The sequence below is a fragment of the Aquibium sp. ELW1220 genome (genome assembly GCF_030398385.1).
GTDB lineage: Bacteria > Pseudomonadota > Alphaproteobacteria > Rhizobiales > Rhizobiaceae > Aquibium.
Genome location: NZ_JAOAOQ010000012.1, coordinates 1 through 56,361 on the forward strand (window position 1 = coordinate 1; position 56,361 = coordinate 56,361).

Annotated in this window: 56 protein-coding genes and 1 pseudogene (1 of these 57 only partly in view); 38 read left to right on the forward strand and 19 right to left on the reverse strand. The window is 65.5% G+C overall.

Going from position 1 to position 56,361, the window contains the following annotated elements; translation table 11 throughout:
* Positions 1-139 precede the first annotated feature (139 nt).
* From N1F91_RS12820 to N1F91_RS12835, 4 genes and pseudogenes are all read left to right on the forward strand, one after another.
* Positions 140-379, forward strand: a pseudogene (locus N1F91_RS12820) (DNA methyltransferase); the annotation flags it as partial.
* Positions 380-592: 213 nt separating this feature from the next.
* Positions 593-1,852, forward strand: a complete 1,260-nt coding sequence (locus N1F91_RS12825) for a hypothetical protein (protein ID WP_289992822.1) — start codon at positions 593-595, stop codon at positions 1,850-1,852.
* A 552-nt stretch (positions 1,853-2,404) separates the two neighbouring features.
* The gene (locus N1F91_RS12830; RefSeq protein ID WP_289992637.1) at positions 2,405-2,956 is read left to right on the forward strand and encodes a hypothetical protein; all 552 of its coding nucleotides are present in this window, start codon (positions 2,405-2,407) and stop codon (positions 2,954-2,956) included.
* A gap of 4 nt (positions 2,957-2,960) precedes the next feature.
* The gene (locus N1F91_RS12835; RefSeq protein WP_289992639.1) at positions 2,961-4,976 is read left to right on the forward strand and encodes a UvrD-helicase domain-containing protein; all 2,016 of its coding nucleotides are present in this window, start codon (positions 2,961-2,963) and stop codon (positions 4,974-4,976) included.
* 159 nt (positions 4,977-5,135) lie between these two features.
* Here N1F91_RS12835 and N1F91_RS12840 read toward each other — a convergent pair whose 3' ends face one another.
* From N1F91_RS12840 to N1F91_RS12850, 3 genes are all read right to left on the reverse strand, one after another.
* Positions 5,136-5,357 carry a hypothetical protein gene (locus N1F91_RS12840; protein WP_289992641.1) on the reverse strand — a complete coding sequence of 74 codons (222 nt, stop codon included), beginning with the start codon at positions 5,355-5,357 and terminating at the stop codon, positions 5,136-5,138.
* Complete coding sequence (locus N1F91_RS12845) at positions 5,357-5,803, reverse strand: hypothetical protein (RefSeq protein ID WP_289992644.1); 447 nt, start codon at positions 5,801-5,803, stop codon at positions 5,357-5,359. Before N1F91_RS12845 ends, N1F91_RS12840 begins: the two co-directional genes overlap by 1 nt.
* A 111-nt stretch (positions 5,804-5,914) precedes the next feature.
* Positions 5,915-6,439 (reverse strand): hypothetical protein, encoded by a 525-nt coding sequence (locus N1F91_RS12850; RefSeq protein WP_289992647.1) that lies wholly within the window; start codon positions 6,437-6,439, stop codon positions 5,915-5,917.
* 662 nt (positions 6,440-7,101) lie between these two features.
* On the opposite strand from N1F91_RS12850, the gene N1F91_RS12855 reads away from it, so the two are divergent.
* From N1F91_RS12855 to N1F91_RS12875, 5 genes are all read left to right on the forward strand, one after another.
* A complete protein-coding gene (locus tag N1F91_RS12855) occupies positions 7,102-8,265 on the forward strand; it encodes a PAN domain-containing protein (protein WP_289992648.1) in 1,164 nt (387 codons plus the stop codon).
* A gap of 551 nt (positions 8,266-8,816) precedes the next feature.
* Positions 8,817-9,890, forward strand: coding sequence for a hypothetical protein (locus N1F91_RS12860; protein WP_289992650.1), 1,074 nt, complete (start codon positions 8,817-8,819; stop codon positions 9,888-9,890).
* Positions 9,891-10,222: 332 nt separating this feature from the next.
* A complete protein-coding gene (locus N1F91_RS12865) occupies positions 10,223-10,888 on the forward strand; it encodes a hypothetical protein (RefSeq protein WP_289992652.1) in 666 nt (221 codons plus the stop codon).
* Positions 10,889-11,004: 116 nt separating this feature from the next.
* Complete coding sequence (locus N1F91_RS12870; RefSeq protein WP_289992654.1) at positions 11,005-11,598, forward strand: hypothetical protein; 594 nt, start codon at positions 11,005-11,007, stop codon at positions 11,596-11,598.
* Between the two features lie 182 nt (positions 11,599-11,780).
* A complete protein-coding gene (locus N1F91_RS12875) occupies positions 11,781-12,773 on the forward strand; it encodes a hypothetical protein (RefSeq protein WP_289992655.1) in 993 nt (330 codons plus the stop codon).
* A gap of 1,084 nt (positions 12,774-13,857) precedes the next feature.
* Here N1F91_RS12875 and N1F91_RS12880 read toward each other — a convergent pair.
* Positions 13,858-14,208, reverse strand: a complete 351-nt coding sequence (locus N1F91_RS12880) for a hypothetical protein (protein ID WP_289992656.1) — start codon at positions 14,206-14,208, stop codon at positions 13,858-13,860.
* A 259-nt stretch (positions 14,209-14,467) separates the two neighbouring features.
* Positions 14,468-15,373 (reverse strand): LysR family transcriptional regulator, encoded by a 906-nt coding sequence (locus N1F91_RS12885; protein ID WP_289992658.1) that lies wholly within the window; start codon positions 15,371-15,373, stop codon positions 14,468-14,470.
* A 122-nt stretch (positions 15,374-15,495) separates the two neighbouring features.
* On the opposite strand from N1F91_RS12885, the gene N1F91_RS12890 reads away from it, so the two are divergent.
* From N1F91_RS12890 to N1F91_RS12905, 4 genes are all read left to right on the forward strand, one after another.
* Entirely contained in the window at positions 15,496-16,041 is a 546-nt protein-coding gene (locus N1F91_RS12890) for a peroxidase-related enzyme (RefSeq protein WP_289992659.1), read from the forward strand.
* A 56-nt stretch (positions 16,042-16,097) separates the two neighbouring features.
* Positions 16,098-16,721, forward strand: a complete 624-nt coding sequence (locus N1F91_RS12895; RefSeq protein ID WP_289992660.1) for a pyridoxamine 5'-phosphate oxidase family protein — start codon at positions 16,098-16,100, stop codon at positions 16,719-16,721.
* A gap of 2 nt (positions 16,722-16,723) precedes the next feature.
* Positions 16,724-17,197: a nuclear transport factor 2 family protein gene (locus N1F91_RS12900; protein WP_289992661.1), complete on the forward strand. Its 474-nt coding sequence runs from the start codon at positions 16,724-16,726 to the stop codon at positions 17,195-17,197.
* Positions 17,198-17,370: 173 nt separating this feature from the next.
* On the forward strand, positions 17,371-17,868 hold the full coding sequence (locus tag N1F91_RS12905) for a YHS domain-containing (seleno)protein (protein WP_289992662.1): 498 nt from the start codon (positions 17,371-17,373) through the stop codon (positions 17,866-17,868).
* Positions 17,869-18,448: 580 nt separating this feature from the next.
* On the opposite strand, the gene N1F91_RS12910 is transcribed toward N1F91_RS12905, so the two are convergent.
* From N1F91_RS12910 to N1F91_RS12955, 10 genes are all read right to left on the reverse strand, one after another.
* A complete protein-coding gene (locus N1F91_RS12910) occupies positions 18,449-19,189 on the reverse strand; it encodes an NYN domain-containing protein (RefSeq protein ID WP_289992664.1) in 741 nt (246 codons plus the stop codon).
* A gap of 76 nt (positions 19,190-19,265) precedes the next feature.
* Positions 19,266-19,436 (reverse strand): hypothetical protein, encoded by a 171-nt coding sequence (locus N1F91_RS12915; RefSeq protein WP_289992665.1) that lies wholly within the window; start codon positions 19,434-19,436, stop codon positions 19,266-19,268.
* A gap of 2 nt (positions 19,437-19,438) precedes the next feature.
* A complete protein-coding gene (locus N1F91_RS12920; protein WP_289992667.1) occupies positions 19,439-19,843 on the reverse strand; it encodes an XRE family transcriptional regulator in 405 nt (134 codons plus the stop codon).
* A 103-nt stretch (positions 19,844-19,946) separates the two neighbouring features.
* Complete coding sequence (locus N1F91_RS12925; RefSeq protein WP_289992671.1) at positions 19,947-21,713, reverse strand: site-specific integrase; 1,767 nt, start codon at positions 21,711-21,713, stop codon at positions 19,947-19,949.
* 192 nt (positions 21,714-21,905) lie between these two features.
* The gene (locus N1F91_RS12930; RefSeq protein ID WP_289992672.1) at positions 21,906-22,658 is read right to left on the reverse strand and encodes an ABC transporter permease; all 753 of its coding nucleotides are present in this window, start codon (positions 22,656-22,658) and stop codon (positions 21,906-21,908) included.
* Positions 22,655-23,428 (reverse strand): ABC transporter ATP-binding protein, encoded by a 774-nt coding sequence (locus N1F91_RS12935; protein WP_289992674.1) that lies wholly within the window; start codon positions 23,426-23,428, stop codon positions 22,655-22,657. The genes N1F91_RS12930 and N1F91_RS12935 overlap by 4 nt, the downstream gene beginning before the upstream one ends.
* 4 nt (positions 23,429-23,432) lie before the next feature.
* Positions 23,433-24,488 carry an ABC transporter substrate-binding protein gene (locus N1F91_RS12940; RefSeq protein WP_289992675.1) on the reverse strand — a complete coding sequence of 352 codons (1,056 nt, stop codon included), beginning with the start codon at positions 24,486-24,488 and terminating at the stop codon, positions 23,433-23,435.
* A gap of 55 nt (positions 24,489-24,543) precedes the next feature.
* Positions 24,544-24,981, reverse strand: a complete 438-nt coding sequence (locus N1F91_RS12945; protein WP_289992676.1) for a VOC family protein — start codon at positions 24,979-24,981, stop codon at positions 24,544-24,546.
* Complete coding sequence (locus tag N1F91_RS12950; RefSeq protein ID WP_289992678.1) at positions 24,978-25,727, reverse strand: FCD domain-containing protein; 750 nt, start codon at positions 25,725-25,727, stop codon at positions 24,978-24,980. The genes N1F91_RS12945 and N1F91_RS12950 overlap by 4 nt, the downstream gene beginning before the upstream one ends.
* The gene (locus N1F91_RS12955; RefSeq protein ID WP_289992680.1) at positions 25,724-27,178 is read right to left on the reverse strand and encodes an FAD-binding oxidoreductase; all 1,455 of its coding nucleotides are present in this window, start codon (positions 27,176-27,178) and stop codon (positions 25,724-25,726) included. The genes N1F91_RS12950 and N1F91_RS12955 overlap by 4 nt, the downstream gene beginning before the upstream one ends.
* Positions 27,179-27,422: 244 nt before the next feature.
* Between N1F91_RS12955 and N1F91_RS12960 the strand changes: the two genes are divergently transcribed.
* The 10 genes from N1F91_RS12960 to N1F91_RS13005 all read left to right on the forward strand — a co-directional run bounded on the left by N1F91_RS12960 (position 27,423) and on the right by N1F91_RS13005 (position 36,614).
* Positions 27,423-28,052 (forward strand): hypothetical protein, encoded by a 630-nt coding sequence (locus N1F91_RS12960; RefSeq protein WP_289992681.1) that lies wholly within the window; start codon positions 27,423-27,425, stop codon positions 28,050-28,052.
* 36 nt (positions 28,053-28,088) lie between these two features.
* A complete protein-coding gene (locus N1F91_RS12965; RefSeq protein ID WP_289992683.1) occupies positions 28,089-28,748 on the forward strand; it encodes a cytochrome P450 in 660 nt (219 codons plus the stop codon).
* A 239-nt stretch (positions 28,749-28,987) separates the two neighbouring features.
* Positions 28,988-29,614, forward strand: coding sequence for a TetR/AcrR family transcriptional regulator (locus N1F91_RS12970; RefSeq protein WP_289992685.1), 627 nt, complete (start codon positions 28,988-28,990; stop codon positions 29,612-29,614).
* A gap of 125 nt (positions 29,615-29,739) precedes the next feature.
* The gene (gene ugpC / locus N1F91_RS12975) at positions 29,740-30,882 is read left to right on the forward strand and encodes a sn-glycerol-3-phosphate ABC transporter ATP-binding protein UgpC (RefSeq protein ID WP_289992689.1); all 1,143 of its coding nucleotides are present in this window, start codon (positions 29,740-29,742) and stop codon (positions 30,880-30,882) included.
* Positions 30,852-31,700 (forward strand): metallophosphoesterase, encoded by an 849-nt coding sequence (locus N1F91_RS12980; RefSeq protein ID WP_289992692.1) that lies wholly within the window; start codon positions 30,852-30,854, stop codon positions 31,698-31,700. The genes ugpC and N1F91_RS12980 overlap by 31 nt, the downstream gene beginning before the upstream one ends.
* A gap of 28 nt (positions 31,701-31,728) precedes the next feature.
* Positions 31,729-33,033 carry an ABC transporter substrate-binding protein gene (locus N1F91_RS12985; protein ID WP_289992694.1) on the forward strand — a complete coding sequence of 435 codons (1,305 nt, stop codon included), beginning with the start codon at positions 31,729-31,731 and terminating at the stop codon, positions 33,031-33,033.
* 58 nt (positions 33,034-33,091) lie between these two features.
* Positions 33,092-34,030 (forward strand): sugar ABC transporter permease, encoded by a 939-nt coding sequence (locus N1F91_RS12990; RefSeq protein WP_289992696.1) that lies wholly within the window; start codon positions 33,092-33,094, stop codon positions 34,028-34,030.
* A complete protein-coding gene (locus N1F91_RS12995) occupies positions 34,020-34,838 on the forward strand; it encodes a carbohydrate ABC transporter permease (RefSeq protein ID WP_289992698.1) in 819 nt (272 codons plus the stop codon). The genes N1F91_RS12990 and N1F91_RS12995 overlap by 11 nt, the downstream gene beginning before the upstream one ends.
* Complete coding sequence (locus tag N1F91_RS13000; protein WP_289992699.1) at positions 34,839-35,603, forward strand: tyrosine-protein phosphatase; 765 nt, start codon at positions 34,839-34,841, stop codon at positions 35,601-35,603.
* Between the two features lie 201 nt (positions 35,604-35,804).
* The gene (locus tag N1F91_RS13005) at positions 35,805-36,614 is read left to right on the forward strand and encodes an SH3 domain-containing protein (RefSeq protein ID WP_289992700.1); all 810 of its coding nucleotides are present in this window, start codon (positions 35,805-35,807) and stop codon (positions 36,612-36,614) included.
* A gap of 158 nt (positions 36,615-36,772) precedes the next feature.
* Here N1F91_RS13005 and N1F91_RS13010 read toward each other — a convergent pair whose 3' ends face one another.
* Complete coding sequence (locus N1F91_RS13010) at positions 36,773-37,936, reverse strand: hypothetical protein (protein ID WP_289992701.1); 1,164 nt, start codon at positions 37,934-37,936, stop codon at positions 36,773-36,775.
* 286 nt (positions 37,937-38,222) lie between these two features.
* Between N1F91_RS13010 and N1F91_RS13015 the strand changes: the two genes are divergently transcribed.
* The 8 genes from N1F91_RS13015 (at position 38,223) to N1F91_RS13050 (ending at position 47,024) form a co-directional block, all read left to right on the forward strand.
* Positions 38,223-38,840 carry an NAD(P)H-dependent oxidoreductase gene (locus N1F91_RS13015; protein ID WP_289992702.1) on the forward strand — a complete coding sequence of 206 codons (618 nt, stop codon included), beginning with the start codon at positions 38,223-38,225 and terminating at the stop codon, positions 38,838-38,840.
* A 145-nt stretch (positions 38,841-38,985) separates the two neighbouring features.
* A complete protein-coding gene (locus N1F91_RS13020) occupies positions 38,986-39,534 on the forward strand; it encodes a cytochrome c oxidase assembly protein (RefSeq protein WP_289992703.1) in 549 nt (182 codons plus the stop codon).
* 2 nt (positions 39,535-39,536) lie between these two features.
* The gene (locus N1F91_RS13025) at positions 39,537-40,712 is read left to right on the forward strand and encodes a c-type cytochrome (RefSeq protein ID WP_289992704.1); all 1,176 of its coding nucleotides are present in this window, start codon (positions 39,537-39,539) and stop codon (positions 40,710-40,712) included.
* The gene (locus N1F91_RS13030) at positions 40,709-41,692 is read left to right on the forward strand and encodes a cytochrome c oxidase subunit II (RefSeq protein ID WP_289992705.1); all 984 of its coding nucleotides are present in this window, start codon (positions 40,709-40,711) and stop codon (positions 41,690-41,692) included. Before N1F91_RS13025 ends, N1F91_RS13030 begins: the two co-directional genes overlap by 4 nt.
* Positions 41,693-41,694: 2 nt before the next feature.
* Positions 41,695-42,765 (forward strand): sodium:calcium antiporter, encoded by a 1,071-nt coding sequence (locus tag N1F91_RS13035; protein ID WP_289992706.1) that lies wholly within the window; start codon positions 41,695-41,697, stop codon positions 42,763-42,765.
* Positions 42,762-45,302 (forward strand): cytochrome c oxidase subunit I, encoded by a 2,541-nt coding sequence (gene ctaD, locus N1F91_RS13040; protein WP_289992707.1) that lies wholly within the window; start codon positions 42,762-42,764, stop codon positions 45,300-45,302. Before N1F91_RS13035 ends, ctaD begins: the two co-directional genes overlap by 4 nt.
* 1 nt (position 45,303) lies before the next feature.
* Positions 45,304-45,687, forward strand: a complete 384-nt coding sequence (locus N1F91_RS13045) for a hypothetical protein (protein ID WP_289992708.1) — start codon at positions 45,304-45,306, stop codon at positions 45,685-45,687.
* 143 nt (positions 45,688-45,830) lie between these two features.
* Positions 45,831-47,024, forward strand: a complete 1,194-nt coding sequence (locus N1F91_RS13050; protein WP_289992709.1) for a Xaa-Pro peptidase family protein — start codon at positions 45,831-45,833, stop codon at positions 47,022-47,024.
* Between the two features lie 73 nt (positions 47,025-47,097).
* Here N1F91_RS13050 and N1F91_RS13055 read toward each other — a convergent pair whose 3' ends face one another.
* The 3 genes from N1F91_RS13055 to N1F91_RS13065 are packed head-to-tail and all read right to left on the reverse strand — an operon-like array spanning position 47,098 to position 49,592.
* Positions 47,098-47,517 (reverse strand): cupin domain-containing protein, encoded by a 420-nt coding sequence (locus N1F91_RS13055; RefSeq protein WP_289992711.1) that lies wholly within the window; start codon positions 47,515-47,517, stop codon positions 47,098-47,100.
* Between the two features lie 25 nt (positions 47,518-47,542).
* Complete coding sequence (locus N1F91_RS13060; protein WP_289992712.1) at positions 47,543-48,385, reverse strand: phosphoenolpyruvate hydrolase family protein; 843 nt, start codon at positions 48,383-48,385, stop codon at positions 47,543-47,545.
* Positions 48,386-48,392: 7 nt separating this feature from the next.
* On the reverse strand, positions 48,393-49,592 hold the full coding sequence (locus N1F91_RS13065; RefSeq protein WP_289992713.1) for a Tm-1-like ATP-binding domain-containing protein: 1,200 nt from the start codon (positions 49,590-49,592) through the stop codon (positions 48,393-48,395).
* A 96-nt stretch (positions 49,593-49,688) separates the two neighbouring features.
* On the opposite strand from N1F91_RS13065, the gene N1F91_RS13070 reads away from it, so the two are divergent.
* The 7 genes from N1F91_RS13070 to N1F91_RS13100 form a co-directional block, all read left to right on the forward strand.
* Positions 49,689-50,333, forward strand: a complete 645-nt coding sequence (locus tag N1F91_RS13070) for a TetR/AcrR family transcriptional regulator (RefSeq protein ID WP_289992716.1) — start codon at positions 49,689-49,691, stop codon at positions 50,331-50,333.
* Between the two features lie 361 nt (positions 50,334-50,694).
* The gene (locus N1F91_RS13075; RefSeq protein ID WP_289992717.1) at positions 50,695-52,005 is read left to right on the forward strand and encodes an extracellular solute-binding protein; all 1,311 of its coding nucleotides are present in this window, start codon (positions 50,695-50,697) and stop codon (positions 52,003-52,005) included.
* A 90-nt stretch (positions 52,006-52,095) separates the two neighbouring features.
* Positions 52,096-53,001 (forward strand): sugar ABC transporter permease, encoded by a 906-nt coding sequence (locus N1F91_RS13080; protein WP_289992720.1) that lies wholly within the window; start codon positions 52,096-52,098, stop codon positions 52,999-53,001.
* 1 nt (position 53,002) lies between these two features.
* Entirely contained in the window at positions 53,003-53,962 is a 960-nt protein-coding gene (locus tag N1F91_RS13085; RefSeq protein WP_289992721.1) for a carbohydrate ABC transporter permease, read from the forward strand.
* Positions 53,959-54,204: a hypothetical protein gene (locus tag N1F91_RS13090; RefSeq protein WP_289992722.1), complete on the forward strand. Its 246-nt coding sequence runs from the start codon at positions 53,959-53,961 to the stop codon at positions 54,202-54,204. Before N1F91_RS13085 ends, N1F91_RS13090 begins: the two co-directional genes overlap by 4 nt.
* Positions 54,201-55,307 carry an ABC transporter ATP-binding protein gene (locus N1F91_RS13095; protein ID WP_289992723.1) on the forward strand — a complete coding sequence of 369 codons (1,107 nt, stop codon included), beginning with the start codon at positions 54,201-54,203 and terminating at the stop codon, positions 55,305-55,307. The genes N1F91_RS13090 and N1F91_RS13095 overlap by 4 nt, the downstream gene beginning before the upstream one ends.
* Before the next feature lie 3 nt (positions 55,308-55,310).
* Positions 55,311-56,361 carry the 5' portion of an ABC transporter ATP-binding protein gene (locus tag N1F91_RS13100; RefSeq protein ID WP_289992724.1) on the forward strand. The gene runs 17 nt beyond the window's last position, so the window shows 1,051 of its 1,068 coding nt (coding positions 1-1,051); the start codon lies at positions 55,311-55,313; its stop codon lies beyond the right edge, outside the window.

Sequence of the window (56,361 nt, forward strand, 5' to 3'; positions counted from 1 at the left end):
TCAACCTCCAGCGCGTTCTACAAGTCCAGACCCACCCGCGGTGAAAGAGACGCCTCGACCGCCCGCGTACCATCGACCGGCGTCATCCGCGAAAGCGAACTCATGAATAAGACGGGTTAGCCCGCGCACCAAAAAGAGAATGTATCGCAGATACTTCAGCGACTACGCAGTCTTCGCTACTAACAATTCTTGGCAGGATGTCCGTGGCGCTTTGTCAAAGGTGTATGTAGTTCAGACTTCAGACGTGATCGTTCAGCGCTGCTTACTGATGGCAACCGATCCTGGCGACTTGGTGCTCGACCCGACCTGCGGCTCGGGCACGACTGCTCATGTCGCCGAGCAGTGGGGCCGGCGCTGGATCACCATCGACACCTCACGTGTCGCGCTAGCCCTCGCCCGCGCGCGAATAATGGGCGCAAAATTTCCGTGGTATTTGCTCGCCGACAGCCCGGAGGGGCAGAAGAAACAAGCGGAAGTGACGCGCTCGGCTCCTTCCATGCAACCCACACATGGCGATATCCGCCACGGTTTCGTCTATGAGCGTTTACCTCATATAATGCTTGGAGACATTGCTCGGAATACAGAAATCGACGTGATCTGGGAGGAGACTCAGCCGGCGGTGGAGGGTGCGTGCGCCGCGCTGAACGCCGCGCTCGTTGGGCACAAGGCGCCGTTCAAGGTCGAGACCGGCGGCCGCACCGGCAAGATGGTCGACTTCACCGCCTCCGGCACTGTCACGCTGCCCTCCGGCGAGGAGGCGCCCGCTAACGGCTTCATGGAATGGGAGATCCCGCGCAAGGCGCCTGACGGCTGGCCGGCCGCGGCGAAGGCTGCGCTTGAGACCTTCTGGAAAGCTCGCATCAACAGGCAGAAGGAAATCGACGCCTCGATCGCGGCGCGCGCCGAGTTCGAGAACCTCTACGACAAGCCCTACGAGGACAAGAAGCGCATCCGCGTCGCCGGTCCATTCACGGTCGAGAGCCTGTCGCCGCACTCGATCTCGCCCGTCGACGAACATGGCGAACTGATCGACCAGATCAATGCTGCGGAGGGGCTGCACCTGCCCGGCGAGCGCGAGGCGGAGAACTATCGCAAGGCGATCATGGAGAACCTGGCCAAGGCCGGCGTTCATCAGCAGGACAAGAAGGACGCCATCCGCTTCGACACGCTGGCGCCATGGCCGGGCGAGTGGATCGGCGCCGAGGGACGCTACCGAGAGGGCGAGGGCGAGGATGCCGTCGAGCGCCGCGCCGGCATCTTCATCGGTCCGGAATACGGCACCGTCAGCCGCGCCGATCTTGTCGCCTGCGCGAAGGAGGCCGGCGACTTCGGCATGGACATCGTCATCGCCTGCGCCTTCAATTTCGAGGCCCATGCGCAGGAATTCCACCGGCTCGGCCGCGTGCCGATCCTGCACGCGCGCATGAACGCCGACCTGCACATGGCCGGCGACCTCAAGGCCGGCGGCGGCAATCTCTTCGTCGTCTTCGGGGAGCCCGACATCGAGCTGCGGCAGGAAGGCGACCGCTACCGCGTCGAGCTCAAGGGCGTCGACATCTTCCGCCCGGCGACCGGGACGGTGGAAACCTCCGAGCCAGACGACATCGCCTGCTGGTTCATCGACACCGACTATTCCGGCGAGAGCTTCTTCGTGCGCCAGGCCTACTTCCCCGGCGCCGAGGTGCCCTACAAGGCGCTGCGCTCGACGCTGAAGGCCGACATCGACGAGGAAGCCTGGGACAGCCTCAAACGCACAGTTTCACGCCCGTTCGCGCGGCCGAAGAGCGGGCGGATCGCGGTTAAGGTGATCAACCATCTCGGGGACGAGGTGATGAAGGTGCTATCTATATAAGCGGGATATAAAACTATAGTAATGAAAATCACGAGCGGTTGGAGCCTTGAATGGCGAATGAATATAATGAAAATAATCGAATAGATCTGAGTAGAAGCCGGGAGACGACTGGTGGGTCGGGGTCATAACCACTCCCACGACTGTGGATGCGAATGGTGCACAAGCACGTGGGCGAATGTCCGGATCGATCGTGATGCGGTCAAGCACTCTTTAGCGCGGGCGGACGCACTTCGACTGCTTCGCGAATGCAGGGCGTCACAGGGCCATGCAGCCTGCTTCGTCAACCCCAATGCGCAGTGTCCTGTTTGCGGCGTCGCTGTTTTCTTCTATCAGAACGAGCATGGCAGCCGCGTCTACTTTGATCAGTTGGGACCGCCGTGGCCCAAGCACCCGTGCACAGACCTTGCGCGAGACCGAACGCCGACCGCCCGAGCGCCTCGTCCGTTAGCGCGTCTACGAGGAGAGCGTATTGAACTGCTCGGAGCGGCGCGGCTAGCCGGCAAGTATGATGAATCTCGCGTCGATGCTTCTGGCTACCCGATCGACTGGCAGATGGTAGAGATCCTCGGGATTGAACGAAGCGCTATTCGCACTTCGGTTAAAGGGCGGCTGCTTCAGAAAGTCGGATCAGATCACATAGTCTATATCACTATTGAAGAGGACGTTTCATACCTCAAAATTGGTGACGTTTTCAGCGCGTGCTTCAGCCATGTGAGCTTCTTTGACATCAAGTCCTTCGGCGCCAGGACGGTTGCGGTGACGTGGTATCGTGACGAGCGCTGGAGCCAACCGATCGCCGTGACGAAACATCTCATTCGGGATGTCCCGAACGATACCTCGAGGGGCTCGCCTGCTCGTCGAGAGGTTCTTGGCAGCACGAAACTTATTCGGCGCGAGCATGCTCCGAAATGGTTGAAACAGGCGCTCGAGAAGCGGCGCAACAAGCGCCAGCGGAAGAGCGAAAAGAAGAAGACTATCGTCCGTGCTCAGCCGCCACGGATCTTGGAGTCCATTGCCCCACCACCAGAAGGCGACATCGATAAGGAGAAGATGATCGAGATGTTGTCGAAGCGATTCCGGATCACGACGCGAAAAGAGGAATGACGGCATGACGGTGCTTATTGCAACGTCGTTCACAAAGTCGCTCGGCAAGCTAACCGGCCAGGAGCAAGCGGCGGTGAAGGTCACCGTCTTCGACATCCAGCACAACCCTGACAGCCCCGGCCTGTCGCTGCATCGCATCGACCGCTGCCCCGATCCTGACTTCTGGTCCGCGCGCGTCAGCCAGGACATTCGGATCGTGCTCCACAAGCGCGCTGGCAACACGCTCTTCGCCTATGTCGGCCATCATGACGACGCCTACCAGTGGGCGCAGCGCCGGCGCCTAGACGAGCATCCAACCACCGGCGCCGCGCAGATCGTCGAGATCCGCGAAACCGTCGAGGAAGTCATCGTCCGTCGCTACGTCGAACAGGCCGAGCAGAAGCCTTCGCTGTTCGCATCCGAGGACGACCAGACGCTGCTGAGCTGGGGCGTCCCTCAGGACTGGCTGGAGACGGTGCGCCAGGCGACCGACGATACGGTCCTCGACATTGCCGGCCACCTGCCCGACGAGGCGCAGGAGGCCCTGCTTGCGGCCGCGGTAGGTGAACGGCCCGTGGTGCGCCTCGCCACCGGCGACGAGGCCGGCTACAGCCATCCGGACGCCCGGCGCCGGTTCCTGCTCGTCCATGACGACGCCGAGCTCGCCGCCGCGCTCGATGCGCCGTGGGAGGATTGGGCGATCTTCCTTCATCCAGCCCAGCGCGAATTCGTCGAGCGCGATTTCAACGGCCCGGCGCGCGTGATCGGCTCGGCCGGGACGGGCAAGACCGTCGTGGCGCTGCATCGCGCCGTGCGCCTGGCAGCGGAGGACGAAGCGCACAAGGTGCTGCTCACGACCTTTTCGCCGGACCTCGCGGACGGCCTGGCCGGCAAGATCGAGCGACTGACGAAGGGGCGGCCAGAGGTTGGTGGTCGCATCGTCGTCGGCACGCTCGGTATCATCGCGCGGCGGCTGGCCGGAGAGGTCGTCGGCGCCATCGAGATCGTCGGTGACGAGGAGATCGCCGACATGCTGGTCCGCGCAGCGGCGGCGGAAGGCACCACCATCGACGCCGGCTTCCTCCTCGACGAGTGGCAACTGATCGTCGACGCATGGGACGTCCGTGACGAGGAGACCTATCGCGAACTGCCAAGGCTTGGCCGCAAGGTCCGCATGGCCACCTCGCGACGGGACGAGCTCTGGCGCATCTTCGCGCGCGTTCGAAGCGAGCTTGATGCCGCCGGCCGGATAACGGAGGCTGGCCTGATGCACCGCCTGGCGCGCGAGATGAAAGCGCCGCCGTTCACACATGTCGTCATCGACGAGGCGCAGGACATCTCCGCACCGGAGCTCCACCTGGTCGCGGCCATAGTAGGTGCGCGGCCGAACGGGTTGTTCTTCGCCGGCGATATCGGCCAGCGGATATTTCGCTCGCCCTTCCCGTGGAAGGCGGCCGGCGTCGAGATCCAAGGCCGCTCCAGGAGCCTCAAGGTAAATTACCGCACCTCCCACCAGATCCGGGCCAAGTCGGATCTGCTCTTGCCCCCGCGGCTGCTCGAAGCAGACGGAGGAGAGGATCGACGTCTCGGCGTCTCCTCGATTTTCAACGGCCCGCCGCCAGAGATCCACATCTTCCAGTCACCGGAGGCAGAGGGCGCCGCTGTCGGCACCTGGCTGAAGGCCTGCCTGGACGAGTCGATGGATCCCTCGACGATCGCCGTCCTGGTGCGCTCCATGGCCGAACTGCCGCGGGCACGCGCCGCTGTGGCTGCTGCCGGTGGAGCGGAAGTCAAGCTTGGCCTGATGCATGACGCCAAGGGCCGGGAGTATCGCGCGGTCGCGGTGATGGCCTGCGACGCTGACGTGATCCCCAGCGAGGGACGTCTCCGCGGCGCGACCGACGAGCGGGCGCTCAAGGAGATCTTCGACACCGAACGACACCTGCTCTACGTCGCCGCCACGCGAGCGCGCGAGAAGCTCTGGCTGTCCGGATGCTCGCCGGCGTCGGAGTTTCTCGAGGATCTGGTGGTGGACGGGTGAGTGTAGCGGGACGTGGGGCCTAATGATGGGTCTCTGATGAGGAGCCATTCTTCTGCGGATTTTACCAAGTATACGCCGGCGGCCATCAGCGTCATCAGAAGAGGCAAGCCCGCCAAGTCTCCTTGGCGGGTCTCTCGGTTGTCGATGCGCCGGACGTCGTTACTCACCGCCCTGGAGCACGATTGCAACAATGTAATCAGCAAGGTCGTAGGCGTCGATGCCCGGTCCCTTCAGTGCTTCTGTTATAAGCTCTGCAACATTGATGATAAGATAGGTGTTATCATCGTTCTTCAGCGGCTCATATGGATAGATTCCTCCTTTTGCCTCCTTTTTCAACGTAGAAGTTGCAAAAAATTCCTTTGGATTTTCGGGGAAAGCCATCAGATCAACTCCCGAGTCATGTTGGACCCAACGCCTTCGTCAGAATTCGGCCAGTTTGCCGGCCGCAGTTCGTAGCGAGGTTCGTCATCCATCCAGACATCACTCTCGTCATCACACTCCACCGAGCGACGTGACTGGAGTCTACGGAAAGTCCCAGCAACTTCCTTAAGCTCCTGAAGAAAATCGGAGACTAGATCGACCATGCTCTCCATTTCATCGGCTGGATCCTCGCATTCGGTAAGGCTGCCGATCCAGTAGATCAGATTATCCGAAACGTCCGTGAAGCCCGCTTGGCCCATCAGATTATCGAGCGGGTATTGCGTAGCTCCTACCTCGGAGCTGAACGGGTCGCTATGGTTGTAGCCAAACCGGACAAACTCACTGAAGAGTTCCTTTTCCGAGATGCTGGCTTCGGCAACGCTCGACGTGTTAGGATCAAAAGTCATCGCGTCATCTCCAATGGTTGCGATGGTGGCAGGGTCCGCCTGCCCGGTCGTCCCGCCCCGGCTGCACTGTGATTGGCGTCTCGATGCAGCCGGGGTATCTATCGTCGGTCGCTATTGGTCATTGACCATCCATTCAGGCATAGCGAACCGCTTTTCCTTCTTCAGGCGATCCCGAAGTTTGTTAAGTTTCACCATCTCGGCGACTGCCTTCTTGCGTTCGGACGGATCAAGAAGATCCGCCTTTTCCAGGCGAGCGAGCTCGGCTTCGACGTGCTCCAGCTTGTATTGGTTCAGCCGGCGCGCAAGCGCGGTGCCGGCCTCGATCAGGTTCCAGACCATGTGCTCAGCCCTGCCCACCGACCCGGTGAAGTGGTCGTAGTAGCCCTCACTTGCGCCCCACTCATCGTAGGGCCGCGCGATGTCCGCCGAGCCGCTGTCGTCGGTGAACGCCTCGAACTTGAGGCCGCTCACCCCGAGCGGGAACTCGACCTCCTGCCAGTAGGCGGAGTCAGAACTTCCCATCCATTTATGAAAGGGGGCCGCGAGATACGGGCGTGTCGCGTCGGGGCTGTTTTTGGCCTCTTCACGCTTCCTGTCGCGATATCGACGCTGTTTCTCGGCCGGGGTCAAAGCCATGTCTCGTCTCCTTCCAATTGGGAGAAACGGTTATGCGTTACCGTGGCTAGTTTGTCAAACACAATCTTCGATTGACGATGAGAAATGCTGCTCCGAACGAACGGAAACGGGAACCAAAGCCCGCGGAGCTTCTCGGCGCTCTCAGCCGCCAAGCCACCGGCAGGACAGTCGCGGCCAGATAGGCGGTGAGGGTCACATCGGAAGGGACCTTCTGCTCCGTCCAGCTTCTTGGCGCGCATCAAAGCCATGGCGTGTTCCTCTCTTCATGCTGCATGGTTATAGGTATGCGTTGCCGTTACCAGTTCAAGTGCCGATTGCGATTGAGCGCGATTTTTTTGTGCGGCTCCGCGCGGCAAGCGAGAATCAAGTGCCGAAGCCCCCGTGCCTGGCGAGTCCTCATCGGCAAGCCGCACGGTGGAGTGAGCAAGATTTAGCCGGACTAGGCTCACGGGAGCTGAAGGGGCACGCGCTTCCCATCACCGCGATGTTGCTCCGTGGGAGCCTCCACCCATCGATAGTCGCGACCGCCAAGTTGTATCTGCGCTGACGAAGCCCTTGCTCAACTCGGCAAACCCACGTTGAATGAAAGCCAGATTAGAGGGGCGTGCGTGGGGATCAGATCAGTAACTTTGTCGGCGATAATGGCGTGCGGACTGTGGCTGGTGGTCCAGTCTGCCGCGTCTGCCTCCCAGATCTTTGGCCCGTTCATGGTCAGCGACGGGCCGGAATCCGCAATCGTCTTGAACGGCGAGATCGACCTCAGCGCGGCCCTGAACTTCCGCCGTGCCCTCTCAGCCGCACCAGGCGCCCGGGTGCTGGTCCTGAACAGCCCCGGCGGTTTGGTGCAGACCGGCCTGCTGATCGCCGACGACGTCCATGAGCGAGGCATCGCAACATACATTCCAGCCGACGCCAGGTGCTACTCGGCCTGCGCCTTCATATTTCTGGCGGGTCGGGAACGTCGCGCCGATGGAGCTCTGGGCGTGCATCAGATTTCCGCTTCAACGCCAGATCTTGAGGGTGCCCAAGTCGCGATTTCCGACATCATCGAGCTGCTCAGCCGGTTCGGCACGCCGCCCGAGGTGCTCACCGCGATGTTCCGAACTTCGGCCGACGACATGCATGTCTTCTCGCCCGATGAAGTCGACCGGTTCATCAACCGCGGCACGGTCGGCGCAGTCGCGGAGCTGCCGGAAAGGACTGGCCAAGACGTCGGAGGCTCGCTGCCTTCTGCCGGCGTATTGCCGCAGGGCTCGCTAGGCGACCTCGCCGAGCTGGTGAAGCAGCCGGCGAGGCTCGCGATGTATTCCGGCCTCGACTTCTTCGGTGCCGACATCGCTGTAGAGACGACACCTGACGTCGGCGCCTGCGCGGTGCGTTGCCTTGAGCGGAATGGCGAGTGCCAGGCATTCACGTTCAACGTCAGCCCAGAGGCCAGGCAAGGCCCCAACTGCTTCCTCAAGGCCGAGCGTGGCCAGTTGGACGGCAACTCCGTTGCTCTGTCCGGCTTGGTTCTGGCGAGGGGGCAGGGCGCACCAGAGGCCTTCCGTGTCGGTGTCATCGATCCCAAGGAGGGCACCTTCAACGACGTTGATCTGCCCGGCGGTGATCTCTCGTCCTTGCCACATCCTGCGGCCGACACACCGCTCGCTTGCCGTCTGGCATGTGTGCAGAATGAAGCCTGCGGGGCCTACACCTTCGTGCGCGCCAAGAAGCAGTGCTGGTTGAAGCGTCAGCCGGGGACGCCAAGATTCGCCCGAGACATGCTGAGCGGCCTGAAGACGGTGCTGTCGTTTGAGCCGGCCAGGGTGATCGCGCTCGATTGACGGCTTCACTTCGGACGCGGCAGCTCGCGCAGATCTGCAGTCTGTTCTTCCGGGAGATCGATCGGCAGAATGAAAGAGATCTCTGGCTCGACGTTGCCTGGAGCCTCAGCTTCTCGTCCCATTGCGCGCGGAGTGTGGCATACCCCAATCCCTCAGCCTTCGCCGGATAACGCGAGGAACAAGGTAAGCGTCACGCTGCCCCAGAAGAGGAGCGAAAACGTGATCTCAATGAGTGGGTTGCCCTTCTGTCGCGCTGACACCGCTACGTTGCCAGGCTTTGCGAAGTAATACCGCCACCAGAGGATAACTGCACCAGGCGCCCGGAAAAGAAGCCACAGCAAGCCACGACCTGAGTGGCGCTTTTCTGCGCCGTCCATTGTCGACGACTTGACGTCTCTACCTCTGTGGAATTTTTGCCGCGACACTGATTCCTCCCATCCAGCCACCGCCTTCCCATGCATTTCGGAACAAGGTATTGGCAAGTAGGCGGAGGGTGTAGCTGCGCGCTACCAAACTCGCACCGCAGCATCTTCAAATTGCTCAGGACGGGAATGATCTCCCCAATCCGCTGGACCCTGACGTTCCTGACTGCCGGATCACTCGTGATGACGGCAGGCACGGTGCTGCCGCAGGCGTATATGGTGGGCCGCGTCCTGTTGGATTGGTCTGACGCCCATGAAGTCGCAGTCTACAGGTTGTCGCGCCTAGGACCGGACGATTACGAATCGGCCATTGAAGACGCGTTGGAGGCCAGGGACTTCGAGGTAGCCGCAAGCATGGTTGCCCTCGCCCGGCAACATCAAGTCGAGTTGCGAAGCGATCTGGTTGAAAGCGTCGAGGCGGGAGATGACAGCACCGCGTTGGAAACGGCGTCAGATGCCTGGGACGGGTTCATATCTGGAGAGGCTTCGAATGAAGCGGCTCTCAGCGGTGCGATTGCGGCGGATCTTCTCGGTTACGGCGACATCCGAGACCTAACTGTTCAAGCCAAGGCCTACATGGCTGGCGAGCCAACGGACCAGGTCACGCTGATGGTTTCCTCCGCGGGTCTCGTCCTAACCGGCGCGACAATCTTCTCCCTCGGCGGCGCTTCGCCCGTCACGGTCTCCGCCAAGGCCGGGCTTAGCACCATCAAAGTTGCACAGCGAACGGGGAAACTCTCCGCAGGTCTAGTCGACGACATCGCAATTCTCGCGCGCAATTCAATCGACAAGGAAGCGCTCGATGTTCTTGGGCGGGCATCCACGCGCTTTGACGTGCGCGCAATGCTGGCGGCGGCCAAAGCGCTCGTGAAGCCCGATACCGTCAACAAATTGTCCGATCTGGGGAAGGATGTCTCGGCGATCGGTCAGAACGGCGGCTATCGAGGGGTCTTGCGCGTTCTGGACCGAGCAGACAGTCTGGAGGATGTTAATCAGGCAGCAAGGCTATCCGAAAGATTTGGAAGGGGGTCTCTCGCCGCCTTGCATTTCACAGGCAAGTTATCTCTCAAACTGGGCTCGATAATTTATCACCTGCTCGGCTGGCTTCTAAGTTTGCTTGTCTGGGTGCTTGGAGCGTTTTGGCTGCTGGTTCGGTTTGGACTGTGGACGAGCCGGTCGATCAAGGTTGCGCTCGCCGGTTAGCCGCGCGTGGCATTCCCGCAGCAAGATCCCTCCCGGGGTGCCGTCCGGCCCGCGTTTCGGTAGAGCGCGGTGCGACGCCGTCGCCATGATGATCGGATGCTGCAGTTTCGTGTCGCCGGCGGATGTCATCGCTGCTTGTCGATCTTCCGTTTCCTCGCGATCTGGGCCACTTCGGCGCCTGGCCGCCTGGGAAGCCCGCTGGCACGCGCCGACCTCTGCGCGCTGTTGGGTAGCAGAATGGGCGCCACCTCCATCCAGTGAACCTCCCTGAGGCCCCAGGGCATCATGCTGCCTGGCAAGACGCTCGTATCATCCGGCGGTTGGACCACGGCGTGCAAGAGCTGATTTCCCCGCATGCGAGGCCGACGCGCAAATGCCTGGTCGACGTTCCGGACATGGAGCGGCCAATCTACCATTCCAAGCCCCTTGACGATCGTAACGGTAACGCCTACATGAAGGCTGTCACCGAGGATCATGCCATGGCTTTAACGCCCGCCGAGAAACAGCGCCGCTATCGCAAACGGAAGCGAGAGAAGGAGAAAAATAGATCTGACGCAACACACGACTTCCTGTTGCAGCCGTTCTTCGAATGGATGGGCAATGGTGGACGTTGGGAAGACATCACCTTTCCCCTCGGAGTGGCCGGGTTCGAGTTCCTGCCTTTTTGGGACGACACTGGCGGAAAGGAGATCGCTCGGAAGTTCGATGAGTGGGGAGCCGACGAAGGCTACTACGATGATTTTGGTGGATCCGTGGGTCGGGGCGAACTTCTGGTGTCATGCCTCTTGGACGCGGCGACGGGACTGGCATCCCGCCTCAACCAATACAAGCTTGAACAGATTGAATACAGGATCGCCGAACTAGAGAAGGCCGACCTTGCCCATCCGGTGGATCGCAAGAAGGCGCTTGCTGACATTGTGCGGCTTTCAAGAATCCGAGATCGCCTGCGCAAGGAGAAGCGCTGGTCTCTGCGGGAATGGACCGTCAAGGAGGTCTAGCCTGTGAACGAATTCTCCCGGCCGTGCCTTGATTGGCGTCGTGTCACGACCGGGAGAGTAGCTGCGGCAGGCGGCTTTGCCTGCCAATCAACGCCCCGAAGGGCAAGGAGACTATAGTGCAGAACTTCACCGAGACCAACATTCCGGACGTCATTAACAATCGCGACACCGCGTCCATTGACTACCTCGGCGCCAGGTATTCGCACGAGACGACCAGCCGAAAGGGCTTCCGATCCTACATCGCCGATGTCCTTGGCGGACGTGGGCATCGTGGCCTCACCTTTAGGGCACCCTACGAGGTTATCGAGTATTTCAATACTCCGGCAGGTTTGATCGTGTTCGGGCATCGAGGTTATCTCCACAATGAGCAGGTGGACGGGATCCATCCCGCCTCTATCACCAATAGTATCGATAGGCCGCAAAATATCTCGGAACCGTTCTGCTGCGCGGATGATCAATGTCCGGCCTACAACGTTCATTACATGACCCGGAAGTCCCAAGGGATCATGCTCATGGAGGCTTGGCCCGATGGTCGGCCGGCCTACGAGATCTCCCCTGAGAACTTGTTCAAGATCGACGTCGATAGCGGTGGATTCTATTCGCTCGAAGCCTTCAAGACCCCGCTCGGTCCGATCGTTGCAGTGTTCGAGCCTTCGGGTATCGTCCATGTCATCCGGCCCGAGAACACCGCGATTGCCGCACGCCTATAGGGTGCCCAGCAGGATCCCTTCTCGCCAAAAAGCCTGATAAAATTGGCCTGCTCGTAGACCCCTTCGAACACAATTCGTTGGCGAGGTGTTCCTCGCTGACGAAACGTCATCCCCCCCCCCCCCCCTCAACTCAGACAAGGAGAGCGGACCAGCTCCGCCGACGCAACCCCATGCTCAGGTCCATGACACCGACGACCAAACGACTGGACTCGATCGTTCAGACAGCCTGCTGGTTTCCGACCCAAACGCTGGCGATCGAGGCGGATCTCGTATCCATCAAATGGTTCGAATACCGCTTTATGTCGCCGCTCGACGCGACCCTTCGCTTCGCCCGCCTCTACCGTGAAATCTACCAGCAAAAGTTCGCCAGCAATATCGACAGGGATCAGGCCAGGAACGTGGTCGGATCAGATCCGAAGCGCTTCAGTAAGGATCCACGCGAGCGGACGCAGCTGTGGATGGCGCGCGTGAGGGCTGACGTTGTCGGGATGCGCTACGAGGACTACATCGACTTCTCTTTCGACTTCGCCTTGAGGCGCGGCCATGTGCGGAAGAAGCTGCCTCGTCCGAACCAGTTACATCATGGCGACGCCGCACACGACTATTGGGTGGCTTATCGGCTCAAGAGATGGGAAGAACTGGTGCGCGACGGAATCGCTTCCGTGGACAACATGACCTGCTACCGCGTGGAGAATCGAAAAGGGTTCCCGGCTCAGATGGCGTTTCGCGACTTTGCCGTCGAACGCATTCTCACCACCGGTTCAAGCCTTGCCCAGGCGATCGAGGTATATTGCCTCCAGAATGGCCAGCTGTGCCGCGCCGACTTAGAGGGGCGTTTCGATCCCGAACTTGTTGAGCAGCAATGGGCGCTAGCGGATTCGTCCGTGCGCAACGGTCGAGTGACACCGACGGTCGCACCCCGGCTCACTCAGGTCGACCTGTTGCCAAGTTGTTTTGGCCTGCCCGGCGCGCCCGAGGTTGATCGTCCAGTGTGCGTCAGTTGTCCTGCCTCTGATAAGTGCCTCCAAATCTCGTCCCGCGTCCGCGAGAAGGTGAAGGAGCGTATGGGGAGCGAAACGCCGGTGGAGGACGCAAGGCGTAAGAAGACGGCTGAACGTGTCCGCGCATGGAGGGCTAAACAGAAGAGGGCAGCCGCACCCACGTCGTCTGCCTAGAAGTTTAGGATAGTCAGCCGGGGCGTCGGCTCATCGTCCGGACGCTTGGGCGCTCAGTGGTAGCCTCCGAACAGCCTCAAGCGTGTAACGGGTTCCAATGCCTCTTTCTTCTTCTTACCTTTAAGAAAGACTAACAGTATTGGAAGACGTTACACGTCAGATGGCTCTGTATCGCCCGGGTGGACGTTTCTATCGTCCGATTCAAGGATGTCTCCGGGTGAATGTGGGCCGTCGTGTTGTAGGTGGTTCGTGAACGGCAGCGGAGGAGGAGGAGGTTGGCGGAAGGCATCCGGCCGCGTTTCCTGTTCCGCAGACACGCCGCTCCGGATGTGGCGTGAGGCAGCTGTTCCGGGTTTTGCACTCGACCCGTTCGTGCGCGCTCTTCTACAGCCTGTGTGCGTATCTGTCAGAGTGGTGATGCCTATTCCGATGGAAGCCTTGGAGCAGGGACACCGCTCGCGATCGGGACGAACGAGGTCGTGGAGTTGTCCAACCCCAATCTCTGCCGGATGATGTCGGTCGATTCTAGTTCCCGTTTCGTGGATCTCGTATTCCAGGCTCACGAGGCATCGACCGTCCTCCGCTTGTCATTCGCGGTTTTTCGGCGTGAAGCCCTTCCTGCCGCAAGGTTCGCGCAAGGTTAGCGTAAGGCCAAATCGTATTTCGAATACGAGGGTGTCCTTGTCTGACAAGCTGGACATGGATGGGTGCGGTGCTCAATCGCAGGTCTCTGCGAGCCGAATTGACGTCGCGCTGGCCAAGCATGGCCCTGATCTTCTTGAGTCGTTTGCATCCCGACACCAGAGGTGGTCCGATGCCGGATCTTGTCGGACCCGTAAGGCATCCCTTTGAAGGGGAGGCGGGTTCTCTAGGACTTCGCACTCCTGCGGCCGTGCTGTGGGGGGTGTCGTCTTGAGGAGGCCCAGCTTTCGCATGGTGGGCGGGGCAGGGTGGGGAAGCCCGCAGGGGGACACCTGCCCCACCCACCTTTAGGGGACCCGGCGTCGGGGTAGGCGCCCGGTTCCGTGGTTCCTGACCCCCGATGGCGCGCTGGGGCTTGGTGCTCTTCAGCTGTTCGACCGTGTCAATGTTCGGAGCGAGACTGTCGGATGGGAGGGCGACGCTCATTGGTCGAAATCCGCAACCGTTGCGGAACTGGTGCTCGGATCAGCGCTTTGATGCGATACGTCTCCGACGAAGCGCTACGCTTGTGCGGCGTGATCTCGCCCAGGTAACGCGTCAGAAGCTCCTTGATCGTCATGCGCTCGGCCAGCCGCGTGTCCGGCAGGTTACCGCAGCGATCGAGTTCGGCTTCGAGGTTTCGCGCCCACTTCTCGGCGTCGACCTTCGAGACGAAGGACTTGGCTTTCGGGGGCAATCCTTTACGTCTGACCTGCGCTTGCCATTTGCCGCGTAGTCGGCGGATCGTCGCCATGAAGCACCTTTTTACATTGTGCCTCTGACGCGTAGGACGCCGCCCAGACGGCGCCAAGGAGGTTTTCCAGGTCGAGTATGATCAGATAGTGCCGGGAGCGTCAGTGGCGCATCTGGGCGATGTTTATCACCGCGAGGGGATGCAGACCGGGCAAGGAGTTCCAGAGCCGAGAACACGTGGGAGAGCGCTGCCTAAAACTAGCAGCGCTCTATAAAAGATATGCAGGCGCATCTGGTTGTTCGCGCTCGGCGCTGACGAATTACAACGCCCTGAGCCGCGCCCTCAGGGCCGGCACGGCGAAATCGAGGAAGACGCGCATTTTCGAGGGCAGCATGCCGCGTGCCGCGTGGATCAGATGAACCGGGGCCGGCTCCGGTTCGAACGCCTCCAGGACAATCTGCAGCGCGCCGTCGCGCACCTGTCCGGCGCATTGATAGTGAAGGACGCGCGTTGCGCCGACGCCCCGGACGGCGGCCTCGACTGCGGCTTCCGCCGTGGAAACCGAAAGGCGCGGCGCGATGTCCACATCGATGACCCGCCCGGTTTCGGCCAGCCGGAAGGGCCAGTTGGCGGCCGGCGACAGGAACTCGAAATTGACACTCGGCAGCGCCGCCGCATCCTCCGGCCTTGCCGGCCTGCCATAGGCCTCGATCAGTCTCGGGCTGGCGCAGACGACAGTCCGCATCGCGCCGATCGTGGTGGCGATCATGGTGCTGTCCGGCAGCCGGCCGATCCGCGCCGCCATGTCGACATGCTCGTCGAGCAGATGAAGGTTGCTGTCCGACAGGACGAGCCGGACATTGATATCCGGATGAGCCGCGAGGAAATCGACGACGACCGGCAGGATATGCAGCCGGCCGAACAGCACCGGGGCTGTCAGGGTCAGTTCGCCGCGCGGCGCCTGGAACTCGCCCGCGGCGATGCGCTCGGCCTCCTCGACATCCTCTAGGATCCGCCGCGCCGAAGCCAGATAGGCCGCACCGGTATCGGTCAGCGCAACCTTGCGCGTCGTGCGGATCAGCAGCTTCGCGCCCAGATGCGTTTCCAGCTCGTTGATCTTGCGGCTGACGGTGGCGAGCGGCACGCCCAGCTCGCGGCTCGCTGCCGAGAAACTGCCCTTGTCGGAGACGCTGAGCAGCAATCGCATGGCGTCGAGCCGGTCCATTATTATTCCAATATTCGAGACATTAATTCCCGATAATAGGCGATTATCCTTCGATTTGGAATGGACTAATCCTCCTTCGAACGGAGCCCACCGGGTTCCGGCACTCGAAAGGAGAAACAGCAATGCCCCGTCTGACCATTCCGGCGCGCGACGATGTCCCCGCAGAATCCAAACCGATCCTCGACGCCGTCCAGAGCCAGCTCGGTGTCGTCCCGAACATGTTCCGGCTGATCGCCTCCAGCCCCGCGGCCCTTAAGGGCTACACCGCCAACAACGCCGCGCTCGCCAAGGCGCTGGACGTCAAGACGCGCGAGCGCATCGCGCTTGCCGTCGCCCAGGTGAATGGCTGCGACTACTGCCTGTCCGCGCACAGCTATCTCGGCATGAACATGGCGAAGATCTCGAGCGAGGAGATCGCGCTCAACCGCACGGGCCGGTCGGGCGATGCCAAAGCCGATGCCGCCGTTCGCTTCGCCGTGACCGTCATTCGCGACCGCGGCCAGGTCGCCGCCGCCGATATCGAGGCCGTTCACGAAGCCGGATTCTCCGACGGCCAGATCGTCGAGATCATCGCGGTCGCCGCCGAGAACGTCTTCACGAACCTGCTCAACGTGGTCGCAGGGACCGAAATCGACTTCCCCGTCGTCCGCGCCGCAGAGGCCGCCTGACGCGAGAAGCGGGCGGGCTCCTCTGACCCGCCCGTCATCGCCCCGGAGACACCACCATGCCCTATGGATTTCTCGACATCGCCACGACACCCAGCGTCCGCGCGGAGCAGCAGGCCGCGGGCAGCGACCGGGTCTACCGGGACTACAGGGCCGATCGCACCTTCGACAGGTTCACAGCCGATGAAGCGGCCTTCATCGCGGCGCGCGACAGTTTCTACATGGCCACCGCCTCGGAAACCGGCTGGCCCTATGTCCAGCACCGCGGCGGTCCCCGGGGTTTCCTGAGGGTCATCGACGACAAGACGCTCGCCTTTGCCGATTATCTCGGCAACCGCCAGTATATCAGCGCCGGCAATCTCGCCGCCGACACCCGCGCGGCGCTGATCCTTGTTGACTATCCGGCCCGCGCCCGCCTGAAAATCTATGCCCATGCCGAGATGATCCCGATCGACGGCGATCTCGCGGCGCTCGTCGCGGAGCCGAACTACAAGGCACGGCCAGAGCGCGTCTTCGTGCTGCGCCTCGCCGCATTCGACTGGAACTGCCCCCGGCACATCACCCCTCGCTACGAGGAAGCCGACATCGCCGCGGCGATGGCGCCACTGCACGACCGCGTCGCCGCGCTCGAAGCCGAAAACGAAGAGCTGCGAGCCCGGCTCGCCAGCGCAGAAGGAAACTGACCATGGAACCCGAACGCCCGCCGCTGCCGCCTTTCACGCAGGTCGAAGATGCCGAAAGCAAGGTCCGGCTCGCAGAAAACGCCTGGAACAGCCGCGACCCGGAGCGCGTCGCGCTCGCCTACACGCCGGACAGCCACTGGCGCAACCGCGCCGAGTTTCTTCAGGGCCGCGACGCCATCGTTGCCTTCCTGACCCGCAAATGGGACCGCGAGCTCGACTACCGCCTGGTCAAGGAGCTCTGGGGCTTCCGCGAAAACCGCATCGCGGTCCGCTTCGCCTATGAATGGCGCGACGACAGCGGCAGCTGGTTCCGCTCCTACGGCAATGAATTGTGGGAGTTCGACGAGCGCGGCCTGATGCGCCGCCGCGTCGCCAGCATCAACGACGCGCCGATCGGCGGTGCCGACCGGAAGTTCCACTGGCCGCTCGGGCCGCGTCCGGAAACCCATCCGGGCCTGAGCGACCTCGGCCTCTAGGGCCGCGCAAGCACCACCTTTTGCCGCCGACCCGACCGGGCCAGCGCGGACGGCGAGGATCTCCTCGCGGTCACAGGATCGATCGTGCCGGTTTCCGGGGGATCGTTCCGACGGCATGTCGCCGGCGGCTTCACCCAGACGCCCGCGTGGCGCAAACCAAAAGGAAGACTGACATGAAGAACCTGAACACCATCATGGCGATTGCCTGTGTCATCGGCACGCTCTCCGGCGCTTCGGCCGCATTCGCCGCCGACGAATATAACGTCTCGACCGGCACCACCGTAGACGGCCAGGGCGTTGCGCTCCGCGGCAACGATTCCGTCGCCCTGTTCACCGGCCTCGACGTGACCCCCGGCCACGCCAAGTTCACCGTCGTGCATGACAATGTCGCCTATTACTTCTCGTCCAAGGAGACGATGAAGCAGTTCAAGGCCGATCCGGCAGCATTCATTCCGCAATATGGCGGCTTCTGCGCCTTCGGCGTCGCCAAGGGCCTGAAGCTGGACGGCAGCCCGCGCTTTGCCGATGTCGTCGACGGCAAGCTCTACCTCTTCCTCAACGCCGATGTCTTCGAGGCCTACAAGAAGGACAAGGCCGGCACGATCGCCAAGGCTGAGGCCAACTGGCCGGGCATGGAACACCGCACCGTGGAGGACGTGAACGGCCTTTGATGCATGGTGCGATCCGACCGGTTCGCACTATCCGCATCCGCAGATCCTGGAGGCATTCCCCGGCGAAAACCGTCCTCCATTTCGCTCACTGCCTCCAGGCCTCGGCATCTTTCGCCCGGATGCCGACCCCAAGCCGCTGGTGGCGATTTCCCCCGATCGTCACCAGCGTTTTTTACATTCTCGCGCAGCACAAGTGAGGCGCAAAGTCCACGAGAGTGGCGGTTTCGTGCCGTAAACGCCAGTCCAAGATGTATCAAATCGGGGGAAGCTAGAGCCGGCAAGGAGGGATTGTTAACGCCCAGATCAAGCCGGGGACTCTTCGGAGGGCAGCACTCTATCCAGCTGATCTACGGGTGCGCGCCGCGGGGACAGGGTCTCCGCATCGGCCCGAGCCGCGAGAAAGCGGCACGGGCATTGGCTTCATAGCCGAAGCGGCGCGGCGCTTCAACCACGAGCGTCATGGAGATTGTGCTGTCCTTTCAGGCAGAGGTCACAGGTTCGGATCCTGTCGGCGGCCGATGCCGCGAGTGATTGAACTGGCCAATTTGAAGGTGGGACGGTGCCGCAATGTGAGTAGAGATCAGATCCCGCCTACCTTGGAGGCGCCAGACATCAATCGCACCCTCCAATGCCCGACCGGATACTGGCTCACGGTGAGCCGCCTCTGGGCCTTCAGAAGTTCGAGCAGCGTGCGCTTGCCATAGGTGCGGGGATCGAAATCGGGCGCGTGCCTGACCAGCTCGCGATCGAGATCCTCGACGCCGACCCAGCCACCGACACCGGGATGCAGACGCGCAATCGCGTCCCGGATCTCGTTGCCGGCATCGCGCGGCTCTTGCAGCGGCCTGCGACCGATGATGGCAGGATGAGCGGGCGTGTCCGGCATCAGGTTCTCGCTGAAGAGGAAGCGCGTGCAGGCCTTCCGGAATCGCTCGGACGTTCCCCAGGGGCCGAAGCCATAGACCGGCAGGCCTGCCTCTCTGATGCGCGTGCCGAGCCGGACGAAGTCGGTGTCGCTGGAGACGATCGCGAAGCCGTCGACGCCGCCGCCGTGAAGCAGATCCATAGCGGCGATGACGAGGGCAATGTCAGCGGCGTTCTTGGATCCCATGGCCAACACCGGGTAGTGGCGCAGCTCGATTGCACAGCGGATGCACGCCTCGCGCCAGGCGGCGCTGGTGTGCTCGTAGTCGCCGAAGCCAAGGCGAATGTCGCTGCGGCCGTAGCGCTCGAGTTCGGCCAGGACGCCGTCGATGGCAGCCGCGCTGCCATTGTCGATGTCGATTAGCAGCGCCAGGCGCTGCGGGATGAGGTCGGTCATGCCGGATTCCAATGAGAATGGGGAGGCGCGGGGAAGGGGGCGCGCCTGCCGGCACGCCGCCCTGTCGAATTCCGCTCTACGTCCTGAACACCTGCCGCAGCGCCTGCGTCCGGGCCAAGGTCGGGGCCGGGTCGCCATCGTGGGAAGCCAGCCGGATGACCTCGATCCAGAAGCGCTCGTTCTCGGTGATCGGCCTGTTCATGCGCTCGACCAGATCGGCGCGCGAAGCGATGGTCAGATCAGACATGGTCACTTCCCGAAGATCGCACGCAGTGCTGCGAGCGCCCGCTGGGTCAGCCTCGGGTCGGCGCCCTCCGAGAACTCGCGGATCGCCTTCAGCCAGCCGACCTCGTTCTCGGTGACGATGGTGCCGAAGATCTCGTCGATGGCACTCGGCGTCATGCTGCCACCGAGCTGTTCCAGCGCAAGGCGGAACAGGAACCTTGCGTCGCACTCGAGGGCCTTGGCCAGCGCGGGCACCCGGTCGAGCGGGACCTTGGCGGTTCCGGTCTTCAGCATCGAGAGCACGTTCGGCGTCTTGAAGCCGGCATCGATGGCGATCTCGTGCTGGGATTTCTTGGGGCTGAGCTCGAGGATGCGGCGGTCAATGAACTTGGCGACGCGCGTTTCGGCGTAGGGCTTTCCGTTAGACAATGTCTTGAACCTTCTGTTACGAACTCTATGTATTCGTTATAGCAACAGAAAATAGGACTTGTTCGCACTCTCATAAATTAAATACACTCGGACCCGAAATATATTATCGCGCTATTGATGCGTATTTCACGGACGACACAATCTCTGCCCTTCTCTTTAGTGTTCCTTCCTGTTCATTTCCGTAGCGGCCAGTCATTGACGCCTTGCCGTGTCCCACGACTGTGCCGATCTCGTCATCCATGAATCCAGCAAGCCGGGCGCGATCAATGAACGTGTGGCGAAGGCTATAGGTAACGATATCCTTGCCTGGCTTGACCCCCACTCCTGCCAGATACCGGTTGAACTCCCGCGAGAACTGCGCGGCGATCTGTCCGGTCTCGGGGATCTCGATCTCGGGAAACACCTGCTTCTCGTCCGCAGCGGCCATTCGCTTGCAGTGATCGAGAAAACCGAGCTCGATCAGCTTTGGGTGGACGGGCACGACGCGCATCGATCCCTTGTTCTTGGTTCTTTTCGCTCCTCGACCCTCTTCCGTGATGTGCATGATCCAGATCCCATGCATCTCGCGCACGTCCTCGGCATGAAGCTGCGCGACTTCGGCGGGGCGGGCGCCACTGAAGAGCATGATCCAGGGAATCCAGTAGCGGTGATCGCGCACCGCGACGTTGCCCAGCTTGTCCACGTCGCGCCAGTGCTCGCTCTTGCAGGTCGTGAACAGCGGCGATGTGAACAAGGTCCGGATCGCGTCGTCGTCGAAGGTGTTTCTTTTGATCGCCGGGCCATTCTTTTTTGGAAGCATGTCGGCGACAGGATTCGAGACGAGATAGTCATTGGTGACGAGCCAGCGGCAGAAGCCACCAAGGCTCGCGAGATATCGCCGGATCGTGTTGCGGGTCAGTGCCGGCTTCGGCTGTAGGAGCGCCCTATTGGCGTCGATGATCTCGCGAATGCCGAGCCCTTGGAATATAGCGGTCTCGCTTGCCTTTACCGGCCATTCGGCGAGAACCGCCTTCCACTCCCGGATCATCTTTTTGTCTATCTTTGATGCGCTGATCCGCATTCCTACGAAGTCGGTGAAGTGCTGCACATCGCGGCGGGCTTGGGTGAACGTTTCTAGCCGAATGCTGTTCGGATTTTCGGTCTCATACTTCGCGAAGAGATCCATGATGCGTTCGCCGCTGGAATCTTTCGCTTCCAACTTTTGGACAGGCTCGACAACAACCGGGTCTTTCGGCTTGCCAGAATAGTCCCCCCGATCCCGTTCGGACCGTCGCTCCAACTGCTCGATGTCGGCGCGCATGAGCTTCTGGCAAAGGTCGCGGTAGAGCACGCTGCCATGATCGATCGCGAAGGCATGCTTGGCGAGGAAGCGATCCGCCTCAGCCTCGATCAGACGGGTATCGCCACTTACGAGATCCGAACGAAGGCGGTTCAGCCTTGCTGATCGGCGGCGTGCATCCCAGCCTGCTCTGCCGGCAAGGATTTCGACATCGGTCATGGCATTAATCGAGGCAATGAGCCCAGTCACGCCAGCACGGTTGGCGTCGAGCAGGGCCTTCTCTTCTGCGGCGTCTATCTGCGCGGCGGTCGGACGGGTCGCTCGCTCGCGGTCCCCTTCCTCAATCTTGGTCGAGTAATGTTCCCATACAGCCGTGGAGATGTCCTCGTCGGTCAGATGGCGCCGACGGCGCATGTCGTCGAAGATCGCCGTCCACTCATCCCTAACCGCGGGTTGGCGACGAAGCGCCTGCTTGCGATCGGGCGTGCGGAGCGAAACCCACTTCTGCTTCTTCCCAAGGACGCCCTGGAGGTCAGTCGGAATGGCAATGATCTCGTAGTAGATGGCGCCGCGACGATGAAGCTTGGACATGGTGCGTTCGCCTTATTCGTAGTGCAAACATTAGCACCATTCATTAGCACCCTCGTATCAGTAACCCCATGAATCACAAGCTTTTTCTTTCCCGCCAATGACTTAGGTCCGCCTTCCACCCTCCCTGCTTAAAGTCCAGGTTCCCCAGCCAAGCTCCACTCCAACCGACACAACAGCCCTCCATCCCCCGCCCTATCCCTCCCGCACGATCACCTTCTCCGCCGCAACCACGACGGCGAAGATGCCGATGGCGAGCAGCGAGGAGAGCACGATCGCGGCGTAGAGGCGGTCGGACTGGTAGTTGAAGGTCGCCTGGATGATCAGCGCGCCGAGGCCCTTGTCGGAGCCGATCCATTCGCCGACGATGGCGCCGATGACGGCGGTGGCCGAGCTGATGCGCAGCGAGGAGAACAGCAGCGGCAGCGAGCGCGGCAGGCGCAGGCGCCAGAACACTTCCCAGCGGCTGGCCGAGAGCATGCGAAACAGCTCGTGCTCGCTGGGGCCGGCCGAATCGAGGCCGCGGATCATGTTGATCAGCGTCGGGAAGAAGCAGATCACCGCGGCGATGACGATCTTGGGCGTCATGCCGAGCCCGAAGATCAGGATGATGATGGGCGAGAGTGCCAGGATCGGGATGGTGTTGAAGAACAGCACGACGGGAAAATAGGCGGCCTGCAGCACGCGGCTGTGCACGAAGACGACGGCGAGCAGGATCGCGGCGAGGTTGCCGATCAGGAAGCCGGCGCCGGCCTCGAGCGCGGTCGGCCAGAAATGGCCGGTCAGCAGGGTGGCGTCGCGCGCCAGCACGGCAAGCACCGCGGTCGGCGTCGGCACGATGTAGGCGGGCACGCCGGCCATGGGCAGCAGATACTGCCAGGCGACGATGAGCGACGCGGCGCCGGCAAAGGGCAGCACGGTGCGGGCAAGCGGCGGGAGCGGTGTCATGATGCCTCCGCAAGCGCCGCGCGCAGCTCGGCCATCACGGCAACAAGGGCGGGGTCCTCGCGCGTGCAGCGGTTCTGCGGCTGCTTGACGGGTTTCAGGTCGCGGTCGAGGCAGATGCGGCCCGGATTGGCGGCCAGCACGAGAACGCGCTCGCCGAGATAGGCCGCCTCGGCGATGGAGTGGGTGACGAAGAGGATCGTCGTGCCGGTTCGTCGCCAAAGGTTCAGCAGTTCGTCGTTCAGCCGGTCGCGGGTGATCTCGTCGAGCGCCCCGAACGGCTCGTCCATCAGCAGCAGCTTCGGTTCGCCCATCAGCGCCCGCGCGATGGCGACGCGCTGGCGCTGCCCGCCGGAGAGCTGGTTGGGATAGCGGTCGCCGAAGCCCGACAGGCCCATCAGGTCGAGCAGGGCCTCGCTCCGGTCGGAGATCGCGCGGGTGAGCCGCGACCGCGCGACCTGGAGCGGCAGGCAGACGTTCTGCCGGACCGTGCGCCAGGGCAGAAGCGTGGAATCCTGGAAGACGAAGGCGACGTCGCGACGGCTGCGCACCGCCGCGGCGGTTGCGCCGAGCACCTCGACGGTTCCGGCGAGCGGCGGCAGCAGATCGGCCACCACGCGCAGCAGGGTCGACTTGCCGCAGCCCGAGGGGCCGAGGATCGACAGGAAGGAACCGGCCTCGACCACGAGGTCGAGGCCGGTGATGACGGTGACGGGTTCCCTGGCCGTCGGATAGCCGACGTCGAGACCGACTGCCCGAACGGCGTCCGGCATCGGCTCAGGCGCCGGGAGCTGCGAGCTTCGGCCGGCTGTCGGCCGTCAGGTCGAGGATCTTCGTCGTGTAGACGTCTTCGGTCTTCGGGCGGCCGTTCGGATATTGCCCGACCTTGTCCAGCAGCGTCAGCTGGCTGTCGAGGGATTCGGGGCTGAACGTGCCCCAGCCGCCGGCGGCGGTGTTCTCGTCGAAGGAGAGCTTCAGGATCAGGTCGATGGTCTTCTCTTCCCAGCCGAGATCCATCTCCGGATAGGCTTCGACCATCATCTTGACGGCCTCCTGCGGGTTGGCGTGGACGAAGCCCCAGCCCTTGGCCGCCGCGCCGAGGAATTTCGCCAGCGTCTCGGCGTCGCTCTCCACCGCGCCGTCGGTGGCGAAGTAGACGTTGGCGTAGGAATCGAGGCCGAGGTCGCGGACGAGGAGGTCGATGCGATCCTCGCCGACGACAGACAGCGCCTGGGTGTTGGTGATCCAGCCGCCGATGGCATCCACCTCGCCGCGCACCAGCGGGCCCTTGTCGAAGCCGACATTGACGACGTTCACGTCGGCGGGCGCGATGCCGTTCTTCGACAGGATGGCATCCATCAGGAAGCGGGCGGTCGGCTGGATGCCGATCGTCTTGCCCTTCAGGTCGGCCACGGCGTTGATCGGCTTGCCGGGCTTCGAGGTCAGCGCATAGGGGCCGGTGCGGAAGCCGCAGGCGATGATGCGGACGGGAACGCCGCCGGCGCGGGCGGCGAAGAGCTGCGGCGTCTCGGAAAACTGTCCGAGCTGGGCAGCGCCCGAGATCACCGGCGGAACGGTGGCGGAGTTCGGGCCGCCCGGGCTGAACGTGACCTCGAAGCCGGCCTCCTCGAAGTAGCCGTTCTTCATCGCGACGATGTCGCCGATCTGGCCGTTCGACATCAGCCAGTCATACTGGATGACCAGCTTGGCAGCGGCCCTGGCGGACGTCGCGGAAAGCAGCTGGATGCCGGGCGCGAAGGCGAGCAGGCCTGCCGCGGCGCCGGATCGAAGGAGGGTTCTGCGGTCGATGCGGTGGTTCGAGAATGCTGTCATGATCGTTCCCCTTGTCATTGTTGCGTCCCGCCGGTCCCATGTCCGGGGGAGTGGGTCACGGCTGTTCGTCGTGATAGTCGCCGGGGCCGCCGTCGAGCCAGGCGTAGAGTTCCCAGAGCGTGCCGTCGGGATCGGTGAAATAGGCGCAGCGCGCGTTCCAGACATAGTCTGCCGGCGGGCCCTGGAAGGGCACGCCCTTCGCCGACAGCTCGCCATGGACCCGGTCGATCTCGGCCGGCGCGTCGAGCCGGACCGCCACGCAGGCCTTGTGGGCCGAACGCGGCGCGCGAACGTCCGAGACGCCGGTGTGGCGGCTGATGTGGCCGATCTCCCAGGCGGCGAGCGTGACGCCCTCGCCGTGGAAATCGGCGAAACCCTCCGCGCGGCGGCGCAGCCGGAAGCCGAGCCTGTCGACGTAGAAGTCGACCGTCTTCTGGATGTCCTCCACCAGAAGGCAGATGTCGGAGATGCGGTGCTCCGTTCCGAAGGTCATGGCTGGCTTTCCCCGGCTTCGTGGTTGTTCCTGGCGTTCTTCAGGCTGACGCCGACGCGCTCGGCCGCGCCGATGATGTGGGCGCGCATGGCGTCCGCTGCGGCGTCTGCATCGCCGGCCACCAGCGCCTCGTAGATCAGCACGTGCTCGCCGACATTGACGTCGACGAGATCATGCAGCGGGTTGACCGCGCGGGCATAGTGGATCGAGCGGCGGATCTGCTCGCAGATGAAGGAGATGAAGGTGTGGATGTAGCCGTTGCCGGTCGCCCGCGCGATTTCGCGATGGAAGGCGAGGTCGGCCTCGATGCTGCCGTCCTCCCAGCGTTCCTCGCCGCTCATGCGGTCGAGCGCGGCCCTGATGGCGACGAGGTGTCCGGTCGTCCGGCGTTCGGCGGCCAGTGCCGCCGCCTCCGCTTCCAGGATGCAGCGCAGCTCGAACAGCCGCTCCATGTTGTCGCCGTCCTTCAGCGCATCGCGGTCGATGCGGATCGCGGCGCGATGCTCGGGCGCCAGCACGAAGGCGCCGACCCCCTGGCGCGCCTCGATGACGCCGTCGGCACGCAGCTGCGCCACGGCCTCGCGCACGACGTTGCGGCTGACGCCGAAGCGGTCCGCCAGCTGCTGTTCGGTCGGCAGCCGGTGGCCGGCCTGGAAACCGCCGGTCTCGATCTCGCGCGACAGCAGGGCCGCGACCCGCCCGGGAAGCGCCTCGAACACACCGATGCTGCTTGACCGTTCTCTCATGCTTTTTCCTCCGCGAGTGGAATGAGGCATCCCGGGTTCATCAGGACAAGCGGATCGAGCGCGTCCTTCACCGCGCGCATCGTCCGTCTCTCCACCTCGCTCAACCCATCCCAGAAGGCGCCGGTGCGGGCGCGGCCGATGCCGTGTTCGGCGCTGATCGACCCGTGGAACGCTTCCACGATCGCAAAGAGGCCTGCGGTGATGCGCCGGCCCAGGTCCTGAGCGTCCCGGCGCGGCATGTCGATCGGCGGGAGAAGATTGAAATGGATGTTGCCGTCGCCGGCATGGCCGTAAACCTGTGGTACCCAGTCGGGCCAGTCGCGGGCGGCGAAGGCGCGCGCCGCGGCGACGAAGGCCGGCACGTCGCCGAGCCGCACCGAGACGTCGCTGCGGACATGGTAGCCGCGTCGCGCCTGGCCCTCGACGAGCCCCTCCCGGATGGCCCAGAAGCGGCGCGCCTGCCTGCCGCTCTGCGCCACCACAGCATCGCTGGCGAGGCCCTGCGCGATCATGTCGGCCAGAAACCCCTCCAGCAGCGCGCGGCCGTCCAGGCGCCGGCCGCAGGAGAGCTCGATCAGCACGTGCACGGGAAAGGCCGGCGAGACGGGGGAGGCGAGATCCGCGTCGACCAGCCGCGTCAGCGCCAGGCATTCGGTGCCGATGATCTCGAAGGCGGTGACGAGTTCGGAAAGTTCGCCGCGCGCCAGGGCGCTGATCGCCATGGCGTCCTCGACGGATCCGACGCCGAGATAGGCGGTTTCGATCGTCGCCGGTTTCGGATGCAGCTTCAGGCAGAGCCCGGTGACGATGCCCAGCGTGCCTTCCGAGCCGATGAAGAGCTGCTTCAGGTCGTAGCCGCGATTGTCCTTGCGCAGGCCGCGCATGGAGCTCCACAGCGAGCCGTCGGGCAGCACCGCCTCGAGCCCCAGGATCAGGTCGCGCGCCATGCCGAAGCGCAGCACGTTGACGCCGCCCGCATTGGTGGCCGCGTTGCCGCCGACCTGGCAGCTGCCCTGCGCGCCGAGGGCAAGCGGAAACTGCAGGCCGATCGCCTCCGCGGCGTCCTTCGCCATCTGCAGCGTGCAGCCGGCGTCGAGGTCGAGCGTCGCATTCGCGGCATCGGCCCGGCGGATGGCGTTCAGCCGCGACAGGCTGACGATCACCATGGCCTGGCCGGAGGCGGGCGGGAACCCAGCCCCGACCAGCCCCGAATTCCCGCCTTGCGGCACGATGCCGATCCCGTGCCGGCGGCAGATGTCCACGCAGGCCTGAACCTCCGCGACGGAGCCGGGTCGCGCCACCGCGACGGCATCGCCCGTCCAGTCGCCCGACCAGTCGGTCAGGTAGCCGGCCTTGTCCTCCGGCCGGACGAGCACGGCCGCTGCACCCAGCGATCCTTCGAGATCAGCGCGGAGGCTTTCCAGGGCAGGGGTGGCGGCTGGGGCGAGCAAGGGAAACCCTTCATTACGTAATCAGATCATACTGTCATCCTACAACTGCGCAAGAGGCTTCGTTGCGCTGCCGTCTCAGGCAGCGTCCCGAGCGGGGTTCGCGGGATTAGGCGCATCATCCGCGGGCGGCGAAAGCCGGGGATGATCGTAGCTTCCGGCCCGCTTTCAATCCTGTAGGCTCCAGAACCCGTTGATCGAGCGGCGACGAACGCTCATTCTCGACCGGCGCATCAGGCGGGCATGGATGGCGGGTTTCTTGACCTTCTCGAACTACAGGCGCGTGCTTCAGAAGATGCTTTGGGAAATCCGTGCCGGACGGAGAGCCTCCGCTGCGGGTGCGCGGCTCGCCCCAGGCCCGCTGACCGTGATGGAGGACGATCCCCGACACGATCAGAGGTTCCTGATGGAGCGGGCGCAGGCATTCGGGCCGGTCTTCAAGGTCTGGATGCCGCACAAGCTGACGACATGCATCGTCGGCCATGCCCTGTCGCGCAGGTTCCTTTCCGAGCACGAAGGCGACATGAGGGCCGCCACGCCTGATCTCTCGTCACTGTTCCCGCACGGCTTCCTGCGCGCCCTGGAAGGTGCGCCGCACAAGTTCTACCGCAAGCTTTTCGCCGAGGCGTTCCGGGCCACACCGATCCGGTCCGATGACCCGATCGTCCGCCAGGCCGTCCGGACCTGCCTGGCAGGCATGGCGGAAGCGCCGCAGCCGGTCGCCGTCGAGGCCATCCGCAGCCGCATCAGGAGCCTGGCGATGGATCTCATGCTGTGGTTCGTCCTCGGCGTCGAGCCGGGCTCGGACCTCGCGCGGCGGGTGGCCGCCGGCTGCGCCGCCTATGCTCCGGACGGTGCCTTCCTGGTGGTGCGATGACGCCACCGCCGCGCCTACCACGGGATCCACGCGCTGGTGGCCGGACATGCGCAGGCGCTGAAGGAGCATTCGTCGCCGCCCGGCCTGCTCGGCCACTTCGTCCGCGCCAATACCCTGGACGAAACCGTGCTCGGCAACCTGATCCAGATGGTCGTGGTCGCCAGCTACGATCTCGGCGGGCTGTGCGTCTGGCTGCTGAAACATGTGGCGGACGATCCGATGATCGCGGACTTCGCGCGCAGCCATCCGGCCGGTGGAGCGGGTGCGGTTCGGCCGGCCCTGGCGATCGTGCGCGAGACGCTGCGGATGGAACAGAGCGAACTGCTGCTGCGGGTGGCGACGCGCGACATCGTCTTCGACGGCATCTTCATTCCCAGGGACAGTCATGTCCGGATCTGCGTCTGGGAGGCCCATCACGACCCCCGCATCTTCGACGATCCTTTCCGGCACGACTGCCGACGCTTCATGGGGGGAGGGGTCGGCGCAGGCGACTACGCCCCCTTCGGCCTGGACAAGCACCGCTGCCTTGGCGTCGACTGGACCCATGCGCTCGGCGAGGTCTTCGTGGACGAGCTGGTGTCGGGGTTCCGTCTGACGATCGCCAGCGACGGGCCGCCGGAGTTCGGGCGGTTCCATTTCCAGCCGAGCGGCAGGCTGGCCATCGCGTTCACAAGGGTCCCGATCACGGAGCCTTGACTGGCCGATCGGAGCGCATTCGCTTCGGCCCGCCTATCCCGACAAGGCGGCTGCGGACGTCCGCCGCCGCTGGTTCGGTGGGTGTGTACCGTCGGCTACTCCATGCCGATGCCGGTCCGTCGCTTCAGCTCTCTGCAACCGAATCCGGTGTCAGGCCCTGCATTCGCGGCCGGCAGTCATCCAGCATTCGCCGAGGCGGCATAAGCTGCCGCGATGCTGGATCGATGGAGTGCCCCGCCATGAACCACACGTCCGTCCGCCTGCTCGATGCCTGCGAGCGGCTGCTTTGCGAGGTCGATTGCGTCGACGACCTGACCGTGCGCCGCCTTGCGACGGAAGCGGGGGTGGCGCCGTCCTCCGTCAGCTACCATTTCGGCTCGCAGGAGCGCCTGATCGTCGCCACCGCCGAGCGCGTCTACCGCAGGCTGAACCAGGAGCGCATGAACCTGCTGAACCGGGCGGTGCAGAAGCGCCATCCGGAGCCGCCGGACCTCGAGGACGTGATCGTGGCGCTCGTCGGCCCTTCGGTGCGCTGGAGCCTCGAGCCCACCTCGCGCTACCGCGTGCTCGCCCATTTCAACGCGATGTCGCAGCGCAGCCGCGATCCCGAGATCTACCGGGCGATCATCGAGGGGGTGGAGCACCACAAGGCCTTCATGGTCTATCTGCGCCAGCTGGCGCCGTGGCTCGACGATGCCGCCATCGGCTGGCGCATGAGCTGCGCGCTCGGCATCCGCTCGCAGGTGACGCGCAGCCGGGTGCGCAACGAGGTGCTGACCGGTCATGCGATCGACTTCTCCGATCCGGAGGTGGTGATCGCGCGGATCGTCGAGGTGGTGGCGCCGATGTTCCGCCGCCTGTGCTGAGCCCGCGCGGCTGAAGCGCGCCCGGCGATCTCGGCGCCGGAATTCGAACGGCGTCCGAAACCTGTCATGCCGCGGCAACAGCAGCGGCATACCGATGCCCCCGACGCAAGAGAACGGGCGGCGGCATGGCCTCGATCGACATCACCAACGTCCACAAGCTCTACGGCAGGACGCCGGCCGTGCGCGGCCTGGATCTTTCCGTCGAGGACGGCAGCTTCCTGGTCATCCTCGGCCCGTCGGGCTGCGGCAAGTCCACGCTGCTGCGGATGATCGCCGGGCTCGAGGACATCACCGCGGGCGAGATCGCCATCGACGGTCGCGTGGTCAACGACGTCGAGCCCGGTCGCCGCGGCTGCGCCATGGTGTTCCAGAACTACGCGCTCTACCCGCACATGACGGTGGCCGAGAACATCGGCTATGCGCTCAAGGTGGCCGGCGTCGCCAAGGCCGAGCGCAGGGAACGGATCGGCCGGGTGGCGGCGATGCTGGGGCTGGGCGACCTCCTCGACCGCAAGCCCTCGCAACTCTCCGGCGGGCAGCGGCAGCGGGTGGCGATGGGTCGCGCCATGGTGCGCCAGCCCGGCATCTTCCTCTTCGACGAGCCGCTGTCGAACCTCGACGCCAAGCTCAGGATCCAGATGCGGCTGGAGATCAAGCGGCTGCACCGCGAGCTGAAGACCACCAGCGTCTTCGTCACCCACGATCAGGTCGAGGCGATGACGCTTGCCGACACCCTCGTGGTGATGAACCAGGGTGTGATCGAGCAGGTGGGCACGCCGGCCGAGGTGTTCCGGCGGCCGAAGAGCCGCTTCGTCGCCAATTTCCTCGGCTCGCCGCCGATGAACTTCCTGCCCGCCGGGATTGACCGGCGGGGCAGGGCGGTCCTCGCGGGCGGGCGCGCGCCGTGGCCCGAGCTCACCTTCGACCTTCCCGCCGGATCGGCCATCGAGATCGGCCTGCGGCCCGGCGACCTCGGCCTCGTCGCCGGCCGCGAGACGGACGGCGCGATCCCCTTCCAGCCCGACATTCTCGAGGATCTCGGCAACGAGCTGCACTGGCACGGCACGGTCGAGGGCAACGCCGTTGCGGTGGCGCTGCCGGCCGCCACCGCGATCCCTTCCGGCCCCGTCTGCCTGAAGGCTCCGCCCTCGGCGGTCCACGCCTTTCTCGGCGACGGCCGGCGCGTCGAGCCGGAGGCAGCACCCATCCCGACACCGAAACCTTCCGGAGAAGCCCCATGGCGCGCGACGTCACTTTCATACACCTGACCGACCTCCACATCGGCGATCCGGCGCAGGACGATCACCTGTTTTCGGACACGCGCGCGACGCTCTCCGAGATCGTGCGGCTGGTCGGCACCATCGAGCCGAAGCCGAGCTTCGTCGTGGCGAGCGGTGACCTCTCCAACCGCGGTGACGCGGAAAGCTACGCCGTGCTGAAGGAACTGATGGCGGCGCTCGACATGCCGGTCGTCTATGCCCTCGGCAACCACGACACCCGCGAGGGCTTCTACCGCGGCCTGCTCGGCCGCGAGGACGATCTCGCCCAGCCCTACGACCACGACGCCGTCATCGACGGCATCCATGTCGTCACCCTCGATTCCAGCACGCCCGGCTTCATCGGCGGCTCGATCGACGAGGCGCAGTTCGCCTGGCTGGCCGACGCGCTCGACCGCCACCCCGAGCTCCCGAAGCTGATCGTCTCGCACCATCCGCCGGCACTCGGCGATGCGCCGGACTGGGCGCACTGGCGCACGGTGCATTTCGACCAGTCGCAGCGGCTCGCCGAGATGCTGAAGGGCCGCAACGTGATCGGCATCCTGTCCGGCCACATCCATCACGACCGCGTCTCCTCCTGGCACGGCATTCCGGTCGTCGTCGGCATGGGCCAGCACGCCGCCACCGACATCCTGCGCAGCGACGTGCTGCGGATGGTGCGCGGCTCGTCCTTCGCCATCGGCACGATCCGCAAGAGCGGGCTCACGGTGGCCTTCGTGCCGCTGCCGGCCGACCGCGCCGAACTCAACGTCTACCCGCTGGACCTCATGCTCCAGCGCGCCGCGCCGGTGCAGGCCGCGGCCGAGTGAACCTCCCACGAACGAAAGGGCCTACCCGATGATCCGAAGACATTTCCTGGCACTCGCACTCTCGACCGGTCTTCTGGCCGGCGGCTTCTCCGGTGCCGCGCAGGCGCAGATGGCACCCGCTATCGACAAGCCGGTGACCATCACCTTCTACAACTACAACCTGGCCTCGGCCGGTCTCGGCCGCGAGGCGACGCTCGACCTGATCGCCCGCTTCGAGGCGGCCAATCCCAACGTCAAGGTCGAGCCGATCGCAGCGCCCTCCAACGAGGTGCTGTCGCGCGTCCAGGCCGACATGGTGGCCGGCCTGGAGGTCGACGTGGCGCAGCTCGTCTTCCGCGACCTGATCTACGCCGCCGAGCAGCTTGGCGCGCAGCCGCTGGAAGATCTGGCGGGCGATGAGCTTTCGGCGCACGCCGAGGGCTTCGTGCCCAACGGCCTGGCGCTCGGCGCGGTCAACGGCAAGACCTACGGCCTGGCCTATGTGTTCTCCACGCCGGTGATGTTCATCAACCGCGACCTGTTCCGCGCCGCCGGCCTCGATCCGGAAAAGGCGCCGCGCACCTGGGACGAGGTCAAGGCGGCCGGCATGGCGATCGCCGAGAAGACCGGCAAGCACGGCTTCTTCCCCGGCGCCTACGGGCCGATCGACGGCACCTTCGTCTACCAGGCAATCGTCATGTCGAACGGCGGCGGCAAGGTGCGCGACGGCAACACGCTCACCTTCGCCGACAAGGACCAGGCCGATGCGGTGGCGATGCTGCGCGATCTGATGGATTCGGGCGCGCATGCCCGCATCGACGTCGGCGCGCACATGGACACCTTCGCCTCGGGCAATCTCGGCATGTTCCTGTTCACCTCGGCCGTGCTCAGCCGCTTCGAGACCGCCGCGAAGGGCAATTTCGAGCTTGGCCTGGCGCCGATGCCGTCCTTCGGCGACAAGCCGACCGCGCCGACCAATTCCGGCTCCGCGATCTTCATGTTCTCGCAGGATCCGGTGAAGCAGCGTGCGTCCTGGGAGCTGATGAAGTTCCTGACCTCGGACGAGGCCTACTCGATCATCACGTCGAAGATCGGCTACCTGCCGCTGCGCCCCTCGACGGTCGAGGATCCGCGCTACCTGAAGGACTGGATGGCCGCCAATCCGAAGTTCCAGGCCAATATCGACCAGCTCGACCGGCTGACCCCGAACGTCGCCTTCCCCGGTCCGAACTATCGTCAGGTCGAGAACATGATGAAGGAAGCGGTGACGGAAGCCGTCTTCGGCGACGGCGACCCGCGCGCGGTCCTGAAGACCGCCCAGGACACCGCCCAGCCGCTGATGCCGCAGGACTGAGCTGGACTGCCAGGGCGCCGGGGCGGGCAACCGACCCGGCGCACCGTTCCCGGAGATCATGATGACCGACGCGACGATCACCGGCGCCCATGTCGCGCCGCGCAGCGTTCCGCGGCTGCGCCTTGCGGCCGCCGAACCCTGGCTCTACCTCGCGCCGGCGCTGCTGGTAGTGGCGGTCTGGACCTACGTGCCGCTGCTGCAGGCCTTCGAGCTGTCCTTCTACCAGTGGAACATGCTGCCGCGCTCGACCCCGCGCTTCGTCGGGCTCGACAACTACCGCAACCTCCTGTCCCTGCCGGACATGCGCCAGGCTGTGGTCAACACCGTTCTCTACACGGTCGGGCTGCTGCCGCTCTCCGTCGGCATCCCGCTTGCCGTCGCGCTGCTCACCGGCGGCTTGAGCGGGCGCCTGCGCAACCTCTACCGCGCGCTGATCTTCGTGCCGATGATCGTGGCGCCGATCGTCGCCGCCATCCTGTGGCGCTGGCTGCTCAACGAGGACCACGGCCTCGTCAACGCCTGGCTCGCCGGGCTCGGGCTCGGAAAGATCGGCTTCCTCAGCGATCCCGACGTCGCGCTGTGGACGCTGGTCTGGATCACCGGCTGGAAGCTGATCGGCTTTTCCACCCTGCTCTTTGCCGCCGCCGACAGTGCCATCAGCCCGAGCTATGTCGAGGCCGCACGCATGGACGGGGCGAGCCCCTGGCAGATCGTGCGCGACATCCGCCTGCCGCTGATGTCGCCGACCATCCTCCTGATCACCATGATGACCATCCTGTTCGGCGCGCAGTGGAGCTTCGTCTACATCAACGCTTTGACCGGCGGCGGGCCGCTGCGCTCCACCACCAACGTCTATCACGTGATGTGGGAATACGGCTTCAAGACCATGGCGGCCGGTTGGAGCACGGCGGCGGGCATGCTCGTCTTCGTCGTCTTCGGGCTGATCGCGATCGGCTGTCTCGCCCTCATGAAGAGGTTCGCGGTCTATGACGAATAAGGCCCGTGCCGGGCGCATCGCCGCCCACGGCGTCATGATCGCGCTGTCGTTCCTGGCGATCTTCCCGGTCTACTGGATGATCCAGACCTCGTTCCGGGCCGAGAACGAGATCTTCTCGGGCGGCTGGTTTCCCACGGCGCCGACGCTGAAGAACTATGCCGACGTGCTGGCCGCGATGCCGATGCTGCGCATCCTCGGCAACACTGCCGTCATGGCGGGCGCCACCACGCTGGCGCAGGTCGCCACGGGCCTGCTCGCCGCCTGGGCGCTGGTGCGCTGGCGCTTTCCGGGCGGGGCGCTGGCGCGGTCGCTGATCGCGCTGTCCTGGCTGGTGCCGTTCCAGGTGGTGATGATCCCGAACTACGTGCTGGCAAGCAAACTCGGCCTGCTCGACACGGTGGCCGGGCTGGTCATCCCCAACGCCGCGGCGGCCTTCTCCGTCCTCGTGCTTTACAACGCCATGCGCGGCTTTCCCCGCGAAGTCGTCGAGGCGGCGCGGATGGACGGGGCCGGCGATTTCCGCATCCTCGCCGAGGTCGTGCTGCCGAACCTGCGGGCGCCGCTGGCCTCGGTCTCGATCCTGTGCTTCATCTCGGCCTGGAACGAATATTTCTGGCCGCTTCTGCTCATCCGCCGCATGGAGAATTCGGTCGTCCAGATCGGGCTGCAGTTCTTCATGACGCAGGAGGGCAACGACTGGGGACCGCTGATGGCCGCCGCCACGCTTGCGTCCCTGCCCATCCTCGCGCTCTACCTTGTCCTGCAGCGACAGGTGGTCGACTCCTTCATGAAGTCGGGGATCCGTTGAATGTCCGGAACTGTCGAACGTCACATCCGCCTCGAAGGGGCCTTCAACGTCCGCGACCTCGGCGGCTATGCGCTGGCCGGCGGCGGTACGACGCGCTGGCGGTCCGTGCTGCGGGCGGACGGCCTTCAGGGGCTGACGGAGGCCGACATGGGGACGCTGCTGGATGTGGGCCTCGCGACGGTCGTCGACCTGCGCAGCGATCTCGAGCTCCAGCGGCATCCGAGCGCCTTCGCCGTGCACCGCGCCGTCGACTACCGGCACATCCCGCTGTTCGACAGCCTCGCCCCTGTCGACACCCTGCTGTCCTCGTCGCCGACCTACAGTCTCGCCGAGCGCTACGTCAGCGCCGTCGAGGTCTGCGGGCCGGCGCTCGCCCGGATCGCCACCACGATCGCGGAAGCCGACGGCGGCGTCGTCCTGTTCAACTGCACGGCTGGCAAGGACCGCACCGGTATCGTCGCCGCGATGCTGCTCGGCCTCGCAGGCGTTGCCGACGACGACATCGTGCAGGACTACGCGCTCACCGCCAGCACCGCCGCTCCGCTGATGGACAGCCTGCGCGAGGCTGCCCGGAAGCGCGGCCTGAGCGAGGCCGCCGCCGCGATCCTGCTGTCCAGCGAAGCGCCGACGATGCGCGCCTTCCTCGGCCACGTCTCGGACCGGCACGGCGGTTTTTCCTCCTATCTGTCGCGCGCGGGCGTCTCGGACCGCCATCTCGACCTGCTGGTCGACAGGCTCGTGGCGCGGGCGGTGGAGACCGCCTGAGGCTCAGGGGCTCCCAGGCAGGCGGGCACGGCCGCAGGCGACTGCCTCGTCAAAATCGCGACCACGCGCCGGCGGTTCGACCGGCAGGCCGTCGCATTGCCGACCGTGCGCGCGCCGGCCGGCCGAGAAATCATGGAACATCGCCGGAGAGGCGGGATTGGGGGACGGGTCCGCAACAACGAGACAAAGGGAGAAAGCCCCGTGAGACGAACGTTCACGACTCTATCCGCACTGCTTCTGTCCTCCATCGCCGTGCCGGCGCTTGCGCAGGACGCCAGCGTGACCGCCGACCTCAACATGCGCGCCGGTCCCGGATCGCAGTATCCCGTCATCACCACGATCCCGGACGGCCGGTCGGTCGACATCTACGGCTGCGAAAGCGGTCTGAACTGGTGCGACGTCTCCTGGCGCGGCAATCGCGGCTGGGTGTATTCGGATTACCTCAACTACACCTATGACCGCCGCACCCGGCCGGTCGCCGAATGGGGCGCGCGTCTCGATCTGCCGATCGTGTCGTTCTCCTTCGGCGACTATGCCGACCGCCATTATCGCGGCATGCCTTGGTACGCAGACCGCAGCCGATGGGACGACAATGACCGCCGCGATCGCGACGGCCGGCGCGACCGCGGCGACCGGCGCGACCGCTGGGACGACGATGATCGCGGTGACCGCGACGGACGCCGCGGCGGCTGGGGCGATGACGACCGGCGCGACCGCAACGCGCGCGGCGGCGACCGGGACGACAACGACCGGCGCGGGCGCGGCGGATGGAACGACCGCAATGAGCGCGGAGACGACGAGCGGCGCGGACGCGGCGGAGACAACGACCGCGGTGAGCGCGGCGACAACGACCGCGGCCGCGACGGTGACAGGGCCGAGCGTCGCGACCGTGGCGGCGCGCGCGGGAACTGGATGGACAGCGATCCATGGGATCGCGGTGCCGACCGCAGCCCGACCAATCGCGACAACGACCTCGATCTCTGGGATCGCAGGAACAACGACGACGGCTGATCCCGAAGGGAAGGCTCCCGTGGGGAGCGGCTGACGAGACGGGGTGCGCCGGAGGCCGGCGCACCCCTTTTTTTTGCCAGCGCGTGGCTGGCGCAGCTTTCCATGCAGGAAGGGCCGGCGAAGACGCCGGCCCTTCCTCATTCTCGAACAGGCGAGACTCAGCTCCGGTCGAGATACCGGACGCTCAGGTCCGAGCCATCGGCGCGGACCTGCACCTCCACGGCACGACCGCTCTCGGCGATCCCGGCGAACTCGTAATAGATGTCGAGATCGCGCCGGAGGCTGCGCGTCGTGTGCGCCACCCGCAGTCGACCGAGCTCGTCGCGGACGGTGCTGCGGACGGATTCCGGAACCTCGTCCAGCGCGATTGCGGTATCGATCGACTGGATCCGGCCATCGGGATAGACGTCGACGGCCACGCGGTTCCCGGAGCGGGTGTCGCGCCCGGATATCTCGATCACCCGCTCATTGTCGTCGATCGTGAACTCGTAGGTTCCGAAGCGTGCGCTCGGTATGGCCTGGCGGGCGCTGAGCAGCGCGATCGCCGCGAGTGCACGGCGCCGCTCCTCGCGCGTTGCATCCGCCGTCGCGGAAGACGAGGACTGTCTTGACGATGGCTGAGAAGCGGAAGTCGAGGACTGCCCGGCGGACGGCTGGCGGTTCCCGCTGCCTGCCGGCATCCGGTCGCTGCCCGCCCCGGTGGACGACGTCTCGTCACCGCCATTCCGTTCGGCCCGCTGCCGCGCCTCCCGGCGGATCTCGCGAGGCGTCTTCTGGCCCTCCTGCGCGCCGAGCTTCCACTTTTCCTTGTCCTGCCAGTCGCGGATACCTTCGGGCACGACGTCGCCTTCCTCGATGATGTCGCTGAAGTCCCGGGTGGAGGCAGTCGCGGGGTCGCGTCCCGACCGGTCGTCCGATCCGTCCGCTGCCGAGGCGTCGTCCGCGCGGCCGCCGTCCTGGCGCGTCTCCACCGCGCGGTCGGAGACATCGGGGACCGGAAGCCGTTCGGCGAGCTCCTTGAAGCTCGTCTCGTCGCGCGACCGGCTGGCCCCGGCATCCGCGCTCGCACCGGGCTGCGCGGGCGGATCGCCCATCGCGTCACGCGCCGGGCCGTCGCGGCGAACGTCACGCGCGGTGCCTTCGTCGCGTCGCATCGCTTCCTTGATGTCCGAACTGCGCAGCCCCGACTCTTCGAGGTTGTAATGCGGACAGGGGAAGTTGCCGGCGGCGTTGCGGGCGTCCTTGCCGCCGGCGTCCTGCGCCATGGCCGGACCGGACGCCAGGGCCAGAGCGCTGGCGCCGGCCATCATCAGATATCTCATTGTTTTCTCCCGTGTTCGGTTTCTGTAGGCGCGGCATGACGGGCTGCCGATCGACGCGCCAAACCTGGTCTCGGATTGAGGCAGCCCGCTTCGGGAACCAGCGAGGAGCGGAATGGTTCGGTCCCGGCACAGGAACAATGCGGCGGGCCGCCTGTTCAATCCCTGGTGCAGCCGGCCGCCGACCGGCGGTGCGCCCCTGTTCCGCTGTCCATGCCGGCGGGGTCCGGTACGCCCCGGACCGGTCCGGCGCCACCTTTCCACCGAAGCTGTCCCGAGGAGAAACCACGTGGCCGACACACTCAAAGCCTTCGCACTGAATTGCAGCCTGAAGTCCGGCGCCGACGCCGAAAATTCCTCCACGGACAAGATGGTGGCGGACCTGTTTGCGGAACTGGCCGCCTTTGGCGTGGAGGGCGAAGTGGTGCGCGCGGTCGACGCCTACATCCTGCCGGGTGTCCTGTCGGACATGGGGCCGGGCGACGGCTGGCCCCGGCTGCGCGAGAAGATCGTCGAGAGCGACATCTTCATCCTGGCGACCCCGATCTGGCTCGGCCAGCCATCGTCCGTCGCCAAGCGCGTGCTCGAGCGCCTGGACGCCTTCCTCGGCGAGACCGACGACAAGGGGCGCATGCCGGCCACCGGCAAGGTCGCGCTGGTGGCCGTCGTCGGCAACGAGGACGGCGCCCATGCCTGCCACGCGGCCTGCTTCCAGGCGCTCGACGACGTCGGCTTCACCATCCCGGCCAATGCCGGCTGCTACTGGGTCGGGGAGGCGATGCAGTCGAAGGACTACAAGGACCTCGATCAGATCCCTGACCCGGTCGCGTCAGCCCTGAAGACGGCGGCCTCCGGTGCGGCCCATCTCGCGCGGTTGCTGAAGACGAATCCCTACCCGGGAACCTGACAGGATCGGCGCCCCCTCGCGCCGCGGGCGCGGTCGCCGCTTCGCACGCGCGGGCTCGGGCCGCCGACCTCGAGCAGCAGCAGCTGAGACAGCAGGAACAATCCTGCCGCCGGGGTGTTTGGCCTCGCATGAGGGAGCAGCCTGCATGCTGACCGCGCACCTCGTCGTGCTGGCGGTCCTGACCAACATCGTGGCGCCGCTGGGAATCCTCGCCTGGCGCGCTGCCGGTCTGTGGCGGGCGTGCGCGCCCGTCCTTGGTTCTTTCGGTGCAGGACTGCTCCTGGTCGGCGCCGTCTGGGGCTGGCACATTCCGGCCGTGCTCGGTCCGGCACTGTCATCTGCATCCATTTCCGCGACGCTGTACGCGACGGTCATGCTTTGCGCGCTCCTGTTCTGGCATGCCGTGCTCGCCGATGCCGACCTCCGGCCCTGGCGCTCGCTGGCGGCGGTCCTGTCGGGCATGAAGGCCTTCGGTCTCCTCGGCGTGCTGCTCGTCCTGGCGCCGCGGCCGATCTACGGGCCACCAGTCGCGGTGGCGGGAGGCGGCGCGTCGGAGCAGTGGGACCAGAACCTGGGCGGGCTGCTCTTCATGGCGATATCGGCGCTCGGTTTCCTGGTCGCGGCCGTCGCCATCGTCGCCCGCGTGATGGCGCGGATCCAGGCAAGGCCCGGCTGGACCGGAGGGCTTCCCTGACCATGTGGATTCCGAAGGACCTCCGCTTCCAGCGAGCGCTGTTCTGGTTCGTGGTCTTTGCCGCAGCCGGGGTCACCGGATTCCTCGTCTTCATGTTCTCCGGCATCTACAATGTCGCGGCATCTGTGCAGCATTTCGACGTCACGAACCGCATCATCAAGATCGGCCTCTGGCGGTCCATCCAGACCCACAGCGGCGTCGACGACGTGCCCGCCCTCGATGATCCGGGCCTCGTGCGGCTCGGCGCCAATCACTACCGGATCGGCTGCGCGCCCTGTCACGGCAGTCCCGCTGCCGCGGGCTCCGCGGTGGTGCAGCGGATGTATCCGGCGCCCCCGCCGCTGACACACGCGCGCGACGACTGGAGCCCGGAGGACCTCCATTGGATCGTTGCCAACGGGTTGAAGTTCACCGGCATGCCGGCCTGGCCGGGCGCCGGACGCAGCGTGGAGGTCTGGCCGCTCGTCGCCTTCCTCGAAGCGTTGCCTGAGATGTCTCCGACTGAGTACGACGCGCTTCTGGCTTCGCCCGCCAGCCGCAGTGCAGCCGGTCTCGATCTCGGCGGCGAGGATGCCGCGGGACGCCCGCTGACCGCCATGACGGCCGGATGCGACGCCTGCCACGGGGCGGGCGGTGCCGACCCGGTCGACGGGCTCGTCCCCGCCCTGGCGGGACAGAAGGCGGAGTATCTGGAACGCGCCCTGACGGAGTATCGCGACGACGTCCGCCAGAGCGGGTTCATGGAGCCGGTGGCCCATGATCTCGATGACGCGACGATCCGCGCGCTGGCGCTCCACTATGCGGGCATCGACGCAGCGAGAGGTCGTGCCGGCGAGGCTGTGCCGGAAGCGCCGGCGGCGGTGGGAAATGCCGAACGTGGCGGCAGGATCGTCCGGTTCGGGCTTCCCGAGGATCGCGTGGCGCCCTGCGGATCCTGTCACGGCGCGAACCGGTCGAACCAGTTTCCGCTGATCGACGGCCTGTCCTCCGCCTACGTCGTCACCCAGCTGGAACTCTTCCGCGAAGGCGTCCGCGATGCCTCGCCCTATGCGGCGATCATGGCCAACGTCGCCAACCATCTCGACGACACGATGATGAAGGACGTCGCGGCCTATCTCGCCGCGCTCCCGGCCACCACGCAGCGGCCGGCGCCGGCTCTTCCCGGGGCGGCGCGATGAGACGCAACCTCCTTCCCCTCGCGGCAGCGCTGTCGCTCTCGGGCTGCGCCGGGGTCCAGTCCGCCCTCTCGCCGAGCGGTGCGGAAGCGGCCGAGATCGATCCGCTGTTCTGGACGGTGACCGGCATCAGCGCCGCCGTCACCGGCCTCGTGACCATCCTGGTGGCAATCGCGATCTTCGGCCCGCCCGCCTGGCGGGCGCGGCTCGCCGGCGGCTGGATCGTCTGGGGCGGCGGCATCGTCTTTCCGGTCGTCGTCCTGTCGGGGCTGTTCGTCTACGGCCTGATCGTGCTGCAGGCCGGCGCCACGCGGGCCGGGACGGCCGAGGGACCGGGGGTCACCATCACCGGCAAGCGCTGGTGGTGGGACGTGGTCTACACGACCCCGGACGGCCGCGAATTCCGCAGCGCCAACGAGCTGCGCCTTCCCGTCGGCCGCGCCGTTGCGATCCGGCTCGAATCCGACAACGTCATCCACAGCTTCTGGGCGCCGCAGCTGGCGGGCAAGCTCGACATGATCCCCGGCCGGACGAACGTGCTGACCCTGGAGGCGACGGAGCCCGGTGCGAGCCGCGGCCAGTGCGCGGAGTATTGCGGCGGGGCGCACGCGCTGATGTCGTTCTGGGTCGTGGCCCTGCCGCAGGACCAGTATGACGACTGGCTGGAGCGCGAAGCTGCCGATGCGCGAGAGCCGCAGACCGCAGCGCAGGCGCGCGGGCGGGAGCTCTTCCTCGAGAACGGTTGCGGCGCCTGCCATACGATCCGCGGCACCGGCGCCGAAGGCGTGCTCGGACCGGACCTGACCCATGTCGGCGGGCGCCTGTCGCTCGCCGCGGCCGCGCTGCCCAACAGCCGCGCCGCCTTCGCCGCCTGGCTGGTCGAGAACGATCACATCAAGCCAGAGAACCTGATGCCGGAGTACGGCTATCTCGAACCGGACGAGCTCGACACGCTCTCGGCCTACCTGGAAAGCCTGGAGTAGAGATGCTCGACTTCGCCCAGCTCGGATTGTGGATCAACATCCTCCTGTTCGGGGCGGCCGCGATTGCGGTCTGGTTCTCCGGCGCCCGGCTGACCGGCTATGCCGACGCGATCAGCCGCAAGACCGGTCTCGGCCAGGCGGTGATCGGCATCGTCCTGCTCGCCGGCATCACCTCGCTGCCGGAGATCGGCGTGACGGCCACGGCTTCGCTTTCCGGCGATGCGCAGCTGGCGGTCAACAATCTGTTCGGGTCGATCGCGCTGCAGGTCGCGCTCCTCGCCATCGTCGACCTCGTCATCGGTCGCGATGCGCTGACGTCGGTCGTCCCCGACCCGATCGTGCTGCTGATGGGAACCCTGAACGTCGTCCTCATCACCTTCGCGGCGGCGGCGATGGTGGCGGGCGACGTGCCGTTCTTCGGCATCGGACTGTGGGCCTGGGGGTGTCTCTTCGGCTATATCGCCGGTGTCTGGCTCCTCTCGAAGGCGCAAGGAAAGCGCCCCTGGCTGGCGGCCGCCGGCGGCCGCGTCGACGAGGATCTGATCGACAAGCAGCGGCAACGGGAAGAGAGGGCGGAAGACACGGCCGGTAGCCTCCGCGGCCTGCTTGTGAAAACCGCCATCATTGCCGCCATCATCCTGGTCGCAGGCTTCGTCCTGGCGCGCAGCGGCGACGCCATCGCGCAGGCGAGCGGCCTTGGACAGAGCTTCGTCGGCTTCGTCCTCGTCGCCTTCGCCACCTCGCTGCCCGAACTCAGCACCGCGCTGAGCGCCGCCCGGCTCGGCCTCTACACGATGGCGATCTCCGACATCCTGGGCACCAACATCATCAATGTCGCGCTGGTCTTCGTCGTCGACCTGCTCGACGCCGACGCCGAGCCGGTCCTGAACCGGATGGACGACTTCGCCATCTTCGGTGCGCTGCTGGCCGTCGTGCTGACGGCCTTCTTCCTCGCCGGCATGACCGAGCGCCGCGACAGGTCGCTTCTGCGGATGGGCTACGATTCCATCCTCGTCATCGTCTTCTATCTCGGCGGCGTCTCCATCCTCTACACCTTGCGAGCGGGCACATGACGGACACGACCGGCAGGGACCTGCCCAACCCCGGCAACCGCGATCCGCAGGAACTGGAGGATCTGAAGCGCATCTGGGCGATGCCGAAGGGCTTCCGGCTGCTGACGGCCGTCAACAACACGGTCATCGGGCTGCTCTATATCGGCGTCGCCTTCCTGTTCTTCCTGATGGCGGGCGTGCTGGCGCTGGTCATGCGCACGCAGCTCGCCATGCCGGAGAACGACTTCATCGGCCAGGACCTCTACAACCAGGTCTTCACCGTTCACGGCACGACGATGATGTTCCTCTTCGCCGTGCCGGCTGTGGAAGCGCTGGGGGTCATGCTGCTGCCGCAGATGCTGGCCGCGCGCGACCTGCCGTTCCCGAGGCTGTCGGCCTTCGCCATCTGGGCCTATGTCGTCGGCGGGCTCGTCTTCTTCTCGACCGTATTCTACGACCTTGCCCCGAAGGGCGGCTGGTTCATGTATACGCCGCTGACGCTGAAGGAGTACTCTCCGGGCGACAATGCCGATTTCTGGCTGCTGGGCATCGGCTTCATCGAGATTTCCGCGATCGCCGGCGCGATCGAGATCGTCGTCGGGGCGCTCAGGACGCGGCCGCCCGGCATGTCGCTGGCCAAGATGCCGATCTTCGCCTGGGCGATGCTGATCTTCGCGGCGATGATCATGTTCGCCTTTCCGGCGGTGATCCTCGGCACCATGCTGCTGGAGATCGAGCGGTCCTTCGGCTGGCCCTTTTTCACGGCCGACCAGGGCGGAGATCCGCTGCTGTGGCAGCACCTGTTCTGGTTCTTCGGCCACCCGGAGGTCTACATCATCTTCCTGCCCGCGGCGGGTCTCGTCTCGATGATCGTGCCGACGATGGCCCAGCGTCCGCTGGTCGGCTACAACCTGATCGTCATCGCGCTGATCGCCACCGGCTTCTTCTCCTTCGGGCTGTGGGTCCATCACATGTTCACGACGGGCATACCGTCGCTCAGCCTGGCCTTCTTCTCGGCCGCCTCGATGGCCGTCGCCATCCCGTCCGGCATCCAGATGTTTTCGTGGATCGCCACGATCGCCGCGAGCAAGGGGCGACTGCGCATCAACACGCCGTCGCTCTTCGTGCTTGGTTTCCTCTTCATCTTCACGATCGGCGGCATGACCGGCATCATGGTCGCGCTCGTCCCCGTCGACTTCCAGGTGCACGACACCTATTTCGTCGTCGCCCATTTCCACTACGTGCTCGTGGGCGGCATGGTCTTCCCGCTGTTTGCGACCTTCTACTACTGGACGCCGATGGTGGCGAAGCGGCCGCTCTCGGAGCGGCTCGGCCGCTGGGTGTTCTGGCTGATGTTCGTCGGCTTCAACGTCGCCTTCTTCCCCATGCACCTGACGGGGCTGCGCGGCATGCCGCGGCGCGTCTGGACCTATCCGGCCGATGTCGGCTGGGACTGGCTGAACCTGATCTCGACGGCCGGCGCCTACATCTTCGCCGCCGGGGTGGCCATCTTCGTTCTCGATCTCTTCCGCAACTTCCGGGCAGGCGAGGGCGGGCCGGACAATCCCTGGGGCGCGGGCACGCTGGAGTGGCTGCCCAACGACGTCTATTCGGCGCGAAGCGTGCCGCTCGTCACCAGCCGCGAGCCGCTCTGGGACAATCCCGACCTGCCCCGGGAGGTCCAGGAGGGGCGGCACTTCCTGCCCAACGCGCCGACGGGCGGGCGCGAGACCATCGTCACCTCGGCCATCGACGCCGAACCGCAATACATCATCCAGATGCCCGGCCCGGGCTGGTCGCCCTTCATCGCCGCGGTCTTCACCGCAGCCTTCTTCCTGCTCCTCACCATCAAGGCCGTTACCATCGCGGTGGTCTGCGCGGTCGTGGCCATCGGCGCGATGCTCACCTGGACGTGGGGCCTCGACCCCGGACCGGCAAAGGGCAAGGTGGACATCGGCGCCGGCCTCAAGCTGCCGACCTACATGTCCGGCCCGAGCTCGCACTCCTGGTGGGCGATGATCGTTCTCGTGCTGGTCGCGACCTCGCTCTACGTCGCCTACGTCTTCTCCTATCTCTATCTGTGGATCGTCTCGCCGGAGGTCTGGGCGCCCGCCGGTTCTCCGGCCCTGCCGTCTCTGGCCTGGCCGCTCGGCGGCGCCGCGCTGATCATCGCGGGGACCGGGTCGATGTGGCTTGCGGGGCGCCTGCTGCCCGAACCCGGCGGACGCTCGCCCGCCATGCCGCTGTTCAACGCGCTCGGCGCGCTCTGCCTCGCCGGCGCGGTTGCACTGGAGATCTGGAGCCATTTCCAGTCGGGCCTGCGCCCGGACGAGAATTCCTATGGCGCGATGGTCTACATGCAGAGCGTCGTCAACGGACAGCTCGCCTTCGCGCTTCTGATCATGATCGGCTTCTCGGTGGCGCGCTACTTCGCCGGGCTGCTCGACCGCGAGCGCCGCGTGAGCTTCGACAACGGCGCCGTGCTCTACTACTACGCCGCCGGCCAGGCCCTGTTCGGCCTGTTCCTCATCCACGGCTTCCCGCGCATGGTGGGCTGACATGAGCGATCTGGAAAACCTGCTGCGCCCCCGTCCCGAACCCTCGACGCTCGGGACGCTGACCTATCTGCTGCTCGGACCCCTGGCCTGGGCGCTCCAGCTCACCCTCGTCTATGCCGGCCACACCCTGGTGTGCAGCCAGGGCGGCTCGGCGGCGCTGGGCGATGGACTGGTCATCGTCGTCTCGGCCGTGCTTGCCGTGCTGGTCGGCTCATTCCTGCTGTTTCCTCTGGCCGTCGCCCGCGTCCTCGGCCTGACGCGCGAGATGGACGCGCGCGCGGCCTACGACCGCATCGCCCGGGTCGCCGGCGTGCTTGCGCTGGTGGCGATCGTCTGGACCGGTACGACGGCGGTTCTGGTCGAGGCATGCGCGCAGGGGCGCTGACAGCCGTCCGGCGCGAGACACTTGCGCCGACGCCGGCTGATCCGGCTTGACAGGAGGCGCCGGTCTTTCCAAACATCCGATCTGGTCGGACCAGTTTTCGGGTGGAGGTTCCGGCCGTGATCGGGTCCCGGGAGGAGAAGACGATGAACATTGCCACGCAGCCGGCGGTTGCCGCCCCGGCCGTTCCCTTCGACGCCGGCCGCCTCGACCGGCTGATGGAGGAGGCCGGCATCGATGTCATGCTGGCGACGTCCAAGCACAACACCGCCTACCTGCTCGGCGGCTACCGCTTCATCTTCTTCTCGGCGATGGACGCGATCGGCCACAGCCGCTACCTGCCGATCGTGGTCTACGACAAGGGGCGGCCGGATCATGCGGCCTTCGTGGCCAACCGGATGGAGGCGGGCGAGCACCAGAACCACCCGTTCTGGACGCCGGCGTTCCACCCCGAGACCTGGGGGTCGGTCGACGCGGCGAGGCGCGCGGTCGAGCACCTGCGCAAGATCGGCAAGGCAGGCGCGCGCATCGGCATCGAGCCGGCCTTCCTGCCCTCCGACGCGCACAAGATCCTCGTCGACGGCCTGGAGGGCGCGACGCTGGTCGACGCAACGGCGGTGATGGAGCGTCTGCGGGCGCTGAAGACCCCGCACGAACTTGCCGAACTGAAACAGGCTTCGGAACTGATCACGGACGCGATGATGGCGACGATCGCCGGGGCAGGGGAGGGATCGACCAAGGCCGAGATTATCGAGCGGCTGCGGCGCGAGGAGACCAATCGCGGGCTGCAGTTCGAATACTGCCTGCTGACGCTCGGCTCGAGCCACAATCGCGCGGCCTCCGACCAGGCGTGGAGGAAGGGCGAGGTGCTGTCGATCGATTCCGGCGGCAACTGGCACGGCTATATCGGCGACCTGTGCCGGATGGGTATCCTCGGCGAGCCGGATGCTGAGCTGGAGGACCTGCTGGCCGAAGTGGAGGCGGTGCAGCAGGCCGCCTTCTCGAAAGTCGCGGCCGGAACGCGCGGCGGCGACATGATCGCCCATGCCGAGGCGGTCCTGAAGGCCTCGAAGGTGGCGGCCTTCACCGACTTCTTCGCCCATGGCATGGGCCTGATCAGCCACGAGGTGCCGTTCCTGATGACCAACCACCCCGTCGCCTACGAAGGGGTGGACGCGGACCGGCCGCTGGAAGCCGGCATGGTGCTCTCGGTCGAGACGACGATGCTGCATCCGACGCGCGGCTTCATCAAGCTCGAAGACACGCTGGCGGTCACCGCCGACGGCTACGCGATGTTCGGCGAGCGGGGCAGGGGCTGGAACAGGGGCGGCACGGCCTGAGCCGCTTCCCGCAGGACCCGGGCAGCCGGCGATGGCGAAGCATCGCCCGCCGGTCACGCCCGGGACGAAGGGTTCAGCCGCCCGCCTTGATGATGCGGAAATCCGGCAGGTCGCGCAGGCCGAGCTCGGGACCGGCCGGCGAATAGACGACGAAGAGCTGCATCGGCCTTTCGCCGGTGTTGAGCGTCGAATGGAACCGGCTCTCCGGCACGTAGACCGTGCAGCCGGGGCCGACCTTGCGGGTCACGGGATTGCCGTCCTCGTCCTCCACCATCTGTTCGCCCTCGCCGGAGATGACGAAGATGATCTCCTCGGCGCCCGGGTGGTTGTGGCGCGCATGGCCCCGGCCGGCGGGCAGGTCGACGACCCCGCCGGAAAAGCGCTGCGCGCCGTTCACTTCCGGCGCGACCGTCAGCGCCAGCCTGCCCCAGTCGAAACCGAAGGCGTCGACGTCCTTCGGATAGACGAAGTACCCGTCCGATCCCTGCTTCATGTTCGTCTCCTCCCTGTTGGTTTCCTCAGCCGCGCGGTTTCAGCGGCAGCGACTTGAAGCTCGCGGTCTGGTCGCGGATCGCCGCTTCGGCGGGCAGGCGCTCCATCGAGCTCGCCCCGTAGAAGCCGTGGCAGATGCGGCAGTTCGCCAGGATGTGGCGCGCATCGTCGGGCATGGCGATCGGGCCGCCGTGGCAGATGACGATGACGTCGCCGCGCACGGCCATGGCCGCGCTGGCGATGGCGTCGATCTCGCCGACGCACTGGTCGAGCGACTTCGCCGAGGTCGCGCCGATCGAGCCGCCGGTCGTGACGCCCATGTGGGCGACGATGATGTCGGCGCCGGCCTTCGTCATCGCCACCGCCTCGTCGGGATTGAAGACGTAAGGGGTGGTCAGGAGATCGAGCTCGGCTGCCGCCGCGATCATGTCGACCTCGAGGCCGAAGCCCATGCCGGTCTCCTCGAAGCTCTGGCGCATCATGCCGTCGAACAGTCCGATGGTGGGAAAATTCTGCACGCCGGAGAAGCCCATCTGCTTCAGTTCCGCCAGGAACTGCGGCATCAGCACGAAGGGATCGGTGCCGTTGACGCCCGCCAGCACCGGCGTGTGCCGGACGACGGGCAGGACCTCGACCGCCATTTCCTTGACGATCTCGTTGGCATTGCCATAGGCGAGCAGGCCTGCGGCGGAGCCGCGCCCGGCCATGCGGTAGCGGCCGGAATTGTAGATGACGATCAGGTCGATGCCGCCGGCCTCCTCGGCCTTGGCCGACAGGCCGGTGCCCGCCCCGCCGCCGACAATCGGCCGGCCCTCGGCGATCATCGCCCGGAACTTCTCCAGTATCGTCTTGCGCGGGATGGCGGGCATGGGTCCCTCAGGTCTTTGCGATGTCGAGAAAGGCGTCTGCGGCTGCCTTGGCGAAAGCCGGATCGTTGATGTGCAGCGGCAGGCGCATGATCTGCCTGTCTGCCGTCCGGACCAGGGTCTGCTCGATGGCGTCGAAGAGCGCGGCATCGGCCTCAGGGTCGAAGAAGGCGCCGCCCTCGACGTCGAGGGCGGAGACGCCCTTTTCCGGGATCAGCAGCCGCACCGGACCTTCGCAACGGTTCAGGCGCCCGGCGAGCCAGGCGCCGATGGCGCGCCCCTCGTCCGCGGTGGTGCGCATCAGCGTGACGTTGGGATTGTGGCGGTAGAGCGTGCGGCGGGCGTAGTGCGCGGGCACGGTGTCGACCGCCCAGAAGTTCACCATGTCGAGAGCCCCGACCGAGCCGACCCAGGGCAGGCGCGTGCGGGCGACCGCGCCCAGGCGGTCCTCGGTGGCAGGCAGCACGCCGCCGCAGAGGAGGTCGCAGATCTCGGTCGTGGTGATGTCGAGAAAGCCGGTCAGCATGCCGCTGTCGGCGAGTTTTTCCATGGTGCGACCGCCGGTTCCGGTGGCGTGGAAGACCATGCAGTCGTAGCGGTCGCGCAGCCGCTCGACGATCGCCGTCACGGCAGGCGTGGTCACGCCGAACATGGTGAGCCCGATCGCCGGCAGCCCGTCCTGAACCGCGGCGGCGGGGTGCAGCACCATTCCGGCGATGGCCTCGGCCGCATTGGCGAGGATCGTCCGGCTCAGCCGGTTGAGGCCGGCCATGTCGGTGACGGACGGCATCATGACGATGTCGGAGATGTCGACATAGGGTGCGACGTCGCCGGAGGCCAGCGTCGAGACCATCAGCTTGGGCAATCCGTAGGGCAGCGCGCGCATGCCGGTGGTGACGATCGACGTGCCGCCGCCGCCGCCAATGCCGACGACGCCGCCGATGTCGTGGCGGGAGCCGAGGAATGCCGCCAGCGCCGTTCCCATCGCTTCGACGGCGCGGCCCCTGTCGTCGAGACCGAGCACGGCGCCCGCGCCCTCGGGATGGAAAGCCGCGACCTCGGCTGCGCCGACGTCGAAGCCGTCCGCCGGCGCGCGCGTGCCGACGTCGACGCGGGCGACCGCAGCGCCGCGTGCGGCGACGAGGCCGGCGAGAAAGTCGAGTTCCTCGCCCTTGGTGTCGGCCGTGCCGACGACGTAGACGCGTTTCATGATCCTCCCACGCCCTCCGGTCGGAAGGCGGCCCCGTTCATCGCGCAGCCGTCGATGGACGGTTGCAAATTTTTGAGACGCGCGTATCATATTGATATGAATGTCTCACGTCAATCGACAGAAGGTGAAGCCGATCCGGCGCGCGGACCGAGGGCCCGCACGCGGCGGCTGATGCTGGAGACGGCGACGCGATTGATGCAGTCCGGCGCGACGCCCTCCGTCAGCGAAGTGGCGGAAGCCGCCGAGGTCTCGCGGGCCACCGCCTACCGGTACTTTCCGAGCCAGGCGGCGCTGGTGCATGCGGTGGTCGACGAGGCGCTCGGCCCGATCCTGACGCGAACGTGCGACCGATCGAAGGCGGAGGACCGCGTCGACGATCTCTTCCGGACGTCGCTGCCGCGGATCGAGGAGTTCGAGGCGACTTTCAAGGCCGCGCTGAAGCTGTCGCTGGATCAGTGGGCCAGGCGTCAGGCCGGGTCGCTCGGCGACGAGCCGCAGTTCACCCGTGGCCATCGCATCGACCTGCTGCAGGATGCGCTCGCCCCGCTGCGCGAGACGCTTCCGGAAGACCACTACCTGCGCCTCGCCCAGGCGCTGTCGCTGATCTACGGGGTGGAGGCGCTGGTGGTGCTGAAGGACATCTGGGGGCTGGATCCGGCACGCGTGCAGTCGGTCACGCGGTGGGCGGCATCCGCGCTGGTGCGTGCGGCGGTCGAAGCGGGGGCAGGTCCCGAAGTCTGAGCCTGGCGGCGTCGCATCTGGTTGGACCAGTTCGAGGGCCCATCTCCGCGGCGTATCGCGGCTTCGGGCCTGCTGCAGGCGTCACTGGCGGTCCGTTCGGCCGATTTGGTTGGAAAATGTTGCCTTTCCAAACAATTCCGGGAATGCCGTCCAGCAACTGATCGAGAGAAGGGCCTTGACGGAGTTCGTCGTTTGGTAATACCAGATTGTACCGGGGGAATGTGAGGGAGCATTTCTCCGAAGCGCGGGCCGAAGAGTGGAGGAACTGTTTCTTCGGCCGGGCAGCGCCAGCATGGAACTACCTGTGCCAGCAATCGGCTGGCACTTCAGACGGTAGGTGCATAGATGGGAGGAAGTCATTATGCGCAATAGGATCACCGGCCTCGTGGCCGGTCTTGGACTGACGCTTGCCTGTTCGACCTCCGTGTTCGCTCAGGAACTCACGATCTTTTGGGCGGAGTGGGATCCGGCCAACTACCTGCAGGAACTCGTCAACGAATACGAGGCCGAGACGGGGGTCAAGGTCACGGTCGAGACCACGCCGTGGTCCGATTTCCAGACCAAGACCTTCACCGAGCTCAATGCCCGCGGTTCGGCCTACGACATGGTCGTCGGCGACTCGCAGTGGATCGGCGCGGCTTCGGAAGCCGGACACTATGTCGACCTCACCGAGTTCTTCAACAAGCACGACCTGAACAACGTGATGGCGCCGGCGACGGTGAAATACTACGCCGAGTATCCGTCCAGTTCGGGCAAGTACTGGTCCATCCCGGCCGAAGGCGACGCGGTCGGCTGGTCCTATCGCAAGGACTGGTTCGAGGATCCCAAGGAGATGGAGGCGTTCAAGGCGAAGTACGGCTACGACCTCGCGCCGCCGGCCACCTGGGCGCAGATGCGCGACATCGCCGAGTTCTTCCATCGTCCGGACCAGAACCGCTACGGCATCGCCATCTACACCGACAACTCGTATGACGGCCTCGTCATGGGCGTCGAGAACGCCATCTTCTCCTACGGCGGCGAACTCGGCGACTACGCGACCTACAAGGTCGACGGGATCATCAATTCCGAGCAGAACGTGAAGGCGCTCGAGATGTACCGCGAGCTCTACGGCTTCACGCCGCCCGGCTGGGCCAAGACCTTCTTCGTCGAGAACAACCAGGCGATCACCGAGAACCTGGCGGCGATGAGCATGAACTACTTCGCCTTCTTCCCGGCCCTGACGAACGAGGCCTCGAACCCGAACGCCAAGAACACCGGCTTCTTCGCCAACCCGGCCGGTCCGGACGGCCACCAGTTCGCCGCGCTCGGCGGGCAGGGCATCTCGGTCATCTCCTATTCGGAGAACCAGGAGGAATCGATGAAGTTCCTGGAATGGTTCATCAAGGACGAGACCCAGAAGCGCTGGGCCGAGCTCGGCGGCTACACCGCCAGCGCCAAGGTGCTGGAGTCAGAGGAGTTCCAGAACGCGACGCCCTACAACAAGGCCTTCTACGAGACCATGTTCAAGGTGAAGGACTTCTGGGCGACGCCGGAATACGCGGAACTGCTGATCCAGATGAACCAGCGGGTCTATCCGTACATCACGGCCGGCCAGGGTTCCGCCAAGGAAGTGCTCGACGCACTGGCGGCGGACTGGAACGCCACCTTCAAGAAGTACAACCGCGTACAGTAACGGCATCCTGGTTCGAGGGGGCGGCGTCCGCTGCCCCCTCGACTCGTTCCGGGCGGTCCGGCACCGCGAGGCTCTGGGAGGAGCAGGGTTTTGACGACATTGACGATGACGACACTCGATCCGCGCAGTCGTGCGGCGCGGCGAGGCCTGAGCGACCTGTCGATCAGGAACCTCTTCATCATTCCGACGATCATCTTCCTGATCGTCTTCAACATCTTCCCGCTGCTCTATTCGCTCGGATACTCGTTCACGGATTTCCGCGCGTCGTCGAACGCACCGGCCAATTTCGTCGGCCTGGACAACTACCGCACGCTGCTCAACGACCCGTTCATCTGGTCGAACTTCGCCATCACCGCCAAATACGTGATCGTCTCGGTGACGGGGCAGGTCATCGTCGGCTTCGGCGTCGCGCTGCTGCTCAACCGCGAGATCCCCTTCAAGGGCCTGATCACGACGCTGCTGCTCCTGCCGATGATGCTGTCGATGGCGGTCGTCGGCCTGTTCTGGAAGCTGCTCTACGATCCGTCCTTCGGCATCATCAACTACGCCTTCGGGCTCGGCCGGTTCGAATGGCTGTCCAATCCGGACATGGCGCTCTACGCAGTGGCGCTGACCGACATCTGGATGTGGTCGCCCTTCGTGATGCTCCTGTCGCTGGCCGGGCTGTCGGCGGTGCCGAAGCACCTCTACGAGGCGGCGGCGATCGACCGGGCCGGGCCGATCTACACCTTCTTCCGGATCACGCTGCCGCTGGTCGCGCCGATCCTGATGATCGCCATCATCTTCCGCACGATGGAGGCCTTCAAGACCTTCGACCTCGCCTACATCCTGACCAGCCAGCCGACCACCGAGGTGATCTCGATCCGGCTCTACAAGATGGCGTTCCAGGAATGGCAGACCGGGATGAGCTGCGCGCTCGCCTACATCGTGCTGATCATGGTCATCGCGATCACCAACATCTACGTGAAATACCTGAACAAAGTGAAGGAACGCTGAGATGGCTGCCGTCCAGACCACCTCCGAGCGCGCCCTCAACAGGATCGCCATCGTCGGCGTGCTGATCGCAACGATCATCTTCCTGGCGCCGATCTACTGGATCGTCTCGACCTCCTTCAAGCCGCGCAACCTGGCGACGACGATCCCGCCGACGGTGCTGTTCGAGCCGGAGATCTCGCCCTTCGTGAAGCTGGTGCTGCGCCGCTCGCAGCTGCGCGAGCAGCCGACGCCGGAGGAATATGCCGCAGCCCCGTGGTGGGAGCGGCTGGTGTTCGACGGCGGCGAGAAGGTGGTGCGCGACGGCCAGGGCAACGTGCAGCTGTCGGGCTATCCCAGCCGCTTCGTCAACTCGCTGATCGTGGCCATCGTCTCGACGGTGCTGGCGGTCGGCATGGGAACGATCACCGCCTACGGCTTCTCGCGCTTCAAGGTGAAGGGGGAGCAGGACTGGCTGTTCTTCATCCTGTCGACGCGCATGCTGCCGCCGGTGGTGGTGGCGATCCCGATGTTCCTGATGTACCGCGTGGTCGGGCTGAACGACACGCATCTCGGGCTGATAATCCTCTACACCGCCTTCAACCTCTCCTTCTCCGTCTGGCTGATGAAGGGCTTCATCGACGAGATCCCGAAGGAATACGAGGAGGCGGCGCTGGTCGACGGCTACACGCGCATGGAAGCCTTCTTCAAGGTGGTGCTGCCGGAGGCGGCGACCGGCATCGCGGCGACAGCCGTGTTCTGCTTCATCACCGCCTGGAACGAATACGCCTTCGCGCTGATCATGACGCGGCGGACGGCGCAGACCGCGCCGCCCTTCATCCCGAGCCAGGTCGGGTCGGGCCTGCCCGACTGGACGGTGATCGCCTCCGGCACCTTCCTGTTCCTGCTGCCGGTGGCCATCTTCACCTTCCTCCTGCGCAACCACCTGCTGCGCGGCATGAGCTTCGGAGCGATCCGCAAATGAGCTTCCGCGCCTTCAACCAGCGCTGGCTGCACCCGGCGTTCCAGACGCTCATGATCCTGGGCATCGTCGCGCTGTGCCAGCCGTGGAACTTCTTCCTGCACCGGTACGGCGTCACGCTGATCCTGATCGGGCTGGTCGGCTTCATGATCACCGGCAAGATCGGGCCGGCGAAGTCGAAGAACCCGGACGGGGCCTTCGACGTCTCCGACCACCACGACGGCAAGGCCGGAGGACGCGCATGACGCATATCGAGCTTCGCGGCGTGCAGAAATGGTTCGGCGCCGTCCAGGTCATCAAGGACCTCAACCTGACGATCGAGGACGGCGAGTTCATCGTCATGCTCGGCCAGTCGGGCTGCGGCAAGACGACGACGCTGCGCGCCATCGCCGGCCTGGAGACGATCGACGAAGGCGACATCCTCATCGACGGCAAGCCGGTGCAGCACCTGAAGTGCTCGGCCCGCGACATCGCCATGGTGTTCCAGTCCTTCTCGCTCTATCCGCACATGACCGTCTACGAGAACATCGCCTTTCCGCTGCGCGCGACGGGCATGGGCAAGAGCGGCATCGACGAGGCGGTGCGGGCGATCGCCAAGGTGCTGCGGATCACCGAGCTGCTCGATCGCAGGCCGTCGGCGCTGTCGGGCGGCGACATGCAGCGCGTGGCGATCGGGCGCGCGCTGGTGCGCCATCCCAAGGCGATGCTGATGGACGAGCCGATCGGCGCGCTGGACGCCAAGCTGCGCGAGGAGATGCGCGCCGAGATCAAGCGGCTGCACGTCAAGCAGGGCTCGACGACGATCTACGTCACCCACGACCAGGTGGAGGCGATGAGCCTCGCCGACCGGATCGTGATCATGCACGAGGGCGTGCTGCAGCAGGTGGGCGCGCCCGAGGAGGTGTACCAGCAGCCGCAGAACCTGTTCGTGGCGCAGTTCGTCGGCAGTCCGGTGATGAACGTCTCGCCCGCGATCGTGCGCAGCGAAGGGGCTGACGTCTCGGTCGCCATCGACGCGGCCGTGCCGGGCTTCGCCTTCCCGCCGGAGCTGCTCGGCAAGCTCAACGGGCATGCGGGCAGCGGCGCGCTCAAGCTCGGCATCCGCCCGGAAGCCGTGCTGGTGAGCCGCCAGCCGCAGCCGGGCTACGTGCCGGTCGTCGCCCACATCATCGAGCCGCTCGGCTCGCACGACATCGTCGACCTGAAGGTGGGGGCAGAGATCCTGCGCGCCCGCACGCCCTCCGGCTTCGTGCCGAAGGCCGGCGAGGCGGTGCATGCGCGCGTCGACCCCGCCCAGGCGCATTTCTTCGACACGTCCAGCGGCAAGAGCCTCGGAGTGAGACTGTAAGCCATGGCCCATATCGAGCTCAGAAACGTGACCAAGACCTTCGGCGACAGCACGGCGCTGAAGGGGCTCGACCTCACGGTCGAGGACGGCCAGTTCTTCGTGCTGCTCGGCGAGACGGGCGCGGGCAAGACGACCACCCTGCGCGTCGTGGCCGGCCTCGAGAAGCCGACGGCCGGCACGGTGCTGATCGACGGCGTCGACGTCGGCGACTGGGGGGCGGCCGAGCGCGACGTCGCGCTGGTGCTGCAGCAATATTCGCTCTACCCGCGCTATACCGTCCGCGAGAACCTCGAATTCCCGCTGAAGTCGAAGATCCGCCAGGTCGCGCCCGCCGAGATCAAGGAGCGCGTCGACCGCGTCGCCCGGACGCTGCGCATCGAGCACCTGATGGACCGCAAGACCGACCGGCTGTCGGGCGGCGAGATGCAGCGCGTCTCGATCGGGCGCGCCATCGTGCGCAAGCCGCGCGTCTTCCTGATGGACGAGCCGCTGTCGGCGCTCGACGCCAAGCTCCGGGAAGCGCTGCGGATCGAGCTGAAGAACCTGCAGATGAATCTCGGCGCCACCTTCCTGTTCGTCACGCACGACCAGGTGGAGGCGATGTCGATGGGCGACCGGGTCGGCGTGCTCGACCGCGGCCGGCTGGTGCAGGTCGGCACGCCCTCCGAGATCTATGCCCGGCCGAAGAACACCTTCGTGGCGCGCGCCGTCGGCTCGCCGCCGATGAACCTGCTCGACGGCGCCGTGCGCGACGGCAAGGCGATGGCCGAGGCGGGGTTCGCCCTGCCGATCGCATCCGCCTCGTCGCAGGACGGGCGTCCGGTCACCTTCGGCGTCCGGCCCGAGGACATCCGCCTCGATCCCGAGGCGCCGGCGCGGGGACGAGTTCACGACGTCGAGAACCATGGCGTCGAAAAGATCGTCACGCTCGCGGCGGGCGACACCCTGGTGCGGCTGACCACGCTGGCCTCGCAGAAGCTGTCGATCGACGATACGGTCGCCTTCTCGTGGAACCCGGACAAGATCATCCTGTTCGACCGCGCATCCGGGCAGA

Coding starts and splice junctions, on each gene's coding strand:
- N1F91_RS12890 (WP_289992659.1), top strand. CDS start 15,496: ATGCCCCGTCTGACCATTCCGGCGCGCGACGATGTCCCCGCAGAATCC.
- N1F91_RS13065 (WP_289992713.1), bottom strand. CDS start 49,592: ATGAAACGCGTCTACGTCGTCGGCACGGCCGACACCAAGGGCGAGGAA.
- N1F91_RS13085 (WP_289992721.1), top strand. CDS start 53,003: ATGGCTGCCGTCCAGACCACCTCCGAGCGCGCCCTCAACAGGATCGCC.
- N1F91_RS13020 (WP_289992703.1), top strand. CDS start 38,986: ATGCTGACCGCGCACCTCGTCGTGCTGGCGGTCCTGACCAACATCGTG.
- N1F91_RS12835 (WP_289992639.1), top strand. CDS start 2,961: ATGACGGTGCTTATTGCAACGTCGTTCACAAAGTCGCTCGGCAAGCTA.
- ugpC (WP_289992689.1), top strand. CDS start 29,740: ATGGCCTCGATCGACATCACCAACGTCCACAAGCTCTACGGCAGGACG.
- N1F91_RS12985 (WP_289992694.1), top strand. CDS start 31,729: ATGATCCGAAGACATTTCCTGGCACTCGCACTCTCGACCGGTCTTCTG.
- N1F91_RS12900 (WP_289992661.1), top strand. CDS start 16,724: ATGGAACCCGAACGCCCGCCGCTGCCGCCTTTCACGCAGGTCGAAGAT.
- N1F91_RS13095 (WP_289992723.1), top strand. CDS start 54,201: ATGACGCATATCGAGCTTCGCGGCGTGCAGAAATGGTTCGGCGCCGTC.
- N1F91_RS12990 (WP_289992696.1), top strand. CDS start 33,092: ATGATGACCGACGCGACGATCACCGGCGCCCATGTCGCGCCGCGCAGC.
- N1F91_RS13035 (WP_289992706.1), top strand. CDS start 41,695: ATGCTCGACTTCGCCCAGCTCGGATTGTGGATCAACATCCTCCTGTTC.
- N1F91_RS12925 (WP_289992671.1), bottom strand. CDS start 21,713: ATGTCCAAGCTTCATCGTCGCGGCGCCATCTACTACGAGATCATTGCC.
- N1F91_RS13050 (WP_289992709.1), top strand. CDS start 45,831: ATGAACATTGCCACGCAGCCGGCGGTTGCCGCCCCGGCCGTTCCCTTC.
- N1F91_RS13025 (WP_289992704.1), top strand. CDS start 39,537: ATGTGGATTCCGAAGGACCTCCGCTTCCAGCGAGCGCTGTTCTGGTTC.
- N1F91_RS13070 (WP_289992716.1), top strand. CDS start 49,689: ATGAATGTCTCACGTCAATCGACAGAAGGTGAAGCCGATCCGGCGCGC.
- N1F91_RS12885 (WP_289992658.1), bottom strand. CDS start 15,373: ATGGACCGGCTCGACGCCATGCGATTGCTGCTCAGCGTCTCCGACAAG.
- N1F91_RS13055 (WP_289992711.1), bottom strand. CDS start 47,517: ATGAAGCAGGGATCGGACGGGTACTTCGTCTATCCGAAGGACGTCGAC.
- N1F91_RS12895 (WP_289992660.1), top strand. CDS start 16,098: ATGCCCTATGGATTTCTCGACATCGCCACGACACCCAGCGTCCGCGCG.
- N1F91_RS12910 (WP_289992664.1), bottom strand. CDS start 19,189: ATGACCGACCTCATCCCGCAGCGCCTGGCGCTGCTAATCGACATCGAC.
- N1F91_RS13045 (WP_289992708.1), top strand. CDS start 45,304: ATGAGCGATCTGGAAAACCTGCTGCGCCCCCGTCCCGAACCCTCGACG.
- N1F91_RS12945 (WP_289992676.1), bottom strand. CDS start 24,981: ATGACCTTCGGAACGGAGCACCGCATCTCCGACATCTGCCTTCTGGTG.
- N1F91_RS12930 (WP_289992672.1), bottom strand. CDS start 22,658: ATGACACCGCTCCCGCCGCTTGCCCGCACCGTGCTGCCCTTTGCCGGC.
- N1F91_RS13060 (WP_289992712.1), bottom strand. CDS start 48,385: ATGCCCGCCATCCCGCGCAAGACGATACTGGAGAAGTTCCGGGCGATG.
- N1F91_RS12995 (WP_289992698.1), top strand. CDS start 34,020: ATGACGAATAAGGCCCGTGCCGGGCGCATCGCCGCCCACGGCGTCATG.
- N1F91_RS12980 (WP_289992692.1), top strand. CDS start 30,852: ATGGCGCGCGACGTCACTTTCATACACCTGACCGACCTCCACATCGGC.
- N1F91_RS13075 (WP_289992717.1), top strand. CDS start 50,695: ATGCGCAATAGGATCACCGGCCTCGTGGCCGGTCTTGGACTGACGCTT.
- N1F91_RS12850 (WP_289992647.1), bottom strand. CDS start 6,439: ATGGCTTTGACCCCGGCCGAGAAACAGCGTCGATATCGCGACAGGAAG.
- N1F91_RS12880 (WP_289992656.1), bottom strand. CDS start 14,208: ATGGCGACGATCCGCCGACTACGCGGCAAATGGCAAGCGCAGGTCAGA.
- N1F91_RS12935 (WP_289992674.1), bottom strand. CDS start 23,428: ATGCCGGACGCCGTTCGGGCAGTCGGTCTCGACGTCGGCTATCCGACG.
- N1F91_RS13000 (WP_289992699.1), top strand. CDS start 34,839: ATGTCCGGAACTGTCGAACGTCACATCCGCCTCGAAGGGGCCTTCAAC.
- N1F91_RS12860 (WP_289992650.1), top strand. CDS start 8,817: ATGATCTCCCCAATCCGCTGGACCCTGACGTTCCTGACTGCCGGATCA.
- N1F91_RS12940 (WP_289992675.1), bottom strand. CDS start 24,488: ATGACAGCATTCTCGAACCACCGCATCGACCGCAGAACCCTCCTTCGA.
- N1F91_RS12845 (WP_289992644.1), bottom strand. CDS start 5,803: ATGACTTTTGATCCTAACACGTCGAGCGTTGCCGAAGCCAGCATCTCG.
- N1F91_RS13030 (WP_289992705.1), top strand. CDS start 40,709: ATGAGACGCAACCTCCTTCCCCTCGCGGCAGCGCTGTCGCTCTCGGGC.
- N1F91_RS12960 (WP_289992681.1), top strand. CDS start 27,423: ATGGCGGGTTTCTTGACCTTCTCGAACTACAGGCGCGTGCTTCAGAAG.
- N1F91_RS12950 (WP_289992678.1), bottom strand. CDS start 25,727: ATGAGAGAACGGTCAAGCAGCATCGGTGTGTTCGAGGCGCTTCCCGGG.
- N1F91_RS12875 (WP_289992655.1), top strand. CDS start 11,781: ATGACACCGACGACCAAACGACTGGACTCGATCGTTCAGACAGCCTGC.
- N1F91_RS12830 (WP_289992637.1), top strand. CDS start 2,405: ATGGTAGAGATCCTCGGGATTGAACGAAGCGCTATTCGCACTTCGGTT.
- N1F91_RS13010 (WP_289992701.1), bottom strand. CDS start 37,936: ATGAGATATCTGATGATGGCCGGCGCCAGCGCTCTGGCCCTGGCGTCC.
- ctaD (WP_289992707.1), top strand. CDS start 42,762: ATGACGGACACGACCGGCAGGGACCTGCCCAACCCCGGCAACCGCGAT.
- N1F91_RS13090 (WP_289992722.1), top strand. CDS start 53,959: ATGAGCTTCCGCGCCTTCAACCAGCGCTGGCTGCACCCGGCGTTCCAG.
- N1F91_RS12970 (WP_289992685.1), top strand. CDS start 28,988: ATGAACCACACGTCCGTCCGCCTGCTCGATGCCTGCGAGCGGCTGCTT.
- N1F91_RS12840 (WP_289992641.1), bottom strand. CDS start 5,357: ATGGCTTTCCCCGAAAATCCAAAGGAATTTTTTGCAACTTCTACGTTG.
- N1F91_RS12905 (WP_289992662.1), top strand. CDS start 17,371: ATGAAGAACCTGAACACCATCATGGCGATTGCCTGTGTCATCGGCACG.
- N1F91_RS12915 (WP_289992665.1), bottom strand. CDS start 19,436: ATGTCTGATCTGACCATCGCTTCGCGCGCCGATCTGGTCGAGCGCATG.